The organism is Flaviflagellibacter deserti (genome assembly GCF_042652085.1).
In the GTDB taxonomy this organism is placed as follows: domain Bacteria; phylum Pseudomonadota; class Alphaproteobacteria; order Rhizobiales; family Methylopilaceae; genus Flaviflagellibacter; species Flaviflagellibacter deserti.
Window position 1 is genome coordinate 89,390 of the sequence record NZ_JBHSJF010000008.1, and the last position, 57,671, is coordinate 147,060.

Sequence of the window (57,671 nt, forward strand, 5' to 3'; positions counted from 1 at the left end):
CGGCGCCGATCCCAAGGGCCGCTCCGGCCAATCGACCCCGAACGCCACCCACCTCATCAAGGTCGCGGTCCAGGCCGCGCTCGGCCAGCGCGAGGCGCTCGACGTCTTCGGGACAGATTACGAAACCCGCGACGGCACCTGCGTCCGTGACTACATCCACGTCTCGGATCTGATCGCGGCTCACGCGCTCGCGCTCAATCACCTCGAAAACGGCGGGCCCAATCTCACGCTCAACTGTGGCTACGGGCAGGGCTATTCGGTGCTGGAGGTGATCGACGCGGTGAAGCGCGTCTCCGGCGTCGATTTCAAGGTCAACCTGTCGCCCCGTCGCCCGGGCGATCCGGCGAAGATCGTCGCCGCGGCCGACCGCATCCGCCGCAACCTTCACTGGGAGCCGTCTTATGACGATCTCGACACGATCGTCGCCCAGGCACTCGCCTGGGAGAAGCATCTCGGCGAACTCGGCTCGACGGGGAACGCCCGCCGAGGCTGAGATCTAGAACCGGCGCCGGACGCGGGAGTAGAAATAGGCCCCCACCGACGCCGCCAGGGCCGCGACGATTACCCAGAACAAGATGATGATCCCGATCGCGCCGAAGATCGCCTGAAGCGTGTCCCAGAAACCGATCTGGGCAATGGCGATAGCGAGCAGGACAATGATCAGAATGGGCATATAGGCGCGGCTCCCGTGTTGAGTCTCACTTCAACGCGCGAAGGCTGGTTTGGATCGACCTCGCAATCGTAATCGGGTGGCCGCAGGTCCCCCGAACGCCTACCTTGACGGCATGCTACAGGAAACCATCGCCCTCGCGGCCGAGCAGGCCGCACCCGTCGCCGCCGGTACGGACTACGACTATGTCCGTCGCGCGGTGGAATTCATGACCGCCAATTGGCGGCGCCATCCGGAGGTGGAGGAAGTCGCCGCCCATGTCGGCCTCTCGCCCTCCCATTTCCACCACCTGTTCCGCCGCTGGGCGGGGCTTTCGCCGAACATGTTCCTGCAGGCGCTGACGATCGACCGCGCCCGCGATCTCGTCCGTAATTCAAGCAATGTCCTCGACGCCAGCCTGGAACTCGGCCTATCCGGGCCCGGCCGTCTCCACGATCTTTTCGTCCAGCACGAGGCGATGTCGCCCGGCGAATGGAAGATCGGCGGAGCGGGCCTCCAGATCCGCTGGGGCTTCCATGAATCGCCTTTCGGCCGAGCTCTGGTGATGACCACCCCGCGCGGCCTTTGCGGCGTCGGTTTCTCGGACGGCGACGATCGTGCCGCTTTCGCGGACATGGCCGGGCGCTGGCCGAACGCCGCGTTCATCGAGGATGTCGCCTCCACCGAACCTTACGCGCGGCGCGCCTTTGAGCGTGAAAAATGGTCCCCGGATCAACCGCTCCGCGTGGTTCTGATCGGCACGGATTTCCAGATCCGTGTGTGGGAGAGCCTGCTGGAGATTCCGATAGGCCGTGCGGATACCTATGCGAATATCGCCCGCAAACTCGGTCAGCCCACCGCCGCGCGCGCGGTTGGGGCGGCGGTCGGACGAAATCCGATCTCCTTCTGCGTTCCCTGCCACCGAGTTCTCGGCAAATCGGGCGCGCTGACAGGCTATCATTGGGGCCTGACACGCAAGCAAGCCATGCTTGGCTGGGAAAGCGGAGCAGTTTCCGCCTGATCCAACCTATCCAAGGACAAGGCGCGGCCCGAATCTGGTCCGAGCCGCGTGCCGCTTGACCCACAGTCATTGCTTTTTCGCACGCCATGCCTATGGTGCGCGCCAAATCATGCACGGCCGCTCCCAGACGTCCGCACCAAGCGGCGGGGCGGCCTTTTTTGGATTCCGACTTATGAAACTGCGTAATATCGCGATCATCGCCCACGTCGACCATGGCAAGACCACTCTCGTCGACGAACTCCTGAAGCAGTCCGGCACCTATCGCGAAAACCAGCGCGTCGCCGAACGCGTGATGGACTCGAACGATCTCGAAAAGGAACGCGGCATCACCATCCTAGCCAAGGCGACCTCGATCGTCTGGAAGGATACCCGCATCAACATCGTCGACACCCCTGGCCACGCCGATTTCGGCGGAGAGGTCGAGCGCATCCTGAACATGGTCGACGGCGCGATCGTCCTCGTCGACGCCGCCGAAGGCCCGATGCCGCAGACCAAGTTCGTGGTCGGCAAGGCGCTGAAGGTCGGCCTCCGCCCGATCGTCGCGATCAACAAGGTCGACCGCTCGGACGCCCGTCCGTCCGAAGTCGTCAACGAGGTGTTCGACCTCTTTGCCGCGCTCGACGCGACCGACGAACAGCTGGACTTCCACATCCTCTACGGTTCCGGACGTTCGGGCTGGATGGCCAAGGCGCCGGAGGGCCCGCAGGACCAAGGCATGGCGCCGCTGCTCGATCTCGTGCTTGATCACGTGCCGGAGCCGAAGGTCGCAGCCGACAGCCAGTTCCGCATGATCGGCACCTTGCTCGAAGCCAATCCGTTCCTCGGCCGCATGATCACCGGCCGCATCACGTCCGGTTCGATCAAGCCGAACCAGAGCATCAAGGTGCTCGCGCAGGACGGCACCGTGGTCGAGCAGGGCCGCATTTCCAAGATCATGGCTTTCCGCGGCATCGAGCGGCAGGCGATCGAGGAAGGCGTCGCAGGCGACATCATCGCCATCGCCGGCCTGTCCAAGGGCACTGTTGCCGACACGTTCTGCGATCTCGGCGTCACCGAGCCGCTCAAGGCCCAGCCGATCGACCCGCCGACCGTCACCATGTCCTTCATCGTCAACGACAGCCCGCTTGCTGGCACCGAGGGCGACAAGGTCACCAGCCGCGTCATCCGCGACCGTCTGCTGAAGGAAGCGGAAGGCAATGTCGCACTGAAGATCGAAGAGGCGTCCGATAAGGATTCGTTCTTTGTGTCCGGCCGCGGCGAACTCCAGCTGTCCGTGCTGATCGAGACCATGCGCCGCGAAGGCTTCGAACTCTCGATCTCGCGCCCGCGCGTCGTTCTCCAGAAGGACGAAGCCGGCAATACGCTTGAGCCCGTCGAGGAAGTGGTGATCGACGTCGACGAGGAGCATTCCGGCGTCGTCGTGCAGAAAATGTCCGAACGGCGTGGCGAAATGCTGGAAATGCGCCCCTCCGGCGGCAACCGTCTTCGCCTCGTCTTCCGCGCTCCGACGCGCGGCCTGATCGGCTACCAGGCTGACCTGATGACCGACACACGCGGCACGGCGATCATGAACCGCCTGTTCCACGCCTATGAACCCTACAAGGGCGACATCGCCGGTCGCCGCAACGGCGTCTTGATCGCGAACTCGCCGGGCGAGGCCGTCGCGTACGCCCTCTGGAACCTCGAAGACCGCGGCCCGATGATGATCGAGCCCGGCTGGAAGGTCTATCAGGGCATGATCGTCGGCGAGCATACCCGCGACAACGATCTCGAAGTGAACGTGCTCAAGGGCAAGCAGCTGACGAACATCCGCACGACGTCGAAGGACGAGGCGGTGCGCCTGACGCCGCCGATCCGCATGACGCTCGAGCGCGCGCTGACCTACATCCAGGACGACGAGCGCGTCGAGGTGACGCCGAAGTCGATCCGCCTGCGCAAGGTTCATCTCGATCCGAACGAACGCAAGCGTTCGGAGAAGATGAAGGAAACGGCCTGACCTTCTAAGAGGCGCCGCGGCGCGCTAGGTTAGCCGCGGCCCTCCCTTTCCGATTGCAGTGGCTCTGTCGCGCATGACGGCATCTTCTGGACCGGAGCTTAGAGACGACGCCCCTAACGAAGAGGCGCCATCTTTCCTGTCTTTCGAGAGGATGGGGCGCTGGCGTTACCTCCTCTTCGGCATCGCCTCCGCCGCGCTGCTCGCCATCGTCGGCGTCGCGCTTTACCACCTAGCCTCCGAGATCACTTATGACGACGTCGTCGCCCAATTGGTGGCGACGCCATGGTCGGCGGTCTTTGCGGCGATCCTGATGACGGTCGGAAGCTTCCTGACCCTGTCGTTCTACGACATGGCGGCGCTCTCGTTCATCGGCAAACAGCGCCCGTGGCCCGCCGTCGCGCTGACCTCGTTCTTCGCCTTCGCGGTCGGCAACATCGCCGGTTTCGGACCGCTGACCGGCGGCGCGATCCGCTACCGCTTCTACTCCACGCTGGGCCTCGACGCCGTCGACGTCGGCAAGATCGTCGCCTTCGTGACGGCGACGTTCGGCATGGGCGTGATGGCAGTCACGAGCTTCGGGCTCGCGATCGTCGCCGAGGATGTCGCCGCGCCGCTGGGCATTCCACCGAACCTGCTTCGCATCGTCGGCTTGGCGGGCCTCGCCATCATCACCCTCATGCTGGTCGCATCGGCACGCCGGAAACCGTTCAAGCTGGGCCGGTTCGAGCTCGAACTTCCGACGCCGGCGATCCTGATCGGTCAGATCGTCATATCCGGCGTCGATCTGGCCTTCGCCGCCGCGGCGCTCTGGTTTCTGCTTCCCGAGAGCGGGATTTCGCTGCCGGCTTTCGTCGCGATCTTCTCGGTCGCGGTCGGGCTTGGCGTGCTGAGCCATGTCCCCGCCGGCATCGGCGTGTTCGAGGCGGTCATCGTCGGCGTGGTTTCGCAGACGGCCGATGTCGACCATGTGCTCGGAGGCCTCGTCCTCTTCCGCGCGGTCTACTACGTCCTGCCGCTCGTCACAGCCGCTCTGGTCGCCAGTGCGCTCGAGACCCGCCGCCTTGCCGAGGGTCCGCTCGCGCTAATCGTTCGCGCCGGCACCCGCGTCGCGCCGCCGGTTCTCTCCGCGCTGACCTTCGTCATCGGCACGATCCTCGTTCTGTCCGGCGTGACCCCGGCAACGTCGGACGCGCTCGATATCCTCTCGAACTACGTGCCGCTGCCAATTCTCGAAAGCGCGCACTTCCTCGCCAGCATCCTCGGCATCGGCCTCCTGATCGTCGCCCGCGGCCTGGCCTTCCGCCTCGACGGCGCCTGGTGGGCGGCGATGATCTCGATCGCCGTCGCTGTCGTGCTGTCGCTGATCAAGGCGATCGCCCTGGTTGAGGCCGTCCTTCTGGTCGCGCTCGGCATTCTCCTCTGGGCGACGCGGGACATGTTCACGCGTCCCTCGCGGCTGACCCATCAGGTGCTATCGCCGGTCTGGATGGTCGCCATCCTGACCATCATCATCACCGCTTTCGCCGTCCTGATGTTCGCCTACAGTGAGGTCGAATACACCCACGGTCTCTGGTGGGAATTCGAGTTCGAGAGCGAAGCTCCGCGCAGTCTTCGCGCTCTGCTGGGCGTCGCACTTGTCGCTGGCTTCGTCGCGGCGTGGAGCCTTCTCCGCCACGTCCAGACGCCGGTGTCGGTCGCAACTCCCGGAGAGATCGAAAAGGCACGGGCGATCGCGCAGGCGAGCGATCACGCCGATGCCAATCTTGTCGTGATGGGCGACAAGAGCCTGATGTTCTCCGACGACGGTCGGGCCTTCATCATGTACGGCGTCCGCGCCCGGTCATGGATCGCGCTGTTCGATCCGATCGGGCCGCAGGAATCCTGGCCCGGCCTGATCTGGGACTTCGTCGAGACCTCCCGCGCCGCCGGCGCCCGCGCGGTGTTCTATCAGGTGGCGGCCGAGAACCTAGCGCTCTACGCCGATGCCGGCCTGCAGGCTTTCAAATTGGGCGAAGAGGCGCGGCTCGACCTGACGACCTTCGATCTCACCGGCTCGAAACGCTCCGGTCTGCGCCAGAGCTATAATCGCGGCCAGCGCGACGGACTGAGCTTCGAGTTCATCCCGGTCGAGGCCGTGCCCGCGATCTACGACGACCTCGCCCGCATTTCGGCCGCATGGCTCGATCATCACAATGCGCGGGAGAAGCGATTCTCGCTCGGGGCCTTCATCAAGGACTATGTCCTGTCCCAGCCGGTGGCGGTCCTGCGCCACGAGGGAAAGATCATCGCCTTCGCCAACATAATGACCACCGAGACGCACGAGGAGGCGACCGTCGACCTGATGCGGTTCGCCCCCGGCGCGCCGAATGTGGCGATGGAATTCCTGTTCACGTCGCTCTGCCTGCAGCTGCGGCAGCAGGGCTATCGATGGTTCATCCTCGGCATGGCACCGCTCTCGGGCTTATCAGAAAGTCCGGCAGCCCCGCTCTGGCATCGGATCGGTCGGACGGTATTTTCCCACGGCGAGCGCTTCTACAATTTTCGCGGATTGCGGGCGTTCAAGAACAAATTCCATCCCGAGTGGAGGCCGCGTTATCTTGCGGTCCCTGGCGGCATCGAGCCGGCGCTCGCTCTGGCAGACGCCACCGCGCTCATCGGCGGTGGCTTGAAAGGTGTCCTCGGCAAATGAAGCGTATCGTCGTCGGTCTCTTTTTCTCGCTCCTCATTTCACCTGTGCTCGCGCAGACGACGTCGCCGGTCGCGACCCAATCTCCCACTCCCCCGAAGCTCGACACCGGACTGTTTGGCGATTCCAAAATCCTCCGACCGCAAGGTGACGCGCGCGGCGTGATTTTCCTGTTCTCGGGAGATCAAGGCTGGGGGCAGACAGAGGAGACGACCGCGCAGGTCCTCGCCACGGCCGGCGCCTTCGTCGTCGAGGTCGACCTGAAGGTCTATTCGGACGAGCTGAACAAGACGGACGGCGATTGCCTCTATCTGATCAGCGACGTCGAGGGCATCAGTTACCAGCTTCAGCGCGAGGCGGGTTCGCAGAACTATCGCTCGCCGATCATCGCAGGCTTCGGCACCGGCGGCGCGCTCGTCCTCGCCATGTCGCAGCAGACACCGGCGGCAACCGTCAGCCGGGCGCTCGCAATCGACCCGACGACACCGCCGACTTTCGCAAAGCCGATGTGCGGCCTCGACCGCGATCTTCCTGAAGTCGGGGTGGAGACCGTCGAGGCCCGCTTCACCGAGGCGGCCACTAAGGCCGGCCGCGATTACGTCGCTTCGCTGATCAAGCGCGACATGGACATCGACCTCGAGGACTCGACCGACGATCCGGGCAAGATCGTCGTTTCCATGCTGTCCGAGGAACTGGAGGTCGAGCCACCGTCGAAGGACCGTCTCGACAATCTGCCTCTGGAGGAACTCCCGACTGACAAGCCGTCGGACACGATCGCGATCGTCTATTCCGGCGATGGCGGCTGGCGCGACCTGGACAAGACAATCGCCGAGAACTTCCAGAAACACGGGATGCCGACGGTCGGCATCGACTCGCTCCGCTATTTCTGGTCGGAGAAGGCGCCGGCGACAGTCGCCAAGGATCTTCAGCTCATCATCGACACCTATACGAGCCGATGGAAAGCCCAGAAGGTGATGCTGGTCGGCTATTCGTTCGGCGCCGACATCCTGCCTGAGACATATAATCTCCTGCCGGCCGCAACGCGCGCGAAGATCCGCCAGATTTCGCTGCTCGGCTTCGCGGCCCAAGGCTCGTTCGAAATCTCGGTCGCCGGCTGGCTCGGCGGCGATTCCGGCGATTCACGGCCGGCGCTGAAACAGATCGAGCGCATCGACCCCAAGCTCATCCAGTGCTTCTACGGCAAGGAAGAGGACGACAGCGCCTGCCCGAAACTCGACAAGACGAAGGTCGAGCTGATCGCGATCGATGGCGGCCATCATTTCGACGGCGATTACGATGCCCTGGCCGACAAGATCCTAGCCGGCCTGAAAACACGCTGAGATTCTTCGGCGCGATTGAACCATTTCGGGAACGGCTGCGACCAAAGGATATGCGCCGCTGTCCCCTCCCGGCGCAGACATCTGGGCCGAGCCGTTTCCCCGCCCCCAAACAAACGGCTCGGCCCTTTTTGATCAGAGCCCTTCGAACAGAGCCGTCGACAGATAGCGCTCGGCAAAGCTCGGGATGATGATCACGATGTTCTTGCCGACCATTTCGGGCCGCGAACCGACCTCGATTGCTGCGGCGACCGCAGCACCCGACGAAATGCCGACTGGAATGCCTTCGAGCCGCGCGACCTTGCGGGCCATGTCGAATGAGGTCTGGTTGCCGACCGTCACGACCTCGTCGATCACCGAGCGGTTCAACACATCCGGAATGAAGCCGGCGCCGATGCCCTGAATCTTGTGCGGGCCGGGCTGACCGCCCGAGAGAACCGGAGAATCCTCCGGCTCGACAGCAACCATGCGGACGGCCGGGTTCTTCTGCTTCAGCACTTCGCCGACACCCGTGATAGTGCCGCCGGTGCCGACGCCGGAGATCACCACGTCGACCGTGCCCTCGGTGTCGTTCCAGATCTCTTCGGCGGTCGTCTTCTTGTGGATCGCCGGATTCGCCAGGTTCTTGAATTGCTGCGGCATGGCGGAGCCGGGAATCTCCTTCAGAAGCTCCTCGGCCTTGGCGACAGCGCCGCGCATGCCCTTGGCGCCCTCGGTCAGGACGAGTTCCGCGCCGAGCAGAGCGAGCATCTTGCGGCGCTCGATCGACATCGTTTCCGGCATCACGAGGATGAGGCGATAGCCACGTGCGGCCGCGACGAAGGCCAGAGCGATGCCGGTATTGCCGGAGGTCGGCTCGACCAGGGTACCGCCCGGCTTCAGCGCGCCGACGGCTTCCATCGCGTCGACCATCGCCACGCCGATACGGTCCTTCACGCTCGCGATCGGGTTGAAGAATTCGAGCTTGGCCAGCAGGTTGGCCTTCACGCCATGCTCACTGGCGATGCGGTTCAGGCGAACCAGCGGCGTGTTGCCGATCGTGTCGGTGATTGAGTCATAGATCCGGCCGCGCCCGGCGAACTGCGAAATCTGGGGCGTGCGTGCGGCAAACTGGGGCATCTGGTCCTCCCGTATCGGCCTTGCGGCCCGTGTCGTTAGAGAAAGGAGCGCGTTTCAGCCAAATCAAGGGCGGCGTATGCGCTCCTCAGATCGTAAAATCGTAGTTAGGAGTCGCCTCGCCGAAGACGCGGCGCGCCTGGGCATCGCGGCAAAGATCGTCGACCGTGATCTCGGCTAGCTTTTCGAGGAAGGTTTCCGAGGCCTGATCGATCGCCGGCATCACCACATCGCGGACAAGCCTGGACGGCTCGCCTTCATCCTCGCCGTTCTCCAGCGTTGCGCCGGAGGCAGCGCGGACGATATCGGCGACGGTGATACGCCGGCGCTCGCGGGCAAGCTCGTAGCCGCCGCGTGGGCCGCGCACCCCCTTCAGGATGCCAGAGCGCACGAGAACCTGAAGCAGGGTCTCCAGATGGCGAGGTGGCAGGCTGTGGCGCGCGGCCAGCGCCTTGGCCGCGATCGGCGCGGGGCGGGCGTGATAGGCGATATCGGCAACCGCAGCGATAGCGAGCAAGCTGCGGCGAGGTAGGAGATTCATCCGTGAGAAGCCTTTGAGTCGACACCGGTTGAGCCAAAGCCACCGGCTCCCCGTGTTGTGTCGCTTATCACATCTGTCTCATGCAAAACTACTGTTTCCACGCGTGCGATTACCAATTGCGCAATTCGCGACCCACGCATGACGGTGAAGGGTTCGGCGCCTAAATTCGCAAGTATGACCTGCACTTCGCCGCGATAGTCCGCATCGACCGTACCCGGCGAGTTCAGCACCGTGATGCCGTTCCGGAGCGCCAAACCGGACCTTGGACGAACCTGGCCCTCGAAGCCGTGAGGCAACTGGAGCACAAGTCCGGTCGGAACAAGCGCCCTCCCTCCAGGACTTAACTCTATAGGGGAATGTTCCGCAACCGCTGCAACCAGATCCATCCCGGCGGCACCTGCGGTCTCGTAGCGTGGCAGAGGCAGGCCCTCTGCATGCGGCAGCCGCTTGACGGAGATAGTCGTCGTCATTGGTTCTTTCCCAGGAGAGAAGCGATCCGGTCGATAAGCCGTCCGGCGACTTCGTCCTTGGCCATCGACGGCCATGTCTCGACGCCTGACACGCTGACGAGATGAACGCTGTTCGATGCGCCGCCCATGATTCCTGTCGCGGGAGAAACATCGTTGGCGACGATGAGATCGCAGCCTTTGCGCGCGAGCTTCGCCTGCGCGTTTGCGATGACGTCGTTCGTCTCGGCCGCGAAGCCGACGACGAGCGTGGGACGCCCGATCCTGCGCTGCGCGATGGTCGCCAGGATGTCCGGATTCTCGACGAGGGTGAGCGCCGGAGGCCCGGCCGGCCCCTTCTTGACCTTCGACGCGCTTTCCTCGGCGACCCGCCAGTCGGCGACGGCCGCGGCGAAGACGGCAACGTCCGAGGGAGGAGCGCTTTCTACGGCCGCCAGCATCTCGCGCGCGGTCTCGACATGGACGACCCTTACGCCGCACGGATCGGGAATGCTCACGGGACCGGAGACCAACACGACCTCGGCCCCGGCATCCGCGGCCGCCTGCGCGATCGCATGGCCCTGACGCCCGGACGAACGGTTGGCCAATACCCGAACGGGGTCGATCGGTTCGTGAGTCGGCCCCGACGTCACCAAGACCCGGCGTCCCGCCAGGCTCTGCTCCTTCGGTGCCAGGAGGTGCTCGACAGCGGCGACTATTTCCAGCGGCTCCGCCATCCGACCGACACCCGCTTCGCCACGCTCCGCCATCGTCCCGCTGTTCGGTCCGACGAAGCGGATTCCATCCTGCCGAAGCTGATCGGCGTTCCGGCGCGTCGCCGCGTTCTGCCACATCCGCGGGTTCATCGCGGGAGCAACAAGGATCGGTTTGTCGGTGGCCAGCAGAGCCGTCGACGCCAGATCATTGGCGAGCCCGCTCGCCATCTTGGCCAGGAGATCGGCCGTTGCCGGAGCGACGACGACGGCGTCGGTGTCGCGCGCCAGCCGGATATGGCCGATATCGCTCTCCTCGGCGAGGTCGAATAGGTCGGTGAAGACCCGGTCTCCGGTGATCGCGCCCACGGCAAGCGGCGTCACGAATTTTGCGCCGGCATCGGTCAGGATCGCGCGCACAACGGCACCGCGCTCCTTCAGGCGGCGGATCAGGTCGAGGCTCTTATACGCGGCGATGCCCCCGCCGATGATCAGCAGGACGCGGCGGCCGGAAAGTTGGTGTTCCGTCATGGGGAAACCTTAGACCGCGATTGCCTAACGCAAATAGATCAGGACCGCGAGAAGCGCGGCGATCACCCACAGCGCGAGCGTCATCCAGAGCGAGCCGCGCGAGCGTGCCGTCTCGACCGAACGCAGGCTTTCCTTCGAGATCGGGAAGCCGTCGACCGTCATCAGTTCGACCTGCGCCGCGATCCGCTCCGCCCTCACGAGTAGGTCCGGTAGCGCAGCTATGCCTTGCACCAGCCGGCCGAAGCCGTTGACGGCATCGTCCAGCTTGCCCTGCGGACCGAGATTTCGGGTGATCCATTCGCGGACGACGGGATCGGCCGTCTTCCACAGATCGAGCTTCGGATCGAGCGAACGCGCCACGCCTTCGACCACAACCATGGTCTTCTGCAGCATGATGAGTTCGACCCGCGTCTTCATGTCGAAGAGTTCGGTGACCTCGAACAGCTGCGTGAGGAGCCGCGCCATCGAGATTTCTTCTGCCGTGCGGTCATGGATCGGCTCGCCGATCGAGCGCAGCGCGCGCGCGAAATCCTCGACCGACTGGTCGAGCGGCACATAGCCGGCCTGGAAATGGACCTGGGCGACGCGCAAGTAGTCGCGCTCGATGAAGCCGTAGAGGATTTCCGCGAGGAAGCGTCTCTCCTTGGGCCCGAGCCGGCCAGTGATGCCGAGATCAATCGCGACGATGTTCCCGGCGGCATCCACGAACAGGTTTCCGGGATGCATGTCGGCATGGAAGAAGCCGTCGCGCATCGCATGGCGCAGGAAGGACTGGATCAGCGTCCGGCCAAGCGCCGGAAGATCGTGCCCGGCCGCGGCCAGGCCGGCGTGGTCGGCGAGCGGGATACCGTCTACCCATTCGAGCGTCAGCACGTCCTTGGCGGTGCGCTCCCAGTCCACGGCCGGCACCCGGAATCCCGGATCGTCCCGCGTGTTCTCCGCGAGCTCGGACAGGGCCGCCGCCTCAAGGCGGAGGTCCATCTCGAACGCGACCGAGCGGGCCAGCGTATCGACCACCGCGACCGGACGAAGCCGCCGGGCCAGCGGACTCCAGCGCTCCATCTGATAGGCAAAGGTATAGAAGGTCTGCAGATCGCGATTGAACCGGCGGGCGACGCCTGGCCGAAGAACTTTCACCGCCACGGGACGGAGTTTGCCGCCGCTGCGGATCTCCGCTTTGTGGACCTGGGCGATCGACGCCGCAGCGACGGGCGGGCCAAATTCGGTGAAGGCGTTTTCGATGGTGCGGCCGAGAGCGCGCTCGACGCTTTCCTCGGCCCCCTTGAAGGGCGGCATACGATCCTGCAGCGATTCGAGATCGCGAGCGACCTCGGCTCCGACCACGTCGGGCCGCGTCGCCAGGAACTGTCCGAGTTTCACATAGGACGGCCCCAGCCGGTCGAGGGCAGCCGAAATCCGGACAGCACGGGCATCCGGCGTCCGGCGCTCGATCAGCCGGAAGATACGCACGCCGAAAGCCGCCGCCGGCGGCATGATGCTGGTGTCGAGCGAACTCAGCACGCCCTCGCGAGCGAAGACATATGCCGCCCGGGTCATCCGGCCGAGATGCGCGAGGGCGGACAGCATCGGACGGCTAGAGACGCCAGCCGGAGTGCAGCGCGGCGACGCCCGCCGTGAACGGCGTATACGAGACGCGACTGAAACCCGCCTTCCGCATCATGTCGGCGAGGTCGTCCGGTGGCGGAAAACGGCGGATCGATTCAACTAGATAACGATAGGGCTCACCATCGCCGGCGATCAGCTGGCCGAGCCGCGGAATCGCCTTGAACGAATACGCATCATAGATCCTGTCGAGCCCCGGCACGTCGACGGTCGAGAATTCGAGGCAGAAGAACCGGCCGCCCGGAACCAGAACCCGGCACATCTCGGCAAGAGCGAGATCCATACGGGGAACGTTGCGCAGGCCGAACGAAATCGTCACCGCCTCGAAGCTGCCGCTGGCGAAGGGCAGGCTCTCGGCCGTTCCCTCGACGACCTCGACGCGATCGGCATAGCCTTCTTTCTCGGAACGTCCGCGTCCGACCTCGAGCATCGCCGGATTGATGTCGAACAGAGTGACATGGGTTCCTGGTCCGCCGCGCTTCAGCGCACGCAGGCCGATATCGCCGGTGCCGCCCGCGACATCGAGCAGCCGGAAGCGCCGCGCGCCTCTCGGAAGGCCGAGTTCGTTGATCAGCGCATTCTTCCAGAGTCGGTGCAGCCCGCCTGACATGACGTCGTTCATGACGTCGTAGCGGCTCGCGACGCGTTCGAAGACGCTATTGACCAGGCCCTGCTTCTCGCCGAGCGAGACGGACTCGAAGCCAAAATGCGTGGTATCCGAGGCGTTCGCGCTGTTGGACATACCGACCCTTTCCATGGGCGCGGACCCTATCCTAACCGTTTGCGGCACGCTAGTTTGCGCCGCCTCAGATGCCAGAACTTCCTGAAGTCGAAACAGTTCGCCGCGGATTGGAGCCCGCACTTGTCGGAGCGCGGCTCGTCTCCGTCGAGACGCGCCGCCCCGATTTGCGCTTTCCCCTACCGGAGAATTTCGTCGCGCGGCTTACCGGCCGGCGGATCGAGTCACTTTCGCGGCGCGCGAAATACCTCCTCGCCGATTTCGATGACGGCACGGTGCTGATTTCGCATCTCGGGATGTCCGGCTCGTTCCGGATCGTATCGGCGGCCGAAGCCGGGAAGACGCCCGGCGTCTTCCTTCATCCGCGCTCGAAGGCTGAACTCCACGACCATATCGTGTTCCGCACCGATCGCGGCGACTCCATTATATATAACGACCCGCGCCGTTTCGGTTTCATGCTGCTGACGACGCGCGCCGGACTGCCGGACCATCCCTCTATCCGCAATCTCGGCATCGAACCTTTGGGCAACGAGCTCGATGGACCCATGCTGGCCAAGGCTTTCGCTGGACGCTCGACGAGCATGAAGGCGGCGTTGCTCGATCAGAGCGCGATCGCGGGGCTCGGCAATATATATGTGTGCGAGGCGCTCCATCGCGCCGGTATCTCGCCAAAGCGCGAAGCCAGGGCCCTTGCCGCGCGAGGAGGCGCGCCGAAGGCTTCCCTCCTCGCATCATCGATCCGCGATGTGCTGGAAGAAGCCGTCGTGGCCGGCGGGTCCAGCATCAGCGATCATGTCCAGACCTCCGGCGAGCTCGGCTATTTCCAGCATAGCTTCCGCGTCTACGAGCGGGAGGGCGAACCCTGCCTGCGCTCGGGATGTTCCGGAACGGTCAAGCGCATCGTTCAATCGGGCCGCTCGACATTTTATTGCCCGGTCTGCCAGCGATAGAGGCTTCGGCCGTTGACCTTCGGCCATGCTCGGACTATGAGAACCGCCAATGCGGCGGGGTCCTCTCCGCCGCCAATCTTTTTTGTGCGCCTCCATAGGCGCCCGATCGTGGGAATCAGAACATGGCCAATACTGCCTCGGCCAAGAAGGCGGCTCGCAAGATCGAGCGCCGCACCGAGATCAACGGCGCTCGCAAGAGCCGGATGCGCACCTTCCTCAAGAAGGTCGAGGAAGCCCTGGCCTCCGGCGACCAGAAGGCCGCCTCCGCTGCGCTCCAGGCCGCCCAACCCGAAATCATGCGCGCCGCGCAGAAGGGCGTTCTTCACAAGAACACCGCGTCCCGCAAGGTCTCGCGCCTCTCGGCTCGCGTGAAAGCTCTCAACGCCTGATCTTTCGTACGTACTGCTACGCAAAAGCCCGGCCTTGTGCCGGGCTTTTTGTTTTGCGTCATATGTCAGTTGTGGAAGCGTCACACATAGTCACGAAGCGGCGCAAACCGCTTGACTCGCGATTCCGCTGAATCCTGAGCGAGACGCTGAATCGCGCGGCTGACCGAGTAAAAATTACTCATATATTTCATTGACTTAGCGGCAAGACGTCAGATGGACCGCGAGTCTCCTAAGAAGAACTTCCCGACAAGGGTCATCGTTTAGAAATTTTTGCGAGAGCGATGCTTACGCGACGTTTTTGTGAATCTCTCGAAAACTCAGGCATTTGCAGTTTGCCGAAACGCCGCGAGTCAGATTGCGGCAAGACCGTGGCTCGATTCGGGCGCTGAATCGTGTTGCGCCGTCCGACCCGGCATGCCTATCTTGAGCCCTGTCGACGGGGCCGGGACCTCGAAGACTTCACGTCATGTGCAAGCGTATAACGCCCTTACAGATTCTGGGGATGGAGAAGATGTGTCTGGATTCCGCTAGCAGGGGTGCTTCCGGATTCTTGCGTGGGGATAGTTGTATCTGCGTGCTGTTGCTCCCCTTACCCTAGTGCTGCGTACAAAAAACAATTCATAAATCTTGGGTGAGGCGCGTTCTATTACGCGCTTAGGAGCTAGAATGGATCAAGATCACAATCCGGGTCATGCCGGAAATGTTGATGCGCCGTCCGCCTATCAAGACTTGGCCCGCACACGCGAGGCGCAATTGGTTGATGTGCGGACGAGGGCCGAATGGAGTTTCGTCGGAATTCCGGACCTGGGTGGGATGGGCAAGGAACCCATCCTCCTTGAATGGCAGGTCTGGCCGACGATGCAGGTCGTGGGAGATTTCCTCGACCGACTCGCGGCGGAACTCGCTAGCCGCGGCCTGGATGAGAAAACGCCGCTCTACTTTCTATGCCGGTCGGGCGTCCGCAGCAGTGCTGCGGCAGTAGCCGCCGTTGGGGCTGGATTTCCGAACAGCTTCAACATCAGCGGCGGCTTCGAAGGCCCGCTGAATGATGACCGGCATCGGGGTGCAGTCGTTGGCTGGAAGGCCAGCGAACTCCCCTGGATACAGAGTTGAGGATCGCCGCCATGTCAGAAGACCTTTCGTTCGACCCTGCGGGCCGGGCTCATCTTGACGCCGCCCGCTTCGACTCTAGTGAACATTTTCAGGAGGCTTCCATGTCCGCGCCAGCTCACCTCCCCGCCGGCGGTGACTTCGAGTCCGCTTGGCAGCGGACTCAGAAACGCCTGCGCGCGGAACTGGGCGAGGACATCTATCTGTCTTGGTTCGCCCGCATCGAACTGGAGCGCGTGTCGGACTCCGGCATGGCGCACCTCTCCGTGCCGACTCGTTTCCTGAAGAGCTGGATTCAGTCGCATTACGCCGAGCGCATCGTGCGCGCTTTTTCGGCCGAGCACGGCGATATCCGCCAGATCGAGCTCGAACTGCGTACCGTCGGCGTGCGTCCGCAGCCTGCTCGCGGCGCGGCTGCTCAGCCTGCCGCAGCAAAGCCGGAGCACATCGACGTCCAGCGTCCGACCGCCGATCCGACCACCGCGGCGCTCGTCGGCTCGCCGATCGACCATCGTCTGGCTTTCGACAGCTTCCTTGTCGGCCGCTCGAACGCGCTGGCCCATGCCGCCGCCCGGGAAGTCGCCTCGGCACGCCCGTCGGAGGCGATCCGCTACAATCCGCTCTACATCCATTCGGCCGTCGGCCTCGGCAAGACGCATCTTCTGCATGCGATAGCCGGCGCTGCTGAAGCGGGCGGACGCCGGGTCGTCTATCTGACGGCAGAGCGCTTCATGTTCGGCTTCGTCTCGGCTCTTCGTGCCCAGACCTCGCTCGCCTTCAAGGAGACGCTTCGCGGGATCGACATGCTCGTCATCGACGACGTGCAGTTCCTGCAGGGCAAGACCGTCCAGGCGGAGTTCGGCCACACGCTGAACGCCCTGATCGATGCCGGCCGCCAGGTCGTCGTCGCGGCCGACCGCCCTCCGGCGGAGCTTGAAAGCCTCGACGAGCGCCTTCGCTCACGCCTGGCCGGCGGCCTCGCCGTCGAGATGGGTTCGCTCGATGAGGAGCTTCGCCTCCAGATCCTGAAGAACCGCCTCGCCGCGGCTCAGGAGGCGCATCCGAACTTCGACGTTCCTCCCTCCGTCCTCAGCTATGTCGCCCGCACGGTGACCGCGAACGGCCGCGACCTCGAAGGTGCCATCACTCGCCTGATGGCGCACAACACGCTGACCGGCACCCAGATCACGCTGGAAATGGCCGAGGAGGCGCTGCGCGATCTCGTCCGCAATCGCGAACCGAAGCGGGTCAAGATCGAGGACATCCAGCGCATCGTCGCCCGTCATTACAATGTATCGCGCGCCGACATCCTGTCGGCCCGCCGCACCGCGACCGTCGTCCGTCCGCGCCAGATCGCGATGTATCTCGCCAAGGTGCTGACATTGCGCTCGCTTCCGGAGATCGGGCGGCGTTTCGGCGGCCGCGACCACACCACGGTGCTGCACGCCGTGCGCAAAATCGACGGGCTCCTGAAGTCGGACAATTCGCTGGCCGAGGACGTCGATCTCCTGAAACGCATGCTTTCTGAGTGATTAACGGCCATTTGGCCGCCCCCGGCTTGCAGATTTCGATACGAGCGGCCAATGTCGCTGCCCCCGGCGTGTGGGGTCGCGGACGTCCCACGTCCGCGCCGCCGGTGAGAGCACGGAGCTGAGTTAGATGAAGGTCACCCTTGAGCGGGCGGCGCTCCTGAGATCGCTCGGGCACGTCCACCGTGTCGTTGAACGCCGGACGACGATTCCGGTCCTGTCCAACGTTCTGCTCCGCGCAGGTTCCGACGGACTTCGCCTCCAGGCGACCGATCTCGATCTACAGGTCGTCGAGACCGCCACGGCCGACGTCGCCGATGCCGGCGCGACCACCGTTCCGGCGCATACCTTCTATGACATCGTCCGCAAACTGCCGGACGGCTCGCAGGTCGTGCTCGAGCAGACCGGCGATACCGGTACGCTGACCATCCGCGCCGGCCGCTCGCGCTTCACGCTGCAGACGCTCGCGGAATCAGATTTTCCGGATCTCGCGGCGGGCGATCTGCCGATCCGTTTCGAGCTGTCCGCCTCGGATCTGAAGCGACTGATCGACAAGACCCAGTTCGCGATCTCGACCGAGGAGACGCGCTATTATCTGAACGGCATCTTCCTCCACGCGATGGAAGTGGAAGGAAACTCCGTCCTTCGTGCGGTCGCGACCGACGGCCATCGCCTCGCCCGGGTAGAGATGCCGGCGCCGAAGGGCACGGCTGGCATGCCGGGCGTCATCATACCGCGCAAGACGGTCTCCGAGGTGCAGCGCCTCGTCGAGGATCCGAACGGCTCGGTGCTGATCGAGCTTTCGGCGACTAAGGTCCGCTTCACGCTCGGCGATGTCGTTCTGACCTCGAAGCTGATCGACGGCACATTCCCGGATTACGCCCGTGTCATCCCCGCCGGCAACGACAAGCAACTGATCGTCGACAAGGCGGAATTCGTCAGTGCGGTCGACCGCGTCTCGACCATCTCGTCCGAGCGCGGCCGAGCCGTGAAACTGGCCTTGAATGACGGTAAGCTGACACTCTCCGTGACAAACCCGGATTCCGGCAGCGCCACCGAGGAGATCGAGGTCGATTACGGCGCGAGCGCGCTCGATATCGGCTTCAATTCGCGCTACCTGCTCGACATCGCCGCCCAGATCGACAACGACACGGCGCTGCTGAAGCTGGCCGATCCAGGCTCGCCGACCCTGATCCAGGACAAGGAGGGCTCGTCGGCCCTTTATGTCCTGATGCCGATGCGGGTGTGACGGCGACGGATTCCGCTCCACTGCGGGTCGCCATTCACCGGCTCCGCCTTACCCAATTCCGCAATCATCCCACGCTCGACATCGTGACGGGCGGCCGGGATGTTGCGCTTATTGGGCCGAATGGTGCCGGCAAGACCAATATCCTCGAAGCCGTCTCCATGCTGGCGCCCGGCCGAGGCCTTCGCCGCGCGACCTTGCCCGAACTTTCGCGTGCGGAAGGGCCCGGCGGCTGGACGGTCTCAGCCGATCTTGAAGGCGCATTCGGCGAAGCGAAGATCGGCACCGGGACGGAGCAAGGCGAAGGCGAAGGCGGCCGCAAGGTCCGCATCAATGGGGCCAACGCGCCGAGTGCGGGTGCGCTGTCCGACCACCTCCGCATCGTCTGGCTGACGCCCAGCATGGACGGTCTGTTCAGCGGTTCGGCCGGCGACCGCCGCCGCTTCCTCGACCGCCTGGTGCTCGCGGTAGACCCCGACCATGGCACGCGGGTCAGCGCCTTCGAACGTGCGCTTCGCTCACGCAACAGGCTTCTGGAAGAACCCGGCTCGGACCCTCGCTGGCTCGACGCCGTCGAGCGCGAGGTCGCGGAACTGGCCGTCGCCACCGCCGCGGCCCGAATCGACACGGTCGGCCGTCTCTCCGCGTTGATCGCCGAGACCCGCGACGATGACGACGCCTTCCCACACGCCGAGATTTCCCTCGGCGGCTGGATGGAAGGAGAGATCGAGGGCGGCAACGCCGCCGATGTCGAGGACGCCTACCGCGGTCGCCTCCGTGACCTTCGCAACCGCGACCGCGCGGCGGGACGGACCATCGAGGGTCCGCACGCCTCGGATCTGTCGGTGGGCCACGGTCGGAAACAGGCGCCCGCGGCGCGCTGCTCGACCGGCGAGCAGAAGGCGCTGCTGCTCGGCCTCGTCCTGGCGCATGCCCGCCTCGTCGCAAGGCTGTCCGGTTCGGCGCCCGTTGCTCTGCTCGATGAAGTATCCGCCCATCTCGATCCGCAGCGCCGTCGCGCGCTCTATGAGCGCCTGCAGCAGCTCGGCTCGCAGGTCTGGATGACCGGCGCCGACCCAGCCCTGTTCGATTCCCTGCCCGGCGAGACCGCCCGCTTCGCCATCTCGTCGGGTCACGCGGAGCCGATGCAGAAATGACCGCTGCGCTCGAAGAGGCCCGCGCGGCGCTGAAGACCATCTTCGGCTACGACGATTTCCGGTCGGGCCAGGAAGAGGTCCTGTCCGCAGTTCTCGCCGGCGAAAACGTGCTGGCGGTCATGCCGACCGGCAGCGGCAAATCGATGTGCTATCAGCTCCCGGCGGTACTGCAGGGTGGGCTCACGCTCGTCGTCTCGCCGCTGATCGCGCTGATGCGGGATCAGGTCCAGCAGCTCAAGGCGGTCGGCATCGCCGCCGAGACGCTTAACTCGACCAACGACGAAACCGAGGCCCGCGCGGTATTCGACCAGATCCGCGCCGACGAACTTCGCCTGCTCTTCGTCTCGCCGGAACGTCTCGTCGGCAGCGGCGGCTTGGCCGCGATGCTCGCCCGTTCCGGCGTGACGAGGCTGGCCATCGACGAAGCGCATTGCGTCTCGCAATGGGGTCACGACTTCCGGCCCGAATATCGCCAGCTCGCCCGCATCCGCGAAATGCTCGACGACGTCCCGGTGATCGCGCTGACCGCCACCGCCGACGCGACGACCCGCGCCGATATCGCCTCGGCGCTGTTCCCGGAGCAGCCGAAGATCGTCGTCCAGAGCTTCGACCGGCCGAACCTCGATCTTCGGTTCGAGCCGAAGGATCAGCCGCGCCGCCAGATCGAAGACGTCGTCATTCGTCATAACGGCCGCGCCGGGATCGTCTACACGGCATCACGCAATCGCGCGGAGACCCTCGCCGAATGGCTCTCGGGTAAGGGCCACCGCGCGCTCGCCTATCACGCCGGCATGGATCAGGGCGCGCGCTCGCGCAATCAGGACGCCTTCCTGCTGGAGGACAACATCGTCATGTGCGCGACGGTCGCCTTCGGCATGGGCATCAACAAACCGGATGTGCGCTTCGTCGTCCATGCCGACATGCCGGGCGGCATCGAGGCCTATTACCAGGAGATCGGCCGCGCCGGCCGCGACGGCCTGCCCGCCGAGACCCTGACTCTATACGGCCTGGAGGACATGGCGCTCCGCCGCCGCCAGATCGACGAGAAGAATGGCGGAGAGGAAAGGCAGCGTGTCGAGCACAAGCGCCTGTCGGCGATGATCGACCTCTGCGAAGCCTCGACCTGCCGGAGACAGGCGCTGCTCGCCTATTTCGGCGAGACGAGCGGGCCGTGCGGCCGCTGCGATCTCTGCTCTGGTCACGCCCGACTCGAGGACGCAACCGTTATCGCCCAGAAAATCCTCTCGGCGGTCGTCCGGACGGGTGAGCGCTTCGGCGCGGGCTATCTCGCGGACATCCTGCTCGGCGAGGCGACCGACGCGGTCGTCCGCAACCGTCACGACGGACTGAAGACGTTCGGCGCGGGCAAGGATCGCAGCCGCCGCGCCTGGATGACCACTGTTCGTCAGCTTTTCGCCGCGGGGGCGCTCGAAGAGGCAAGTGACGAGCATGGCGGCTTCCGGCTGACGGACCGCGGAGCGACCATCCTGCGCGGACAGGAGCCGATCGCGCTACGCGTCCAGCCGGAGCGGGAAAGGCGGCGTCTGCGATCCGAAAAGAATCGCACCGACGGCATGGACGAAGCCTCGGCCGCCATGTTCGAGCACCTTCGTGCGCTTCGCCTCACCCTCGCCCGCGAGGAGGGTGTCGCGGCCTATGTCGTCTTCCCCGACCGCACCCTGATCGACATGGCGCAGCTTCGGCCGACCACCAAAAACGACATGCTCCTGATCCAGGGCGTCGGCACCGCGAAGCTGGAACGCTATGGGGATGTTTTCCTTGCGGCGATCCGCGACTTCCAGCGGGGATAGAACAGGTCTTAAAAGATGAAATCCGGGCCGTTTCGGCCTATATAGGGAGGCTGAGCGAATCGTCTCCCGTTCGCTGCCAAACAAGCTTGAATCTCCAAGGAATTTTGTTCATGTCCCAACCCGCCGGATCGCCCCCGTCCGACGCTGAATATGGCGCGGAATCGATCAAGGTCCTGAAGGGCCTCGATGCCGTCCGCAAGCGGCCGGGAATGTATATCGGCGATACCGATGACGGGTCGGGCCTGCACCACATGGTCTACGAGGTCGTCGACAACGCGATCGATGAGGCTTTGGCCGGTCACGCCGACCATGTGACGGTGACGTTGAACGCCGACGGCTCGGTCACGGTGTCCGACAATGGTCGCGGCATTCCGACCGACATCCATTCCGGCGAAGGCATTTCGGCGGCCGAGGTCATCATGACCCAGCTCCACGCCGGCGGTAAGTTCGACCAGAACTCCTACAAGGTCTCGGGCGGCCTGCACGGCGTTGGCGTCTCGGTCGTCAACGCGCTGTCGAGCAAGCTCACGCTTCGCATCTGGCGTAACGACCAGGAGCACATGATGACCTTCACGCACGGCGATTCAGATGCGCCGCTTAAGGTCGTGGGCCCGGCGAACGGCAAACGCGGCACCGAGGTGACCTTCCTTCCCTCGACGCAGACCTTCACTTCGGTCGAGTTCGACTACGCAACGCTTGAGCATCGTCTCCGCGAGCTCGCCTTCCTGAACTCCGGCGTTCGCATCATCCTGACCGATTCCCGTGGCGTCGAGACCAAACGCGAAGAGCTGATGTACGAAGGCGGCATCGAAGCCTTCGTCCGCTATCTCGATCGCACCAAGAAGCCGCTCGTGGACGCCCCGATCGTCGTGCGCGGCGAGCGCGAGGGCATTACCGTCGAGGCGGCCCTGTGGTGGAACGACTCGTATTACGAGAACGTCCTCTGCTTCACGAACAACATCCCGCAGCGCGACGGCGGCACTCATCTCGCCGGCTTCCGCGCCGCGCTGACCCGTCAGGTCACAGGCTATGCCGACAGCTCGGGCATCACCAAGAAGGAGAAGGTGTCGCTGACCGGCGACGATTGCCGCGAAGGCATGACCTGCGTCCTGTCGGTGAAGGTCCCTGATCCGAAATTCTCGTCGCAGACCAAGGACAAGCTGGTTTCATCCGAGGTGCGCCCTGCCGTCGAGAACGCGCTGAACCAGGCGCTTTCCGAGTGGTTCGAGGAACACCCCGCCGACGCCCGCACCATCGTCGGCAAGGTCGTCGAGGCGGCAGCCGCCCGCGAGGCCGCGCGAAAGGCGCGCGAGCTGACCCGCCGCAAGGGTGCTCTCGACATGGCATCGCTTCCCGGCAAGCTTGCCGATTGCCAGGAACGCGATCCGGCGAAGTCGGAACTCTTCCTGGTCGAGGGCGACTCGGCGGGCGGTTCGGCCAAGCAGGGCCGCGATCGCGGCTTCCAGGCCGTGCTTCCTCTCCGCGGCAAGATCCTCAACGTCGAACGCGCCCGTTTCGACCGCATGCTCGGCAGCCAGGAGATCGGGACTTTGATCACCGCGCTCGGCACCGGCATCGGCAAGGACGAGTTCAATCCGGACAAGCTGCGCTATCACAAGATCATCATCATGACGGACGCGGACGTCGACGGTTCGCATATCCGCACCCTGCTGTTGACCTTCTTTTACCGGCAGATGGGCGAGCTCCTCGAGCGCGGCCACATCTACATCGCCCAGCCGCCGCTCTACAAAGTCGCGCGCGGCAAGTCCGAGCAGTATCTGAAGGACGAGCGGGCGCTCGAAGATTATCTCGTCGGCACTGGCTCGGACGGCGTCGTGCTGAAACTCGCGACCGGCGAGGAGCGCAGCGGCGCGGACCTAGGCGCGGTCATCACCGAAGCCCGCGCGGTCCGGAGCACGCTTCAGGGCATGCATTCCCGCTATAACCGCTCGGTGGTCGAGCAGGCGGCGATCGCAGGCATTCTCAAGCCGTCGATCCTCGCTGATGAACAGGCGTCGGAACACGCGGCAGCGGAGATCGCCTCGCGACTCGACGCAATCTCGGACGAGACCGAGCGCGGCTGGGTCGGCTCGATCGACGAGAACGGCTTCCTGTTCGAGCGCACCGTGCGAGGCGTCCGCGAGACGGTCCGTCTCGATCCGGCGCTCCTAGCCTCGGCCGATGCCCGCAAGCTCGACGAGCATGCCGTCGGCCTGAAGGAAGTTTACGGCGATGCGGCCGTGCTCCAGCGTCGCGAGGAGCAAACGACGATCCACGGACCGACCGGCCTGGTCGAGGCGGTGCTTGCGACCGGCCGCAAAGGCGTCTCGCTGCAGCGCTATAAAGGTCTCGGTGAGATGAACCCGGAGCAGCTCTGGGAGACGACACTCGACATCAATGCCCGCTCGTTATTGCAGGTGAAGATCAAGGAAGGCGACGACGCCGACGACATCTTCACCCGCCTTATGGGTGAAGTGGTCGAACCGCGCCGCGAATTCATCCAGGAAAACGCGCTCACCGCGAGCGTGGACGTATAAGCGCGATCTCTCTGGACCGTATGCCGGGGCATCGACCGCCCTCCTGACCTGGCGCTCGATGGTCCATTTCCGGACGGACATCAGGCTGTGGATTATCCTGGCCGTCTCTCGCCGCCGGATGTCACTGACAACAGCACGGCGGCAGCTTCCCAGCTCCGCGCCATGCGTTCGTGGTGGGGCCAGGCGAGTGCTCCGGTTTCCTCGCCAAGAAATATCCGCCAGACTTCTTCGGGAACGCGGTCACCCGGCAAATCGGCCTCCATATCGCGGGTGGCGTCAATAAGCCGACGTCGCGTGGCTAGATCGAAGGGCACTGACACATCGACTTCGTCGCACTCGTCACACATCGCTGGCCCTCGTAGTGGTGTCGCAGTCTGGCGTCCGTTGGTCGCCAACTCAATATCCCATCTCGCTAGATCGAGATTCTAGCGATCCCCTATCCTGCCCCTTTGCACGGGCCGGTACCGGTCGCGCCCGTCGAGGATGCCGACATCGCGCTTCCAGGAGTCGGGCATCTCGTCGATGTCGATTCCGCTACTGCGCGCCGTCAGCCAATGACGAAGTTCACCAAATGCAGGCTTCGGGAGGAGCCGCTCCAGCGGCTGAAGAGCTATCGAGAACATCACCGCTCCGAGGGAATACCCGTATTCTTTGATGGATACGGCCGTACGATGCGTTCGGTATCGAACGAATTCCAATCGAATTGCTCACTGCATGGATCAAGAGAGCTTATCTTGAAGCTGTCGAGACAGCTCCCTCTCAACGCACTGCGGGTTTTCGAATGCGCCGCACGTCGGATGAGCTTCACCAAGGCCGGTGAGGAGCTTGGCCTCACGCAGACGGCCGTGAGCTACCAGATCAAGCTGCTGGAAGAGACGATCGGCGAGCCGCTGTTCCTGCGCCGGCCGCGCCAGGTGAGCCTGACCGATGCAGGCGAGCGGCTGGCGCCAAAGCTGACGGAAGCCTTCGCCCTGATGAATGATGCGCTCGCCTCAGTCGGCGCAGCCTTGAGCGAAACCTTGTCCATCCATTCGACCGCAACATTCGCGCAGCAATGGCTGTCGCGCCATATCGGCAATTTTCAGCTTAAGCATCCGACGATCGCCGTCCGGCTGGCGACCTCGGCGACCCTTATCGATTTCACTCGGGAGGCGGCCGATCTCGCGATCCGCTGGGGCACGGGCAATTGGCCGGGCCTCACTGCCCACCGCATCATGCGCATGGATTTCACACCAATGTTGAGCCCGAAGCTGGCGGAAGAAGCGGGTGGCATCCGCGAGCCCGCCGATCTTCTGAATTTGCCGATCATCAGCGCCGGCGACGAATGGTGGGGGCAGTGGTTCACCGCGGCCGGCATTGCCGATCCCGGGCTCGAAAAGTTCCCGCGCAACGAATTCGGCACCCAGACCATGGATGCGAGCATTGCGCTGGCCGGTCAGGGCGTGGCGATCCTTAATCCAGGGCACTTCGGGGAGGACATAGCGGCGGGCCGGCTGTACCAGCCGTTCTCGCTGATGTGCAATGACGGGAGGGACTATTGGCTCGTCTATCCCGACAGCCGCCGCAACGTCCCGAAGATCCGCGCCTTCCGCACGTGGATCACCGACATGCTTCCCGACGCCGAGCCCTAAGACTTCCCGTCAGTCGGTTGGTCGCTGGCCACCTGCGGCATCGCACGATCGATGATGGCACGCGCATCGAGCACGGCACCCGACGCGCCATAGGCGAACGATGGCCGTTCGAGCCGCAGGCGGCAGAACGTCTCGGCGAGTGGGCTATCTGCGGCGAGCAGGATCGCTGCCTGCGTCGCCAATGCCAGCCGTTCGACACTGTTGCGAGCGTGACTCTCGTCGACGTGGCCGAACTCAAGTCTGTCTATCCAGGCATCGTAGGCCGGATGTCGTCCGCCGGCCGAGGCAAGCAGCGTGCGCAGCGCCTCGAGAGCCTCGGCCTCGCGATCTATCGCCCGCAGCACGTCCAATGCGATGACATTGCCCGAGCCTTCCCAGATTGCGTTCAGCGGCGATTGGCGGAACAGCCAGGGCATCGGCCCGGTCTCCACGTATCCGGCGCCGCCCAGGCACTCCATCGCCTCGTAGACAAAGCCGGGCGCACGCTTGCAAACCCAGTATTTGGCGATCGGCGTAAGCAGCCGCGCGAGCGGCTCATCGTCGTCAAAAGCCTGGGCCAGCCGGAAGCCGAGCGCGGTCGCTGCTTCGCTTTCGACGGCCAGATCGGCGAGAACCGCCGCCATGGCCGGGTGATTGACCAGCCGGCGCTGGAAGGCCAGGCGGTGCGACGCATGCCACAATGCCTGGGCCAGAGCCGCGCGCATGGTCGAAGCCGAGCCGATGACGCAGTCGAGCCGCGTGTGCTGGACCATCCGGATGATGGAGGCGACCCCGCGTCCTTCCTCGCCCACCCTCCACGCGAACGCGCGGTGATACTCGATTTCGGACGAAGCGTTGGAGCGGTCTCCGAGCTTGTCCTTCAACCGCATCACCCGAAACCCAGCATTGCGTTCACCGTTGGACAGCCAGCGGGGGACGAGAAAACAACTCAGCCCGCGCTCCGTATATGCGAGCGTCAGGAAGGCGTCGGACATCGGCGCCGAACAGAACCATTTGTGACCGGTGAGCAGGAAGGTATCGCGGCGTTCGTCCACCGCCTCGGCGCGCGTCGCATTGGCCCGCACGTCGGAGCCGCCCTGCTTTTCGGTCATCGCCATGCCGATGGTAACGCCCATCTTCTGCCAAGCCGGCCGTGACACGCCATCGTAACGACCAGCGGTGATGCGCGGCACCCATACCTCGCCAAGCGCCGGCTCGATCCGGAGCGTCGGCACCGCCGCATAGGTCATGGTCATCGGGCAGGTCACGCCCGCATCGACTTGACCGAGGATGAAGCTGATCGCCGCATGCAGCACATGCCCGGCCGGCGTGCCGTCCCAGGCGACCGCCGCCACGCCATTGTCCAGCCCCAGCGCCATCAACTCATGGTAAGCAGGATGGAATTCGACCTCGTCGGCGCGATGCCCGTAGCGATCGAAGCATTCGAGCGTCGGCGGATGCGTGTTGGCCGCGACGCCCCATCCGACCACCTCGGCCGAGCCCGCGCGCTGTCCGAAGGCTGACAACCGAGCGGCATGCTTGGCGCTCCCGGCACGGGCAACGGCATCGATCAGCGCTCGATCCGAGGTGAAAAGGTTCACACCCTCGAAGGGCGGCGGCTGATTGGTGACCTCGTGCGTGTCGAGCGCGGCGATCGGCTTACTGGCGGTCATCATCCTGCCGTGCCAGATGCGTGCTGTTACAGGGGTAACTATAACTTCGCCCGGCTCCGTGGCCAAATGATCGCGGAGGAAAGGCTTATCCGCCATCTACTTCGCGGTATGGTGGCGGGTATAATCACGTCGGGATGAGCGGAAATGGCTGTAGAAGCGCAGGGCGATCAATTGGTTCAGGTCGTCGCGCTGCTCGGCGCGGGCGTCGTCGCGGTCCCGATTTTCCGGCGGCTGGGCCTTGGCTCGGTGCTCGGCTATTTCGCCGCCGGTCTCGCCATCGGTCCGTTCGGGCTGGGCCTGTTTTCCGACCCCGAATCGATCCTGCATGTCGCCGAACTCGGCGTCATCATGCTGCTCTTTATCATCGGCCTGGAGATGCAGCCAGCTCGTCTCTGGGCACTGCGCGGCCAGATCTTCGGGTTGGGCATTGCCCATGTTGCGGTCTGCGCGGCGCTTCTGACCGTCGCGGGAATGGCCGTCTTCGGCTTTTCCGGTCCGGCTGCCTTCGTTGCCGGCGCCGGCTTCGTCCTGTCCTCCACGGCCGCCGTTACGCAGATGCTCGACGAGCGCGGCGAGATGTCGACGCCAGAGGGACAGAAGACGATTTCGATCCTTCTGCTCGAAGACCTCGCAATCGTCCCGCTTCTGGCCCTCGTCGCCTTCATGGCGCCGCGCACCGAGGATGCTGATGTCGCATCGCGGTTGATTCAAATGGGCTATGCGATCGGCGCGGTGGTCGGCATCGTCGTCGCCGGACGCTTCCTCCTCAATCCGATGTTCCGCCTGCTTGCCGCCGCCCGTGCCCGCGAAGTGATGACGGCCGCGGCTCTTCTCGTCGTCCTCGGCGCTGCGCTCCTCATGCAGATCGGCGGCCTGTCCATGGCGATGGGCGCCTTCCTCGCCGGCGTGCTTCTATCGGAGAGCTCGTTCCGCAACCAGCTCGAAGCCGATGTCGAACCCTTTCGCGGCCTTCTGCTCGGCCTGTTCTTCCTGGCTGTGGGCATGTCGCTCGATGTCGACGTCATCGCTCGCGCCTGGCCGATGATCCTCGCCGTCACGGCCGTCTATATCCTTACCTCTGCAATCGGGATCTACGGCGTCGCCGCTGCGTTCGGAGCCTCCCAGCGCGAGGCGATCAACCGCATCGTCATGTTCGCGCAGGGCGGCGAGTTCGCCTTCGTCCTCTACGGGGCGGCGCTGGCCTCCGGCATCTTCGACCGCGAGACAAATGCCATTCTCACGGCAGCCGTCATTCTTTCGATGGCGCTGGCGCCGTTCAGCGCGCTTGCTCTTCGCCGGGTCATGCCTCCGGAGAAGCCTTCGATGGAGGGCGTGGAACTGGCCCACGGACTTTCCGGCACCGCGCTGATCATAGGCTTTGGGCGTTTCGGGCAGGTGGTGAGCCAAGGCCTTCTGGCGCGCGGTTGCACCATTTCGATCATCGAAATCGATGTCGAGATGATCCGCGCCGCCTCGGACTTCGGCTTTCTCGTCCATTATGGCGACGGGACGCGCCTCGATATCCTGCATGCATCCGGCGCGGGGCGGGCCGACATGATCCTCGTCTGCGTCGACAAGCGCGAGACCTCCGACCGCATCGTCGAACTGATCCAGTCGGAGTTCCCGCTCGCGAAGCTTCTCGTCCGCGCCTGGGATCGCGGTCATGCCATCGACCTGATCAACAAGAATGTCGACTTCCAGATCCGCGACACCTTCGAATCCGCTCTGGTCTTCGGTCAGGCCGCGCTGGAAAATCTGGGCGTACCCGAGGACGAGGCGGCCGAGATCATCTCCGATGTGCGTCGCCGGGATCTTGAGCGGCTCGATATCCAGATCGCTGGTGGCATCTATGCCGGTCAGGACCTGATGCTCGGCAACGCGCCGCGTCCCGGTCCGCTCACCCGGCCGCGCCAGCAGGGACGCGTCGTCGGGGCGGAGATGCCGCCGGTCGAGGCGTCCTGACCGGCAATCCCTGCAGGGCAAATTCTGCCGGCAGGGCAATATCTTGCCAGCTTGAGCATTGATTTTTAAGCGAAATTTCGCGGCACAGAACTGGCTTCCTGATCGATAGCGATTTCAGGAGGCTCATCATGTCCATTTCAGGCATCGGATCCGGCGTCTCGTCGTTTCTAGCGCCAACTCCGCGTGTGGCCGACGCCACGTCGGCAGCCCTCCCGGCCGACAAGGCGAAGGAGCTCGGAGGGTCTGCCAAGGAGGATTTCCTCAAGTTCGCGCAGATGTCTCCGGCCGATTTGTTGCGCGCGCAGATCCTGGGCGAGATGGGCCTCAAGGAAGAGGACCTGAACCGCATGGACAGCAAGACCCGCAAAGAGGTCGAGGACAAGATCAAGGATCAGATCAAGCAGGCCGCGGAAAAGTCGGCCCCCGGAAAGACCGGCCTTCTGGTCGACATCTCCGCATAAAGAAAAGGCCGGAGCGAGCTCCGGCCTTTCAAGTCCTGGGAGGAACGCGCCTGCTTACCGGGCTGGCTGCTCCCCGCCGGCCATCACGGGCTCGGACACCGCGGCCACGCCGCCCTCGACGAACTTCCGCCGCATCGGCTTCAGGACGAAGATCGCCAGGAGCGCCGCGATCGCGTTGAGGACGACCGCGATGCCGAACACGGCCGACCAGCCATAGGCACCCGAGACCACGCTCGCCAGCGGGACGAGGAGGGCCGCAGTGCCCTTCGCCGTGTAGAGCAGGCCATTGTTCGTGGTTGCGAACTGCGAGCCGAACGTGTCGCCCGAGGTTGCCGGGAACAGGCTGTAGATCTCGCCGAACACCGAGAAGAACAGGGCGGTGAAGAGGACGAAGATCACCGGCGAGCTGCCGTGGAAGACGAGGAGCGACAGCGCGACGGCGGCGGTGCCGAATGCGATGAACATCGTGTTCTCTCGGCCGATCGTGTCCGACACGAAGCCGAAGAACGGGCGGCCAAAGCCGTCGCCGATACGGTCGAGGGAGATCGCGAACGGCAGCGCGGCCATGGTGACACCGAGCAGCGTGACGGGGACGTTGGCGACGCCGAAGTCCCTGGCGATCGGAGCGATCTGCGCGGCGGCCATCAGACCGCCCGAGGCGACCATGACGAACATGGCGTACATCAGCCAGAACACCGGCTTCTTGACCATCTGGGCCGGGGTGTAGTCGACCTTGGTCTGCAGCAGCGTCGAGACCTTCTTCGGAGCCGGCAGCTTCACCTTCGGAGCGCGGATGAAGAACGACAGGATGAAGACGACCACGCCCTGCCCGATGCCGAAATACAGGAAGGCCTGCTCGTAGCCCGAGGTGGCGATCATGTTGGCGATCGGCTGCACGGTGAGGGCCGCGCCGGCGCCGAAGCCCGCTGCGGTGATGCCGGCGGCAAGGCCGCGGCGGTAGGGGAACCACTTCAGCGCGTTACCGACGCAGGTGCCGTAGACGGCGCCCGAGCCGATGCCCGCGAGGATCGCGCCGGTATAGAGCAGCGGCAGTGAGTTCGCGACCGAGTTCACCGCCCATGCGGCGGCGATGAGAATAGAACCGAAGGTGATGACGGCGCGCGGGCCGTAGCGGTCCACGAACCAGGCCTCGACCGGCACGAGCCAGGTCTCTGTGAGGACGAACAGGGTGAACGCGATCTGGATGGACGCGCGGCCCCAATGATACTTTGCATCGATCGGATCGACGAAAAGCGTCCATCCGTACTGAAGATTGGCAATCATCGCCATGCAGATGAGACCGCAGAACAGCTGCGCCCATGGCTGCCACTTGCCCAGCGGCTTCACTTCCTGAACCATGACTTGTCTTCCCTAAACTTGCGTGCGGGTTCGCGCCGACTGTCGATCGAAGCGGCAGACGTCGTCATCCGTGTTTGTTGATCAGCTATGATCTATCCGCAGGCCAGAGTATTGCAAGACCGCGCGCCTAAAGCGTCGCACCAACTTTGGTCGATCAACTTTCGTCTACATACATACTTTGGTCTTATTCGATGTGTTGTCGCTATCTACTTCTCATCGGCCATGGTTACGGAACGATTACTTTTATTGAGATGGCATCGCCGGGACAGGATTACGCCGACCCGCAGCGCATTTGAGACGAACGGCCCGGCGAACTCGCATCAATTCTCTTTGAATGACTTGGGCAGGACGCTTGAAGCGCCGCGCACGACAGCTGCAAGCGCTTGAATAGGCTGTATTATTCGTAAACTCGATTGCGGCGCTTTCGACGCTCGAACCTTCATGTTAGAGGAAGCGCCGTTTCCTTCGACCGGCCCCTTCAGGCCGCATCCAATTTCCAACGAAAGGCCGCTTCCCGGAATGGACGCCCGCAAGTCGAGTTTCGAGTACGAAGAGCTTCTGTCCTGTGGACGCGGCGAGCTGTTCGGACCTGGAAATGCGCAGCTGCCGCTGCCGCCCATGCTCATGTTCGATCGCATCTCCGAAATCTCGGAGGAAGGGGGGGAGCACGGAAAGGGCTTTGTCCGCGCCGAGCTCGATGTGAAGCCGGATCTCTGGTTCTTCGCCTGCCACTTCAAGGACGACCCGGTCATGCCGGGCTGCCTCGGCCTCGATGCGCTGTGGCAGATGTGCGGCTTCTTCCTTGGCTGGCTCGGCTCCCCTGGGCGTGGTCGCGCACTCGGTACAGGCGAGATCAAGTTCACCGGGCAGGTTCTGCCCTCGGTCAAACGAGTGGAATATGGCGTGGACTTCAAGCGCGTCATGCGCTCGCGGCTCGTCCTCGGCGTCGCCGACGGGTGGCTTAAAGCCGACGGGGAGGTTATTTATCGGGCCGAGGACCTGAAGGTCGGCCTGTTCCAGGATGCAGCGGTGGCCGTCTGAGCCGCCCAATGATCAAAAACCAACACGGCACGCTTAGCGGCGGTGCGTGACGGGAGATTTTATATGAGACGCGTCGTCGTAACCGGCATGGGCATCGTCTCGTCGATCGGAAATTCGACCCAGGAGGTCACGGCCAGCCTGCGTGAGGCCCGGTCCGGCATTATCCGCGCCGACGATTATGTGACGCATGGCTTCCGCTGCCATGTGCACGGGGCTCCGGACATCAATGTCGAGGATTTGGTCGACCGTCGCGCCATGCGATTCCACGGCGGCGGCACCGCCTGGAACCATGTCGCGATGGATCAGGCGATCCGCGATTCCGGCCTTGAAGTCGGTGAAGTCTCGAACGAGCGCACCGGCATCATCATGGGCTCGGGCGGCTCCTCCACCCGCACCATCGTCGAGGCGGCGCAGATCGCCGTCGAGAAAGGTCCGAAGCGCATCGGCCCATTTGCGGTGCCCAAGGCAATGTCGTCGACCGCTTCCGCCACGCTCGCGACCTGGTTCAAGATCAAGGGCGTCAACTATTCCATCTCATCGGCCTGCGCGACGTCGAGCCACTGCGTCGGCAACGCGGCGGAGCACATCCTCGCCGGTCGTCAGGACGTCATGTTCGCCGGCGGTTGCGAAGATCTCGATTGGACACTCACCGTCCTGTTCGACGCGATGGGCGCCCTGTCGTCGGGCTTCAACGACACGCCGGAGCGTGCCTCTCGCGCATATGACAAGGACCGCGACGGTTTCGTGATCTCCGGCGGCGCCGGCGTCGTGGTGCTCGAGGAACTCGAACACGCCAAGGCACGCGGCGCGCGCATCTACGGCGAACTCGCGGGATACGGCCTGTCCTCGGACGGCGCCGACATGGTCGCGCCATCGGGAGAAGGAGCGGCGCGCTGCATGCGCCAGGCGCTTTCCACCGTCCGTCCGAAGATCGACTACATCAACCCGCACGCCACTTCGACGCCGATTGGCGATCTCAAGGAGATCGAGGCGATTCGGGAGGTGTTCGGCAATGGCGACGCCTGCCCGCCGATTTCGGCGACCAAATCGCTGACCGGCCATTCGCAGGGCGCGACCGGCGTTCATGAAGTCATCTATTCGTTATTGATGTTGAATAACGGCTTCATCTGCGAGAGCGCGAACATCGACGAGCTCGACCCTGCCGTGGCCGACATGCCGATTCTGCGGGAGCGTCGCGACAACGTCGAGCTGGGCGCGATCTTGTCGAATTCATTCGGCTTCGGCGGCACCAACGCGAGCCTCGTCTTCAAACGGCTGGATGCCTGACAATGGTCACAGGACTGCTTGCCGGTAAGCGCGCCCTCGTCATGGGAGTGGCGAACGACCACTCCATCGCCTGGGGCATCGCGAAGAAGCTGGCGGAAGCCGGAGCCGAACTCGCCTTTACCTATCAGGGCGACGCGCTCGCCAAGCGCGTCCGCCCGCTGGCCGAGAGCCTCGGTTCGGACTTCCTCCTGCCCTGCGACGTCGAGAACGAGGCGTCCGTCGCCGCTGTCTTCGCCCGGCTGAAGGAGCATTGGGGCAGTCTGGACATCGTTGTCCACGCGATCGCCTATTCCGACAAGTCCGAGCTGAAGGGCAGTTATTCACGCACCAGCCGCGCGAACTTCTCGCGGACGATGCTGATCTCCTGTTACTCGTTCACCGAGATCGCCCGCTACGCCTCCGCGCTGATGAACGAGGGCGGATCCATGGTCACCCTGACCTATGGCGGCTCGGTGCGGGTGATGCCGAACTACAATGTCATGGGCGTCGCCAAGGCGGCGCTTGAGGCGAGCGTCCGGTACCTCGCCAGCGATTACGGCCCGCGCGGCATTCGCGTGAACGCTATTTCTGCCGGACCGGTGCGCACGCTCGCGGGCGCAGGCATCGCCGACGCCCGGCTGATGTTCAACTATCAGAAGCGTCACGCTCCGCTTCGCCGAACCGTCACGATCGACGAGGTCGGCGGCGCCGCGCTGTATCTTCTTTCGGATCTAGGTTCGGGCGTTACCGGCGAGATCCATTATGTCGATTCGGGCTACAACATCATTTCCATGCCCCAGCCGGACGCGCTGAAGCTGGTCGATGCTGTCGAAGAAGCCGCAGAGAACGACATTCCGGTCGCGCGCCCCGCGGCCGAGTAGATTGTGTCATCGCACTGTTAGACAAGATCGGCTGAATACTTCGTTGGGAAGGGTGCGGTCGGTGCCCTGACTGGGGTTCCGATCATGTCTCGCCTGTTTCCGCATCTGCCCATAAGCGGTGCCGCGCTCATTCTCTCCGCAGGTCTCGCCAGCGCCGCCGACATTCCGGCGGCCACGAGCCCTGTCTATTCCGCCTTTCCGGCGTCCAACTGGGAAGGTTTCTACGCCGGCAGCCTCGTCGGCTATGGCTGGGCCGACTTCGACGTCGGGGGCGGCAATGCCGTTGTCGATGGAACGACCGGCGGACCGCTGATCGGCTACAACTGGCAGTCCGGCAGCTTCGTCTACGGCCTCGAAGGCGATCTGACGCTTCACGAGATTCGCGGCAACATCAACGAGAGCGTGATCCCGACGGAGGCGGACACGCTTTATTCCGCGCACGTCCGTGGCCGCGTCGGCTACGATCTCGGCTGGGCGCTGCCTTATATCGCGGGCGGTTTCGCCGCCAACGAGAGCTATGTCCGCGACCAGGCGACCGGCTTCGACGGCGACAATCAGCATCTCTTCGGCTGGACGGTCGGCGCGGGCGTCGATGTCGATATCGGCGAGACCTTTGTCGGCCCGGTCACGCTGCGGGTCGAATATCTCTACGAGGATCTGTCGTCGGAACTGTTCGCGGTAGGCGGCGGCATGGACGTGTCGCAATCCTCCCATTTCATCCGTGGCGCGATCATCTCCAAGATCGGCGGACGCTCGCCGTCGCACTCGACCGAAACCTCGACCGACTGGTCCGGCGCCTATGCCGGTCTGATGGTCGCCTATGGCTCAATGAACGTGTCGACCTCGGGTGGTGGCATCGACGACGGCTTCGATGCGGACGGCCCGGCGGGCGGCATCTATTCGGGTCGCAACTGGCAGTGGGGGAATGTCGTCGCGGGCTTAGACGGTTCACTTCTGCTGACGGACTTCAAGGGTTCCGGCTCCCAGCCGGGCGGCTTCGACACCGATTTCCGCAACAATATCCAGGGCGATGCCCGCCTCCGGCTCGGCTACGCCGTTGGCGATTTCCTGCCCTTCATCGCGGGCGGCGTTTCCTGGACCCGCAGCGAGCAGGAAGCGACCAACGTCTCCGATACGCACCGCGGTCGTGTTCCGGCCAAGCTCTGGAATGTCGGTGCGGGTGTCGACTACCGCCTGACCGAGACGATCTCACTACGCGGCGAATATATGTATGTACAATCCTTCGATGCGAAGTCGCCGGAATTCGGCGGCATTGCCACCGATCAAGAACTCGACGCGCACGAAGTCCGCTTCGGCGCTGCCTATCACTTCAACTGATCGGGTTTACGCCAGACAGCAAAAAGGGCGGCCTCACGGCCGCCCTTTTCATTTCCAGCCTGGAGCCCAGGCCGCCGATTACTCGGCGGCGCCGGCCGGCTCCTCGGCCTTTTCCTTCTTCTCGAGGTCTTCGCCAGTCTCCTGGTCGACGACCTTCATCGACAGGCGGGTCTTGCCGCGGTCGTCGAAGCCAAGCAGCTTCACCTTGACCTTGTCGCCCTCCTTGAGGACGTCCGAGACCTTCTCGATACGCTTCTGGGCGATCTGCGACACGTGGACGAGACCGTCACGCGCGCCGAAGAAGTTCACGAACGCGCCGAAATCGACGACCTTCACGACAGTGCCCTCATAGATCGTGCCGACTTCCGGCTCGTCCACGATGGAGTGGATCCAGTTCAGCGCGGCCTTGATGGCCTTGCCGTCGGCGGAAGCTACCTTCACCGTGCCGTCGTCCTCGACGTTGATCTTGGCGCCGGTCTTCTCGACGATCTCGCGGATCACCTTGCCGCCCGAGCCGATCACGTCACGGATCTTGTCGACCGGGATCTTGATAACTTCGATGCGCGGAGCGAACTCGCCGAGCTCCGGACGCGACGCCGACAGCGCCTTGCCCATCTCGCCGAGGATGTGATTGCGGCCATCCCGTGCCTGACCGAGAGCGACCTTCATGATCTCCTCGGTGATGCCGGCGATCTTGATGTCCATCTGAAGGGCGGTGATGCCCTCGGTGGTGCCGGCCACCTTGAAGTCCATGTCGCCGAGATGATCCTCATCACCGAGGATGTCGGAGAGGACAGCGAAGCGCTCGCCTTCGAGGATGAGGCCCATCGCAATGCCCGCGACCGGACGCTTCAGCGGAACGCCCGCGTCCATCGCCGAGAGCGAGGTGCCGCAGACAGTTGCCATCGAGGACGAGCCGTTCGACTCGGTGATCTCGGAGACGACGCGCAGCGTGTACGGGAACTCGTGGTTAGGCGGCAGCATCGGGTGGATGGCACGCCATGCGAGCTTGCCGTGGCCGATTTCGCGGCGGCCGGGAGAGCCCATGCGACCCGTTTCACCGACCGAGTAGGGCGGGAAATTGTAGTGCAGCATGAAGCTTTCTTTGTACGTACCCTCGATCGCATCGATAAACTGCTCGTCCTCGCCGGTGCCGAGCGTCGCGACCACGAGGGCTTGGGTCTCGCCACGGGTGAACAGCGCCGAACCGTGCGTGCGCGGCAGAACGCCAACCTCGGAGAGGATCGGACGAACCGTCTTCACGTCGCGGCCGTCGATGCGGATGCCATCGTCGAGGATGTTCCAGCGGACGATCTTCGCTTCGAGGTCATGGAACACCGAGCTGACCTTGTTGGCCGGCGGGGCATTCTCGTCGCCTTCGGGGCAGAGCTTGGCGATCACCGCGTCGCGGATCTTGCCAACCGCCGTATAGCGGTCCGTCTTCTTTTGGATCTTGTAAGCGTCGCGGAGATCCTTCTCGGCGATCTCGCGGATCGCGGTCTCGAGCGCCGAATTGTCGACGGCTTCGATATCGCGCGGCTCCTTGGCGGCCTTCTCGGCCAGGCTGATGATCGCGTCGATCACCGGCTGAAAGCCCTTGTGGCCGAACATCACGGCGCCGAGCATGACGTCCTCGGAAAGCTCCTTGGCTTCCGATTCCACCATCAGCACCGCATCCTGCGTGCCGGCGACGACGAGGTCGAGATCGCTCTCCTTGACCTGATCGACCGTCGGGTTGAGCACGTACTGGCCGTTGATGTAGCCGACGCGGGCGCCACCGACCGGGCCCATGAACGGCACGCCGGAGAGCGTCAGGGCGGCGGACGCCGCGACCAGCCCGACGATGTCCGGATCGTTTTCGAGGTCATGGCTGAGAACCGTGACGACGACCTGGGTGTCGCAACGCCAGCCATCGATGAACAGCGGACGGATCGGACGGTCGATCAGGCGAGACGTCAGCGTCTCCTTCTCGGTCGGACGGCCTTCGCGCTTGAAGAAGCCACCCGGGATACGGCCGGCGGCGTAGAAGCGCTCCTGGTAGTTGACGGTCAGCGGCATGAAGTCGACGCCCGGCTTCGGAGCCTTGGCGGCGACGACGGTCGCAAGAACGGTAGTGTCGCCATAGGTGGCGAGGACGGCGCCGTGCGCCTGGCGGGCCACACGGCCGGTTTCGAGGACGAGCGTATGACCGCCCCACTCAAGTTCTTCGCGTTGAATATCGAACATTCTTTGTCTCGTGAGTTTGCGGCGGCAGGGACCGGAGCCACGAGCAGAACGGCGAGATGCTCCTCTCTGGAAGCATCTGGCAATCCTGCCCCGGCTAGCTGGTCCGTGCCGCCTGGGTGGAGCGTGGCGTCCCCATGACGCCGCGCCCATGCAAAACGGCGCGCCGCAGGGGCGCGCCGGCATTAAATCAGCGGCGGATGCCGAGCCGCTGGATGAGGGTCTGATAGCGCTCGACGTCCTTGGACTTAACATAGTCCAGGAGGCTGCGGCGCTGGCTCACCAGCTTCAGCAGGCCACGGCGGGAATGGTTGTCCTTCGCATGGCTCTTGAAGTGTTCGGTGAGATTGCTGATGCGCTCGGTGAGGATGGCAACCTGGACTTCCGGAGAACCGGTGTCGCCCGACTTGGTGGCGTATTCCTTGACGAGTTCGTTCTTGCGGTCAGCGGTAATCGACATCGGGCACTCCTTTCGGGGCTTTACGCACCCTGCAAATGAAACACGCGCTTGGGATGAATCTCGCCGCGCTCGGCTTCCGCTAGGGCCACCAAAGTTCCTTCGGCGGTGACGTAACAGGTGCCTGAGAGCAGCGGAGCATCGCGTCCGCGCAACAAAACGGCCTGACCTCGTCTGAGGCGGGCCGCATCCGTCCCGCTCACGGCCAACGCCGGGATGTCGTCCAGCGCGGTCTCAACGGGAAGGAGACGATTGGCGAGGCTTTCCTCGCCGGGCGCACATAACCGCAAGCGGTCCACTTCGTCCAGCGAAATCAGGTCCTCCTCGCGGAACGGACCGACGCTGACGCGGCGGAGCGCGGTGATGTGGCCATAGCAACCAAGCACGCGGCCCATGTCGCGGGCAAGCGCCCGGACATAGGCGCCCTTGCCGGTACGGGCTTCGAAGACGGCTTCGCCTTCGGCGAAGCTCGTCAGTTCGAGGCTCATGATTTCGATCTGGCGGGGCTGGAGATCGACCTCCTCGCCCTCGCGGGCGAGATCGTAGGCACGCTCGCCCTGCACCTTCACGGCCGAGAACTTCGGCGGCGTCTGGGTCAGACTGCCGGTGAAGTCCGGAAGGATCGCGCGGATGTCCTGTTCGCTCGGACGCTTCTCGGAGGTCACGGTCTCCGTACCCTCGCTGTCGTCGGTCGTAGTCTCGCTGCCCCAGGCGACGGTGAAGCGGTAGACCTTCTCGCCGTCCATCGCGAACGGCACCGTCTTGGTGGCCTCGCCGAACGCGATCGGCAGGCAGCCTGTTGCCAGCGGATCGAGCGTGCCGGCATGGCCGGCCTTCTTCGCTCCAAACGCGCGCTTCACGCGCGACAATGCATGGGTCGAGGTCATGCCCTGCGGCTTGTCGAGAATGAGCCAGCCGTGGACGTCGACCTTTTTCGGCCGGTTCTGGTTCGGCGGGCCGTTCATTCCTGGCCACCCTTCACGTCGCGCTGGACTTCCGGCCGGTCGAGCAGCGCATCCATGCGCTGACCCTCGTCGAAGCTCGTATCGACGCGGAACCGGAGCTCCGGCACCGAGCGAAGCTCGACGCGATGGGCGACTTCCGTGCGCAGGAAGCGTGCGTTCTTTGCCAGCACCCTCACGACGCCTTCGGCATTCTTGCCGCCGAGCGGCATCACATAGGCCGTGGCGACCTTGAGGTCGGGCGACATGCGAACCTCCGGCACCGTGATGACACTTTTTTCCAGTGCGGGATCGGGAACATCGCCACGCTGCAGAATCTCAGCGAGCGCATGGCGTACGAGTTCGCCTACGCGCAATTGGCGCTGGGACGGGCCTGAGCCGCCCCCCGCTTTCGCCTTAGCCATTTCCTTGAACCTCGAACGTTATGGTCGTCACGGGTTTGGACCGTGACGACCGCTGAACGTTGATGCGCCTTTTACAGCGAGCGGCTGACCTCGGTGACGAGATAGCACTCGATGACATCGCCGGCGCGCATGTCCTGATAGTTCTCGAAGGCCATGCCGCATTCCTGACCGGTCTGGACTTCCTTGACCTCGTCCTTGAAGCGCTTGAGCGTCGAAAGCTTGCCTTCGTGCACGACGACGTTGTCGCGGATGAGGCGGACGCCCGCGCCGCGCTCGACATGGCCCTCGGTGACGCGGCAACCCGCGACCTTGCCGACCTTGGAGATGTTGAACACCTCCAGGATCTCGGCATTGCCGAGGAATTCCTCGCGCCGCTCGGGAGCGAGTAGGCCCGACATGGCTTTGCGCATGTCATCCACGAGATCGTAGATGATGTTGTAGTAGCGAACCTCGACGCCCTGCCGCTCCGCCGCCTCGCGCGCTTCCTTCAGCGCACGGACGTTGAAGCCGAGGACCGCCGCGCCGGAAGCGCCGGCAAGCGTGATGTCGGATTCGGTGATGCCGCCGACGCCCGCATGGAGGACCCGCGCGGACACCTCGTCGTTGCCGACCTTGGCCAGCGCCTGGACGATCGCCTCGACCGAACCCTGCACGTCGCCCTTGATGACAAGCGGGAACTCCTGCCTGCCGGCCGACGCCTTTAGGTTCGACATCATCTGCTCGATCGAGCCGCCACCGCCACGGCCAGAACGGGCCGCCGCCATGTCGCGACGCTGGCGCTGACGATATTCGGTGACTTCGCGAGCGCGTGCTTCGTTCTCGACGACCGCGAGACGGTCGCCAGCCTCCGGAGCGCCCTGGAAACCGAGGATCTCGACCGGAAGCGACGGACCGGCTTCGGAAACCGCCTTGCCCTGATCGTTGAGCAGGGCGCGTACGCGGCCCCATTCGGAACCGGCAACGACGATATCGCCACCCTTCAGCGTACCGCGCTGGACGAGCACGGTCGCAACCGGGCCGCGCCCCTTGTCGAGCTTCGCCTCGATGACGATGCCTTCGGCGGGACGATCCGGATTGGCCTTGAGATCGAGCAGTTCGGACTGGAGCTGGATCAGCTCGAGCAGCTTGTCGAGATTGGTCCGCTTGGTTGCCGAAACCTCGACTTCGAGGATATCGCCGCCCAGGCTCTCGACCTGCACTTCGTACTGCAGAAGCTCGGTGCGGACGCGCTCGGGCTTGGCCGCCGGCTTGTCGATCTTGTTGATCGCGACGATCATCGGGACGCCCGCCGCCTTGGCATGGCTGATCGCTTCCGCGGTCTGCGGCATGACGCCGTCGTCGGCTGCCACGACCAGAACGACGATGTCCGTCGCCTTCGCGCCGCGCTGGCGCATGGCGGTGAACGCTTCGTGGCCAGGCGTATCGATAAAGGTGATCAAGCCGCCGAGCGGCGAGGTCACCTGATAGGCGCCGATATGCTGCGTGATGCCGCCCGCTTCGCCGGAGACGACATTCGTCTGGCGGATGGCGTCGAGCAGCGAGGTCTTGCCGTGGTCGACATGGCCCATGATGGTCACCACCGGCGGACGCGTGATCTGCGTACCGGCATCGTCGGCCGAGTCGAACAGACCTTCCTCGACGTCGGATTCCGCGACGCGGCGGACGGTATGGCCCATCTCCTCGGCGATCAGCTGGGCGGTATCGGCGTCGATGACGTCGTTGATCTTCTTCATCTCGCCCTGCTTCATCAGCAGGCGGATGACGTCGACCGCGCGCTCGGCCATGCGGTTGGCGAGCTCCTGGATCGTGATCGTTTCCGGAATCACGACCTCGCGCTGGATCTTCTCCTTCGGCTCGGCCGAAATCTTGCCGGTCATGCGCTGAACGCGGCGGCGGAACGAGGCGACCGAACGGGCGCGCTCTTCTTCCGACTCGAACGCGGTCGTCAGCGTCAGGCGGCCGCGCTGCTTCTCCTGGCCGGCCTTGGTGCGCTCGGGCTTAGGCGGAACGACGGGACGGACCGGCATGCCGACCGGGCGGCGAATGGCGCCCGCCGGCTGGGCAGCGGCCGGCGCACCCGCCGGACGTGCGGAAGGAGCGGACGTCGTCTGCGGACGATCCTGCTGCTGGACCGGGGCCTCGTCGCCGAGACGCTTCTTCGCTTCGGTCTCGGCCTTGCGGCGAGCCTCTTCCTCGACCACGCGGCGAGCGTCTTCCTCGCGCTTGCGGGCTTCGGCGGCCTCGCGCTCGGCGGCGCGACGAGCATCCTCGGCGGCGCGGCGGCGCGCCTCTTCCTCGGCACGCTGGCGGTCTTCGGCCTCGCGCGAGCGGGCTTCAGCCAGCGCGCGACCACGAGCGCCGAGCTCTTCGTTCGTCAACGTGCGGAGCACGACACCGGGATTGCGCGGCGCGGGCGCCGGACGCTGCGGTGCAGCCGGCGCGGCCGCGACCGGAGCAGCCGGAGTCTGGGGCGCAGCCGGACGCGGCGCCGGAGCGGGAGCAGCCGTAGCAGGGGCCTCGGGCTTGTCGCCGCCCGGACCGATCACACGCCGCTTCACCTTCTCGACGACGACCGCCTTCGAGCGGCCGTGGCTGAAGCTCTGCCGAACCATGCCCTGTTCGACCGGCCGCTTCAGTGTCAGAGTCTTCCCGGAAGAGACACCCAATGTCTTATCGCCCGGGTTTTTCGTATCCGTCATTCCACATCCGTTTCTGCGGGTCGCCCCGGTTCGTCGTTCCGATAGCGCGCGAGCTCGTTCGTCCGCGCGAGAAAGGCGTCACTCACGGGGGCCGCGAGCAGCGCTGCATGTATCACATTCTCGCGTCCGAGGGCCAAATCCATTTGGCCCGACACGAAGGGCTCGATTACAGCAACCGAACCCCCGTCTTTCCCGGCCCGCCTCGCCACCTGGGCGATCTTGCGCCGGCCGTCCTCCGCCCCGTCGCGGGCATGAAGCACGATGAGCGCTTCACCCCGATTAAGCGCGGTTTCCACCTTACCGTAGCCCGACACGACTTTCCCGGCCTTATTGGCCATGGAGAGCATGTCGAGCGCCGCCCGTTCGAGCAGCAAATCCACTTCCTCGGCGAGGTCGGGCCGCACCGTGACCTGATCCTTGAAGCCGCGGGAAAAAACCCGCTTCTTCACCGCTTCGGCCACTCGCTCGGCCCGAGCTCCGACCCAGACGCCGCGTCCCGGAAGCCGCCGCTTGATGTCAGGCACCACATTGCCGTCCGGCGCTCGGACGAACCGGATCAGATCCTCCACCGGCAGGACCTCGCGTGTCACGGCACAAGTCCGCGACACCGCGCGCAAATCGTCTTTCTCGTCCGCGATCAGGCCTGAACCTCTTCGGCATCCTGTTCTTCGGAAACGATCTCTGGCAGTTCGTCGATCCAGCCGGCCTTGAGGCGCGCCTGCATGATCAGAGCCTCGGCCTCCTCGCGGGAGATCTCGAAGCCTTCAAGGGCGCCCGGGAAGCGCTTGGTCTCGCCGCCCTCCCGCTCGGTCCAGCCGGTCAGGTCGTCGGTCGCGCTGCCGGCGAGGTCTTCGACGGACTTAATGTCGTTTTCGCCGAATGCCACCAGCATCGCGGTCGTGACACCAGGAATTTCGCGCAATTCGTCGGCAACGCCGAGCTCCTTGCGGCGCTCGTCCTGCTCGCTCTCGATGCGGGCAAGATAGTCGCGGGCACGGCTCTGGATCTCGACCGCCGTGTCCTCATCGAATCCCTGGATCGAGGCGATCTCGTTCTGGTCGACGAAGGCAAGTTCCTCGACCGTGCCAAAACCCTCGGCCGCGAGAAGCTGGCCGACGACCTCGTCGACGTCGAGCGCATCCATGAAGCTCTGCGTGCGCTCGTTGAATTCCTTCTGACGGCGCTCCGATTCCTCGGCCTCCGTCATGATGTCGATGTCCCAGCCGGTCAGCTGCGAGGCAAGACGCACGTTCTGGCCGCGACGGCCGATCGCGAGCGACAGCTGGTCGTCCGGAACCACGACCTCGATCTTGCCGGAGTCCTCGTCGAGCACGACCTTGACGACTTCCGCCGGCTGCAGCGCATTGACGATGAACGTCGCCTCGTCCGGCGACCACGGGATGATGTCGATCTTCTCGCCCTGCAGCTCGTTAACAACCGCCTGGACGCGCGAACCGCGCATGCCGACGCAGGCGCCGACGGGATCGATGGACGAGTCGCGGGAGATCACGCCGATCTTGGCGCGCGAGCCCGGATCACGGGCAACCGCCTTCACCTCGATGATGCCGTCGTAGATTTCCGGCACTTCCTGCGCGAACAGCTTCGCCATGAATTGCGGATGCGTGCGCGAGAGGAAGATCTGCGGGCCGCGCGGCTCCGAGCGGACGTCGTAGACATAGGCGCGGATGCGATCGCCGGGGCGGAACATCTCGCGCGGAAGGAGTTCGTCGCGGCGGACAATGGCTTCGCCACGACCGAGGTCGACGATGACATTGCCGTATTCGACACGCTTCACCACGCCGTTCACGACCTCGCCGATGCGATCCTTGTATTCGAGATACTGGCGCTCGCGCTCGGCCTCGCGGACCTTCTGCACGATGACCTGCTTGGCCGATTGGGCGGCGATGCGGCCGAAATCGAATGGTGGCAGCGGCTCGGAGATGTAGTCGCCGACCTGAGCCGCCGGATTCTTACGGCGGGCCTCTTCGAGCGCGATGTCGGTCGAGGTGTTCTGGACGTCGTCGGTGACGTGGAGCAGCCGCGACAGGCGGATCTCGCCGGTCTTCGGGTGGATCTCCGCGCGGACCTCGGTTTCGGCGCCGTAGCGGGCGCGACCGGCTTTCGCGATCGCGTCTTCCATCGCGGCCAGCACGATCTGCCGGTCGATCACCTTCTCGCGGGCGACCGCATCGGCGATCTGCAAGAGCTCCAGACGATTGGCGCTAACGGCCATGGGTCATCTCCGTCCTTTTTTGCGCGCCGGTTTCTGTTCGGCCGGCTCGCTTTCGATAGTCAGTTCTTCCTGCTCTCGCTGCAGCGCATCGGCCTTCTCGGCCGCCTTGCCGCGCCGGAGCGCTTCGTCGATCAGTGCGTCGGTCAGCACAAGACGGGCTTCCGCCATGTCCGCGACCGGCAGATGCACCGTCGCATCCTCGCCCGCCTTAACGTCGTCGCGGATCAATCTGGCGTTCTCGCCGTCGAGGCCAAGGAGCACGCCGCGGAAACGCTTGCGTCCGTCGACCGCCTCTTCCATCTCGATCTTGGCGACATGGCCGGACCACCGTTCGAAATCCTCAAGCCGGACCAGCGGCCGGTCGATGCCGGGCGACGACATTTCGAGGTGGTAGGCGCGCTGGATCGGATCGTCGACGTCCAGAAGCGGCGAGATTGCCTTCGAGCACTCCTCGCAATCCTCGACGGTCATCGTACCGTCCGGACGCTCGGCCATGATCTGAACCGTGCAGCCGTTCTGCGCCGTCACCTTCACCCGCACCAGGCGGTAGCCAAGATCGACCATGGCGGGTTCGATGATCGCGGCGACGCGCGCGGCCACGCCCGTCTCACGGATGAGGCGTGGTTGGTCGTTCGAGGCGGGCGTCGTATCGGACATCGGTCCCAAAGCAAAAAGAGCGGGTCCCGGTGGGGCCCACTTCCATGATAGTGCTCATGAAAAGGAATTGAGGGGTGTCATATAGGAAAACCACCCTCCTGCGCAAGATATCTCTCTGGAACCCGACGATGGCCGACCGGAATCGGCCACAACCACTGAAGGAGACGATCATGCTGTCACGCAGAGCTATCGTTGCCGGTCTCGGCGCCGCCGCAGCCGCCACTTACGCTGGCGGCCTCGCCGCGCCAAGCATCGCCCGCGCCGCGGCACCCTTTACGCAGCCAAAGCTACCCTATGCGTCCGACGCTCTCGCGCCGACGATTTCGGCCCAGACCGTCGACCTGCACTACGGCAAGCACCACGCCGCATATTTCAAGGCACTGAACGATCTAGTCCCGAATACATCCTACGCGGATATGAGCCTTGAAGAGATCGTGAAAGCGAGCGTGAAGAGCGAAGCGGACCGCAAGATCTTCAACAATGCCGGACAGGCCTGGAACCACATCTTTTACTGGGACCAGTTCAAATCCGGCGGCGCGACCGAGCCGGCGGGCGAACTCAAGGCCGCGATCGACAAGGATTTCGGCGGCCTCGACGCCCTCAAGACCGCGATGGTGAAGACCGGAGGCGACGTCTTCGGCTCAGGCTGGGCCTGGCTTGTCCACGACGGCAGCAAGCTCTCTCTGGTCGGCACGCCCGGCGGCGACAGCCCGTTCGCTCGCGGCGGCAAGCCGCTTCTCGGCATCGATGTCTGGGAGCACGCCTATTACCTCGACTATCAGAACCGCCGTCCCGACCACGTCAAGGCGGTGCTCGACAAGATTGTGAACTGGACGGTCGTCGCCGAGCGTATGCAGGCCTAGGCGCGGGCGAAGATCAGGTAGGCCGGAATCCGTCCCTCGCGGATCGCCTTCTTTTCGTAGCGGGTGCTCTGCCAGTTCGGCCAGGGCAGCCGCCAGTCATCGGCGCGCTCGGCGGTCCAGTTGAGATCCGGGGAGCGCCGGGTATGCTGAAGCGTCCAGTCGACATAGGTGTCGATGTCGCTCGCGAACCGGAACTCGCCGCCCGGTCGGATCACCCGTACGAGCCGCGCCAGATTGGCGTCCGAGACGAAGCGGCGCTTCCATTGTCGCTTCTTCGGCCAGGGGTCGGGGTAAAGCAGGTCGGCCCGGACCAGGCTTGCCGGCGGCAGCCAATCGAGCACGTGCGCGGCATCGTTGTCATAGAGACGGATGTTGTTCAGACCGAGCTCGTCGATCGCGACAAGCGCCTTCGCCATCCCGTTCAGGAAGGGTTCGACGCCGATGAAGCCGAGGTTCGGGTAACGCCGTGCTTCGGCGACGAGGTGCTCGCCGCCGCCGAATCCGATCTCGATGCGGACCGCATCGACTGAAACCGGAAACAGCCCGGTGGCATCAGCCGGAGCGGGCTGAGCGAGGTCAAGCTTCAGTTTCGGAAACAGGGTCTCAAGGCGCGCGCTTTGTCCCGCGCGCAAGGGCTTACCCTTGCGCCGCCCGTAGAGCGCCCCGCGATCAGGACGCCCTGACTCGATCATGACGTCTTACTGAACCGCCGACTTCAGCGCATCGACGAGATCGGTCTTCTCCCAAGAGAAGCCGCCGTCCGCCTCCGGCGCGCGGCCGAAATGGCCGTAGGCCGCGGTGCGCGTATAGATCGGCTTGTTGAGATCGAGATGCTTGCGGATGCCACGCGGCGTGAGATCCATGACCTCGCCGAGCGCCTTTTCCAGCTTCTCCTCGTCGACCTTCCCAGTGCCGTAGGTGTCGATGTAGATCGACAGCGGCTTCGACACGCCGATCGCATAAGCGAGCTGAATGCAGGCGCGGTCGGCAAGACCTGCCGCGACGACATTCTTGGCGAGATAACGCGCCGCATAGGCCGCCGAACGGTCCACCTTGGTCGGATCCTTGCCGGAGAACGCGCCGCCGCCATGCGGAGCCGCGCCGCCATAAGTGTCGACGATGATCTTGCGGCCGGTGAGGCCAGCGTCGCCATCCGGGCCGCCGATCACGAACTTGCCCGTCGGATTGACGTGCCATTCGGTGTTGCCGTTGATCCAGCCGTCCGGCAGCGCCTTCAGGATGTAAGGCTCAACGATGGCGCGCACATCGTCGGAAGTCAGGCTCTCGTCGAGATGTTGCGCCGACAGGACGATTGAGGTGACCTCGACCGGCTTGCCGTTTTCATAGCGCACCGTGACCTGGCTCTTCTGGTCCGGACCAAGCTTCGCTGCATCGCCATCCTTGGCGTGGCGCGCTTCGGAAAGCTTGCGCAGGATAAGGTGCGAATAGTGGATCGGCGCGGGCATCAGCTCCGGCGTCTCGCGCACGGCATAGCCGAACATGATGCCCTGGTCGCCTGCGCCCTCATCCTTGTTGCCGGCCGAATCCACGCCCTGGGCGATGTCAACCGACTGGGCATGCAGCAGAACGTCGATCTGGGCCTTCTGCCAGTGGAAGCCTTCCTGCTCGTAGCCGATGTCCTTGATCGCCGCGCGAGCGAGGTCTTCCAGATGCTCCTTGGTAACGCTGTCCGGACCGCGCACCTCACCACCGATCACGACACGGTTCGTCGTGGCGAAGGTTTCGCAGCCGACTCGCGATTCAGGATAGGCCGCCAGATATGCGTCGAGAACCGTATCGGAGATGCGATCGCAGATCTTGTCCGGATGGCCCTCAGAAACGGATTCGCTGGTGAAGAGATAGCTTTTGCGGGCCACGAGAGGCGCTCCGACAGATCAGCAAAATTGCGGGTGCGGGGTTGTCGCAGCCCCGTAATTGCCCGTCAAGCTCGCGTACAAAGGAAGATTAATCCGTATCGTCCTGCGCCAATGACGACACAAGATCTACAATCCTTCGGCGTACTTTCGGATCCTTCACTTTCATGAAGGACTTCGTCAGCTGCAGGCCTTCCGAGGTAGCCAGGAAGTCCGCCACATAGTCGTGGCCGCCCTTTTCGCCGAAACCCTGTTCGAGCTTTTCGCCCTGCGCATCCTCGAAGAAATAGGAAACCGGTACGCCAAGCACGCCGGACATCTGCTGCAGACGGCTGGCGCCGATGCGGTTGGTGCCTTTTTCGTACTTCTGAATCTGCTGAAAGGTAATGCCGAGCGAGGTGCCAAGCTTTTCCTGGCTCATTCCGATCAGCAAACGCCTCATGCGAACCCGGCTGCCAACATGCTTGTCGATCGGGTTCGGGGCCTTATTGGCCATAGTCCGCACTCCTCCTTGCGATGAGATCGCGGAGGCTCGTGGCTGAACGCCCGCTAAATCACATCGCAGTCACAACGCTCGAATGTAACGACGTCCCGCCTGCAAGCGGCGCACAATGGTTTCCTCGACCGGTAAAGTCAAACCCGGCGACGACCCCTCAAGGCCCCTACAATAGTCGCACCATACAGACCGGCGCAAAACACTAGCCCGAAACGTGAAAAGAGCGTCGGAGGCAAGGGTTGAGGCAGGGTCAGATCGAGAACTCCATCTTCCCCGAGCGGTAGGGCTGCGACAATCCGCCCCCATGGATCAACAAGAGAAGAGATGCCGGTATTGGCCGCTCGCAGGATCGGAAGACCCTGTTCGACCGCCCTGACGCGCGCCTGTGCCAGATGCTGATACGGCCCCGGCGTGTCGCCGAACCAGGCGTCATTGGTCAGGTTCAGAAGAACCGCCGGGCGGTCGTCGCCGTCGATCGTCCCCGTTGGAAAGATCGCCTCGTAGCAGATCAGGCCACCCAATTTCAGGCCGTTCGGCAGGGTGATGTTTCCCGGAGCTTCGCCCGAGCTGAAACCGCCCGGAAGCCGGGTCAGCTGACGGATGCCGAGACTTTCCAGGAGCGCCTGGAACGGCAGGAATTCCCCGAATGGAACGAGGTGGACCTTGTCATAGGTCGCGATGATCGAGCCGTCGCTTGCCACCGCCTGGATTGAATTGAACACCTTCCGGCGGCCAGTCGCATCGAGCGCGTCCTCGATTCGCGCCGCGCCGGTCAGCAGGATCGCCTTGTCCGGTAAAAGCCCGCCAATCTGCGCGAGCGCATCGGGAGTGCGCCCGAGGAAGAACGGGAAGGCCGATTCCGGCCAGATCAGGATATCGCCTTCCTCGATGCCGTTCGGCGCCGCTGCGCTCGGCCGGCTCGAAAGCGCCAGATAGCGCGCCATGATCTCGGGCTTGGCCTCGGGTCGGAATTTGCGGTCCTGAGGCACATTCGGCTGGACGATGCGGACGTGGATGCCCGGCACTTCCTCCGGCTCTGCGATCGCCAACCGGGCCGCGCCGAACCCCGCCAGAACCACCAGAGCCGCCACGGCGCCAAGGAGAGGCCGGAGCGGGCGACCTGGATCGGCAAGCAGAGCGGGCGTCGCGAAGATGGCGATGGCAATGGGCGTCAGACCCTCGACTCCCACGATCGACGCGGCCTGCCCAAACCATTCATTGTCGGCCAGCGCATAGCCGTACTGATTCCAAGGAAAGCCGGTGAACACGCGCGTCCGCAGGATTTCCGAGAGCCCCAACCCGGCGGCCAGCGCGAAGATCCGCCAGCCCGAATCGGACCAAAGCAACCGCGCGATCACGAGACCCAGAGCCGGGAAGCATGCGAGAAACAGCGGCAGCCCGACGACCGCGATCGGCAGCGCCCAGGCATATTCCTCGGCATCGACGAGGAACGCCGCGCCGATCCACCAAAGTCCGGCAAGGAAATATCCGAAGCCGAAAGCAAAGCCGATCCATGCGGCTGCCTTCAGCCCCGCACGGCCACGTTCGGTCCCGTCGATAAGCCAGACCAATATCGGGAAGGTCAGCGCCAGAACAGGAAATGCACTGACCGGCTCCATGGCGAGCGCCGATGCGCCGCCTGCGATGAAGCTCACGGCCAGACGGCGCCAGCCGTCCAGCAAAACAACACGATGGGCGGGCAGCGCGAGGCTCAAGCGGCGTCAGTGCCGGCGTCGGGAGTCGGAAGCACCGGCCTGCCGGAGGCGTCTTCCTCAAGGGTGGCGGCTTGCGAGCGCCCCTCCAAAACCGATGACGGCGTGGGGCGGATCCGAACGCGCTTAACGCGGCGTGGATCGGCATCGAGCACTTCGAAATCGAAGCCGGACGGTCCAGCAATGATCTCGCTGCGCTCGGGCACCCGGTCTGCGAGGGTGACAATCAGGCCGCCCACGGTATCCACGTCGTCCCCAAGATCGCCGAGATCGAAGTCCGGGCCGATCTGCGCGACAAGGTCGTCGATCGTCGCGCGGCCATCGGCGATCAAGGAGCCGTCGCGCGCGCGCTGGATCATTGCCGCTTCGGTCTCGTCATGCTCGTCCTCGATATCACCGACCACGATCTCGATCAGGTCCTCGATGGTCGCCAGCCCATCGGTCCCGCCATATTCGTCGATGACGAGAGCCATATGGATATGAGTTGCCTGCATTTTCGCGAGCAGCGCGTTGGCGGGCATGCTCGGCGGCACATAGAGCACCTCGCGCACGAGATCGGCGGCCTCGATGGTCTGGGAGAGGTCCGCCGCCCCAAGATCGAGCCCGCTATCCGTCTTGCCACGGGTCGTCAGGTAACGCAGCACGTCCTTGATGTGGATCATGCCGCGCAGGTCGTCGATCGTATCGCCGTAGACCGGCAGCCGGGAATGCTCCGCCTCCTCGAAGCGCAGAAGCGTGTCGGACAGAGTCATGTCGCAGGGTACCGCGATGATGTCCGAGCGATGAACCATCACATCGCCGACGCCGAGATCGCGCAGGCCGAGAATGTTCTTCAGCATCGCCCGCTCTTCGGGCGAGAAGTCGAAGGCTTCGGACCCGTCGTCCGACGACAGGGCGTCTTCGATCTCATCGCGCAGCGACGCCGGCCGGCCCCTGAGCAGGCCCTTGAGCCAATCGACGAGCCCCGGCCCATCCGCGCCATGCGGCGCTACGTGACTGGTTCGCTGCGACGGGTCTTCATTGGAAGTCGACATAGTGTTTCTGCCCCCGCCAGTCAGACGGGCGACGTCTCCTTGTAGGGGTCGGCAACGCCGAGGCTCGCGAGAACTGCCCGCTCGGTATCTTCCATCTCCTCGGCGTCATCCGAGGCCTCATGTTCGAAGCCGAATAGGTGAAGCGTGCCATGCACGACAAGATGGGTGAAATGATCGGCGATCGTCTTGCCTTCCGCTTCGGCCTCGCGGGCGACAGTCTCGAAGGCAATGATGACATCGCCAAGAAGGGGCGCCGTCTTGATCTCCTCGCCTTCGGCTGCGGGAAAGGACAGCACATTGGTCGGCCTGTCCTTGCCGCGCCAGTCGCGGTTCAGCTCCTGGACGCGGGCATCGTCGGCAAGAATGATCGCGAGCTCAGCCTCGGGAATGCAGACGAGTTCGGCGGTTCGCACCGTCGCGGCTACGGCCTTCGCCGCGAGTTCCTCAGCGCCGGAAAAATCGGCCCAGCGGTCGCTTTCGACTACGACGTCGACCTGTGGGCCGCTACTTCGGTCCGAGCCTTTCATGATCGGCCACCCTGCTTCAGCCGGTCGGACGCCTCGTAGGCACGGACGATACGGCCGACAAGTTCATGGCGCACGACGTCGGCCTCGCCGAAGCGGCAAACCGCGACGCCTTCGACATCGTTCAGCAACCGTGTGGCTTCGATAAGGCCTGAGATCTGGCCGGTCGGAAGGTCAATCTGGGTAATGTCTCCACAGACCACCATGCGGGAATTATCGCCGAGGCGGGTCAGGAACATCTTCATCTGCATCGAGGTCGCGTTCTGCGCCTCGTCGAGGATGACGACGGAGTTCGCCAACGTGCGGCCTCGCATGAAGGCGAGGGGGGCGACCTCGATGATGCCGGACTGCAGGCCGCGCTCGACCCGCTCCGGCGGCATCATGTCGTAGAGCGCATCGTAGAGCGGACGCAGATAGGGATCGACCTTCTCGCGCATGTCGCCCGGTAGGAAGCCCAGACGCTCGCCGGCCTCGACTGCCGGACGCGACAGCACGATGCGATCGACCTCGCCGCGCTCGAGCAGGACCACGGCATGAGCGACGGCGAGATAGGTCTTGCCGGTACCGGCCGGGCCGATGCCGAAAACCAGTTCGTTACGGACCAGGGCGCGCATATAGGCGTCTTGCGCCTGCGTGCGGGCGGTGACGGTCTTCTTGCGCGAAGAGATGTGGGCCAGAGCCGCCTTCGGGCCGGCCTCTCCCGGCGTGAACAGGCTGCCCTGGGCGGACGTCATGCGCACCGCGCCGTCGACGTCGCCGAGACCGATGGTATCTCCCCGCCGGGCGCGGGCATAAAGCGCCTCGAGCACATGGCGCGCCTGCTCGATCGCCTCGACGCTGCCGCGAATGGCGACATGGTTGCCGCGCGGCGTTGCCTCGATGTTGAGCCGACGCTCGAGGAAAGCCAGATTCTGGTCGTGGCTGCCGAAGATGTCACTCGCGAGACGATTGTCATCGAAGGTGAGGACGACTTCGCCGACGGCTTCGACCGGCGCAACAGGCTCTGGCATCGGACCTCTCAAGCAACCGCCTCCATCACTTCATCGACCGGCTCACCGAACAGGCTGTTCGTACCATTACCGGTGATTCTCATCGCGACGACGTCGCCGATCTGGATGCCCCGCGCCTCGGTCTGGACCGGCTGCAGGAACGGCGAACGACCTGCGACCTGGCCGGGATGCCGGCCAGCGCGATCGAACAGCACATTCATGACACGCCCCACACAGGAGCGGTTGAACGTCTGCCTCTGATCTTCGAGGAGGGCCTGCAAAGCATGAAGGCGCCCGGACTTCACATTTTCGGGCACCTGTTCGTCCATCTCCGCGGCCGGCGTGCCGGGGCGGGCGGAATATTTGAACGAGAAGGTCGAGGCGTAGCCGATGTCGCGGACAAGCCGCATCGTGTCCTCGAAGTCGGCATCCGTCTCGCCGGGGAAGCCGGTAATGAAATCGCTCGAAAGCGCAAGCTCCGGCTGCGCAACGCGGATGCGTTCGACGAGGCGGCGATAATCGTCGGCCGTGTGCTGGCGGTTCATCGCCGCGAGAATGCGATTGGAGCCCGACTGAACCGGGAGGTGCAGATAGGGCATCAACTCCGCCAGATCGCGATGGGCGGCGATCAGCTCATCGTCCATATCGCGCGGATGGCTCGTCGTATAGCGAAGACGGGCGATGCCGGGGATCATCGCGAGGCGATGCAGCAGGCGACCCAGCCCCCAGATCCGACCGTCTGGGCCTTCGCCGTGGAATGCATTGACGTTCTGGCCGAGCAAAGTGAGTTCGCGCACGCCAGCGTCCGCCAGCCGCTCCGCCTCGGCGACGATCTTCGCCACGGCCCGCGACGTCTCCGCCCCGCGCGTATAGGGAACCACACAGAAGGTGCAAAACTTGTCGCAGCCTTCCTGAACAGTGAGGAACGCCGCCGGGCCGCGGGCGAGCGTTTTCGCCCGGCTCGCGGCGGGCAGATGATCGAACTTGTCGTCGGCCGGGAAGTCGGTGTCGACGACCTTCTCGCGCGATGCGCGGGAGAGGAGTTCCGGCAGCCGATGATAGCTCTGAGGCCCGACGACTAGATCGACGCCGTGGGCACGCTTCATGATCTCGGCGCCCTCCGCCTGCGCCACGCATCCGGCCACCGCGATCATGGTGTTCTGGCCGAGCGCCGCGCGTTCGGCTCGCATCACACGCATCCGGCCAAGCTCGGAATAGACCTTTTCGGCCGCCTTTTCGCGGATGTGGCAGGTGTTGAGGACGACCAGATCGGCGTCTTCGGCGCGCTCGGCCTCGACGAAACCTTCTGGAGCCAGAACGTCCGCCATCCGCTGGGCGTCATACACGTTCATCTGGCAGCCATAGGACCGGATAAAGACCTTGCGAGGCTGTCGATCGTTCTCGTGCAATGCTGCTCCAGCGCCGCGGCGCTCGTTCCCTGTGATCTGTCCGAAAGTCGCCCGAACCCACGATTCAAACCGGACGACGCATCATCTCTAACACAAAAGCGACCGGCATCCGAGATGCCGAGCACAGCTATTTGCCTCTAACGCTCGTCGTCCTTTAGCGGCACCGCATAGAGCTCCATGCGGTGATCGACCAGCTTGAAGCCGAGCCTACGGGCAATCTCGGCCTGCAGCCGCTCGATCTCCTCGTCACGGAACTCGACGACGCGGCCGGTCCGCAGGTCGATCAGATGGTCGTGATGCTCGTCCGGCACCGGTTCATAACGGGAACGGCCATCTCGGAAATCGTGGCGAGCGACGATGCCGGCATCCTCGAACAGCTTCACCGTCCGGTAGACGGTCGCAATCGACACGCCGGGATCGATCTTCACCGCCCGGCGGTGCAGCTCCTCGACGTCGGGGTGGTCGGTCGCACTTTCGATCACCTGCGCGATGACGCGGCGCTGCTCAGTCATGCGCATGCCCTTCGCGGAGCATTGCCCCTCGATAGAGTCGCTGTGCTTTGTCTCGATTGCGGTCATTGACGACAGTCTATTGCCCCTGGAGGTCTCAGCCAAGATCACGTGCCATGATAAGAGCATTGGCCTTCCGGCCGTCCTTCAGGGTGTAGTAGGCGGGCCGCTTGCCGACCTCCTCGAAGCCGAAGCTACGATAGAGTCGGATAGCGGGTATATTCGCCTCATCCACTTCCAGAACCACCCGCCGGGCGCCCGCGCCCCGCAGCCGCGCGAGCTGACGGGCCAGCAGCGGCGCGCTGCCCTTCTTTCCCCGCCATTTAGGGTCCACCGCGATCGAGAGGAGTTCCGCTTCGTCCACCGCGACCCTCGACAGAGAGAAGCCGTCGATCACCTGGCTTCCCGCCTCGCTGCGAAGAATGTCGACGATCACGTTCCGATTCTGCATCAGAACCTCGATCTCCTGCGTGCTCCAGCCGCGTGCGAAACTGGCCGAATGCAATGTGGAAATCTGACCGGCATGCCTGCTCGACGCCGTGTCGACACGCCAGACCGGCTTTCGCAGGTACTCGCTAAGAATATCGAGCACGCCCATCAGATGCGCTCCACCCGCCCTGCCGTCTGCGGCTTGGCGTCTGCCGGGCGGAGATAGACCGGGCGCGGCAGGCGATCCGGCAATGGAGCGGCTGCGCCGAGTCGGGCGAGCCAGACCGGGTCCGGCACCTGCTCTCCGGAGACGATTTCATGTTTAGCGTGGGAAGCGGCGGCGACCAGTTGCGCGCCGGAACCGACAAGACGAATCGCGCCTTCACCGGCCATCCGCGAGGCATCCTTTGCCAAGAGCACCCGGGCCGGAACCAGCCCTTGCCCGTTCGGCGCGAAGATCTGGAAGAACACCCGGCCGTGCCGTGCATCGATCGCCGCACCCACCGCCCGGCCGTCGCCATGGGCAAGCACCGGAGCCGCCAGGGCGACGAGCGTCGTGATTCCGATGACGGGAATTTTCGTTACAAGCGTCAGACCGCGTACAGCGGCAAGGCCCACTCGAATGCCCGTGAAGCTGCCCGGCCCCGTCGAGACGACGATGCGGTCGATCGAGGCAAGCCCGGAATGTCCACCGAGCACCGCCTCGACCAGCGGCATTAGAGCCTCCGCGTGACCGCGCTCCATCAGCACAGTCTCGGCGCCCAGAATCTCGTCAATCTTGGTGTCGAGCACCGCGACCGAGCAGGCCGCGAGCGCGGTATCGATGGCCAGCACGCGCACGCGTTGTTCTTCTTCCCAGCCCCGGAAACTCAAAAGCACTCTGACTGAGATCGTGCTCGCGTGGAAGTGGAGCGATCCGCCTGTCCCCTTACGAGACCGGACGGACCTCCTGGACCTCGGGCACGAAGTGGCGCAGCAGGTTCTCGATGCCCTGCTTCAGCGTCGCGGTCGAACTCGGGCATCCCTGACAGGAGCCCTTCATGTTCAAGTAGACGACGCCGGTCTTGAAACCCTTGAAGGTGATGTCGCCGCCGTCCTGCGCCACGGCCGGGCGGACGCGCGTCTCGAGGAGTTCCTTGATCGTGTCGACCACGCTCTGGTCTGCCTCGTCGTAGAATTCGCCGTTGTCGTGCGTGTCGTCGCCGACGCCATCCGCCAGAAGCGGCTCGCCACGGAGGTAATGCTCCATGATCGCGCCGAGGATCGCCGGCTTCAGGTGCTGCCAGTCCTCGGAACCCGTCTTCGTCACGGTGATGAAATCGGTACCGTAGAAGACGCCGCCGACGCCTGGAACGTCGAACAGGCGGGCGGCCAGCGGAGAACGCTTGGCGGATTCGGCGGTCGGCATGTCGAGCGTGCCCGATGGCAGGACGTCACGGCCGGGAAGGAATTTCAGGGTCGCCGGATTCGGCGTGGCTTCGGTCTGGATGAACATGGCTCTCTCGGCTGGCCTCCGGGTTCAAGGCGCGGGGCTGGCGCACGAAAAGGATATGGTGGATCGCCTCAGGAATGCAAAGTCAGCGTCTAACGAAGCCGACGATATCCTTGACCGCCGCGAGATTGGGCCGCGCGATCGCGTCGGCCCGCTCGGCGCCGTCGCCCAGGATCTTGTCGATCGAGCCCGGATCGGCGACGAGCCGTTTCATCTCCGCGCCGATCGGACCGAGCTTCGTCACCGCAAGTTCAACCAAGGCGTTCTTGAACGCCGAGAACTGGCCGCCGCCGAAATCGTTCAGCACATCCTGCTTCGAGATTCCGCCGAGCGCCGCATAGATACCGACCAGGTTCTCCGCCTCCGGGCGCGCCTCGAGCCCTGCGGTCTCCGACGGCAGCGGCTCTGGATCGGTCTTGGCCTTGCGGACCTTTGCAGCGATGGCATCGGCATCGTCGGTCAGATTGATGCGCGACGCGTCCGACGGGTCTGACTTCGACATTTTCTTCGAGCCGTCACGCAAGCTCATCACACGCGTCGCCGCGCCCTGGATCAGAGGCTCGGGCTGCGGAAAGAAGGCCTCGCCGTATCCATGGCGGGCGATCGAGGCACTGAAATCATTGTTGAATTTCTGCGCGATGTCACGGGCGAGTTCGAGATGCTGCTTCTGGTCCTCGCCGACCGGCACATGTGTCGCCTTATAGGCGAGGATGTCGGCCGCCATCAGCACTGGATAGACGTAGAGGCCGACCGACGCGTTCTCGCGGTCCTTGCCGGCCTTCTCCTTGAACTGCGTCATTCGGTTCAGCCAGCCGATGCGGGCGGTGCAGTTCAGGATCCAGGCGAGTTCGGCATGCGCCGAAACCTGGCTTTGGTTGAAGATGATGTTCTTCTTCGGGTCGACGCCCGAGGCGATGAACGCCGCCGCCACCTCGCGGATCGTTCGCGTCAGCTCCTGCGGATCCTGCGGCACGGTGATCGCGTGCA

At 64.3% G+C, this 57,671-nt stretch carries 50 protein-coding genes and 1 pseudogene (1 of these 51 cut by a window edge); 21 read left to right on the forward strand and 30 right to left on the reverse strand.

Annotated elements, in window-relative coordinates; translation table 11 throughout:
• Positions 1-493: GDP-mannose 4,6-dehydratase (locus ACFPFW_RS16090; RefSeq protein ID WP_379771586.1), on the forward strand; the 493-nt coding region annotated here is incomplete at its 5' end.
• 3 nt (positions 494-496) lie between these two features.
• Here ACFPFW_RS16090 and ACFPFW_RS16095 read toward each other — a convergent pair.
• Positions 497-673 (reverse strand): hypothetical protein, encoded by a 177-nt coding sequence (locus ACFPFW_RS16095; RefSeq protein WP_379771588.1) that lies wholly within the window; start codon positions 671-673, stop codon positions 497-499.
• Positions 674-785: 112 nt separating this feature from the next.
• Between ACFPFW_RS16095 and ACFPFW_RS16100 the strand changes: the two genes are divergently transcribed.
• From ACFPFW_RS16100 to ACFPFW_RS16115, 4 genes are all read left to right on the forward strand, one after another.
• Positions 786-1,670, forward strand: a complete 885-nt coding sequence (locus ACFPFW_RS16100; protein WP_114956428.1) for a methylated-DNA--[protein]-cysteine S-methyltransferase — start codon at positions 786-788, stop codon at positions 1,668-1,670.
• A gap of 172 nt (positions 1,671-1,842) precedes the next feature.
• Entirely contained in the window at positions 1,843-3,666 is a 1,824-nt protein-coding gene (gene typA / locus ACFPFW_RS16105) for a translational GTPase TypA (RefSeq protein ID WP_114956427.1), read from the forward strand.
• Positions 3,667-3,817: 151 nt separating this feature from the next.
• Entirely contained in the window at positions 3,818-6,355 is a 2,538-nt protein-coding gene (mprF, locus tag ACFPFW_RS16110) for a bifunctional lysylphosphatidylglycerol flippase/synthetase MprF (RefSeq protein ID WP_379771590.1), read from the forward strand.
• Positions 6,352-7,692, forward strand: a complete 1,341-nt coding sequence (locus ACFPFW_RS16115; RefSeq protein ID WP_114956425.1) for an AcvB/VirJ family lysyl-phosphatidylglycerol hydrolase — start codon at positions 6,352-6,354, stop codon at positions 7,690-7,692. The genes mprF and ACFPFW_RS16115 overlap by 4 nt, the downstream gene beginning before the upstream one ends.
• 132 nt (positions 7,693-7,824) lie before the next feature.
• Here ACFPFW_RS16115 and cysK read toward each other — a convergent pair whose 3' ends face one another.
• The 6 genes from cysK to ubiE all read right to left on the reverse strand — a co-directional run bounded on the left by cysK (position 7,825) and on the right by ubiE (position 13,401).
• Positions 7,825-8,808: a cysteine synthase A gene (gene cysK, locus ACFPFW_RS16120; protein WP_114956424.1), complete on the reverse strand. Its 984-nt coding sequence runs from the start codon at positions 8,806-8,808 to the stop codon at positions 7,825-7,827.
• Between the two features lie 85 nt (positions 8,809-8,893).
• Positions 8,894-9,346 carry an RrF2 family transcriptional regulator gene (locus ACFPFW_RS16125; RefSeq protein ID WP_114956423.1) on the reverse strand — a complete coding sequence of 151 codons (453 nt, stop codon included), beginning with the start codon at positions 9,344-9,346 and terminating at the stop codon, positions 8,894-8,896.
• Complete coding sequence (gene dut, locus ACFPFW_RS16130; protein WP_114956422.1) at positions 9,343-9,816, reverse strand: dUTP diphosphatase; 474 nt, start codon at positions 9,814-9,816, stop codon at positions 9,343-9,345. The genes ACFPFW_RS16125 and dut overlap by 4 nt, the downstream gene beginning before the upstream one ends.
• Positions 9,813-11,036 (reverse strand): bifunctional phosphopantothenoylcysteine decarboxylase/phosphopantothenate--cysteine ligase CoaBC, encoded by a 1,224-nt coding sequence (gene coaBC, locus ACFPFW_RS16135; RefSeq protein WP_114956421.1) that lies wholly within the window; start codon positions 11,034-11,036, stop codon positions 9,813-9,815. Before coaBC ends, dut begins: the two co-directional genes overlap by 4 nt.
• 24 nt (positions 11,037-11,060) lie before the next feature.
• Complete coding sequence (ubiB, locus tag ACFPFW_RS16140) at positions 11,061-12,623, reverse strand: 2-polyprenylphenol 6-hydroxylase (RefSeq protein WP_114956420.1); 1,563 nt, start codon at positions 12,621-12,623, stop codon at positions 11,061-11,063.
• Positions 12,624-12,630: 7 nt separating this feature from the next.
• The gene (ubiE, locus tag ACFPFW_RS16145) at positions 12,631-13,401 is read right to left on the reverse strand and encodes a bifunctional demethylmenaquinone methyltransferase/2-methoxy-6-polyprenyl-1,4-benzoquinol methylase UbiE (RefSeq protein WP_114956419.1); all 771 of its coding nucleotides are present in this window, start codon (positions 13,399-13,401) and stop codon (positions 12,631-12,633) included.
• 68 nt (positions 13,402-13,469) lie between these two features.
• Between ubiE and mutM the strand changes: the two genes are divergently transcribed.
• From mutM to ACFPFW_RS16190, 9 genes are all read left to right on the forward strand, one after another.
• Complete coding sequence (gene mutM / locus ACFPFW_RS16150; protein ID WP_114956418.1) at positions 13,470-14,348, forward strand: bifunctional DNA-formamidopyrimidine glycosylase/DNA-(apurinic or apyrimidinic site) lyase; 879 nt, start codon at positions 13,470-13,472, stop codon at positions 14,346-14,348.
• Between the two features lie 122 nt (positions 14,349-14,470).
• The gene (gene rpsT / locus ACFPFW_RS16155) at positions 14,471-14,737 is read left to right on the forward strand and encodes a 30S ribosomal protein S20 (protein WP_114956417.1); all 267 of its coding nucleotides are present in this window, start codon (positions 14,471-14,473) and stop codon (positions 14,735-14,737) included.
• A gap of 666 nt (positions 14,738-15,403) precedes the next feature.
• Positions 15,404-15,850 (forward strand): rhodanese-like domain-containing protein, encoded by a 447-nt coding sequence (locus ACFPFW_RS16160; protein WP_114956416.1) that lies wholly within the window; start codon positions 15,404-15,406, stop codon positions 15,848-15,850.
• Between the two features lie 101 nt (positions 15,851-15,951).
• Positions 15,952-17,379, forward strand: coding sequence for a chromosomal replication initiator protein DnaA (gene dnaA / locus ACFPFW_RS16165; protein WP_114956415.1), 1,428 nt, complete (start codon positions 15,952-15,954; stop codon positions 17,377-17,379).
• 127 nt (positions 17,380-17,506) lie between these two features.
• Positions 17,507-18,625 carry a DNA polymerase III subunit beta gene (gene dnaN, locus ACFPFW_RS16170; protein ID WP_114956414.1) on the forward strand — a complete coding sequence of 373 codons (1,119 nt, stop codon included), beginning with the start codon at positions 17,507-17,509 and terminating at the stop codon, positions 18,623-18,625.
• A complete protein-coding gene (gene recF / locus ACFPFW_RS16175) occupies positions 18,622-19,779 on the forward strand; it encodes a DNA replication/repair protein RecF (RefSeq protein ID WP_114956413.1) in 1,158 nt (385 codons plus the stop codon). Before dnaN ends, recF begins: the two co-directional genes overlap by 4 nt.
• Entirely contained in the window at positions 19,776-21,590 is a 1,815-nt protein-coding gene (gene recQ, locus ACFPFW_RS16180) for a DNA helicase RecQ (RefSeq protein ID WP_114956412.1), read from the forward strand. The genes recF and recQ overlap by 4 nt, the downstream gene beginning before the upstream one ends.
• A gap of 110 nt (positions 21,591-21,700) precedes the next feature.
• Positions 21,701-24,127 carry a DNA topoisomerase (ATP-hydrolyzing) subunit B gene (gene gyrB, locus ACFPFW_RS16185; RefSeq protein WP_114956411.1) on the forward strand — a complete coding sequence of 809 codons (2,427 nt, stop codon included), beginning with the start codon at positions 21,701-21,703 and terminating at the stop codon, positions 24,125-24,127.
• Positions 24,128-24,861: 734 nt separating this feature from the next.
• The gene (locus tag ACFPFW_RS16190) at positions 24,862-25,758 is read left to right on the forward strand and encodes a LysR substrate-binding domain-containing protein (RefSeq protein ID WP_114956455.1); all 897 of its coding nucleotides are present in this window, start codon (positions 24,862-24,864) and stop codon (positions 25,756-25,758) included.
• Here ACFPFW_RS16190 and ACFPFW_RS16195 read toward each other — a convergent pair.
• Complete coding sequence (locus ACFPFW_RS16195; RefSeq protein WP_379771597.1) at positions 25,755-27,413, reverse strand: acyl-CoA dehydrogenase family protein; 1,659 nt, start codon at positions 27,411-27,413, stop codon at positions 25,755-25,757. The two genes, ACFPFW_RS16190 and ACFPFW_RS16195, sit on opposite strands and share 4 nt — an antisense overlap.
• 141 nt (positions 27,414-27,554) lie before the next feature.
• On the opposite strand from ACFPFW_RS16195, the gene ACFPFW_RS16200 reads away from it, so the two are divergent.
• Together ACFPFW_RS16200 and ACFPFW_RS16205 are read left to right on the forward strand one after the other, a co-directional pair.
• Positions 27,555-29,372 carry a monovalent cation:proton antiporter-2 (CPA2) family protein gene (locus ACFPFW_RS16200; protein ID WP_114956408.1) on the forward strand — a complete coding sequence of 606 codons (1,818 nt, stop codon included), beginning with the start codon at positions 27,555-27,557 and terminating at the stop codon, positions 29,370-29,372.
• 128 nt (positions 29,373-29,500) lie between these two features.
• Positions 29,501-29,833: a hypothetical protein gene (locus ACFPFW_RS16205; protein WP_114956407.1), complete on the forward strand. Its 333-nt coding sequence runs from the start codon at positions 29,501-29,503 to the stop codon at positions 29,831-29,833.
• A gap of 54 nt (positions 29,834-29,887) precedes the next feature.
• On the opposite strand, the gene oxlT is transcribed toward ACFPFW_RS16205, so the two are convergent.
• Positions 29,888-31,192, reverse strand: a complete 1,305-nt coding sequence (gene oxlT / locus ACFPFW_RS16210; RefSeq protein WP_114956406.1) for an oxalate/formate MFS antiporter — start codon at positions 31,190-31,192, stop codon at positions 29,888-29,890.
• A gap of 519 nt (positions 31,193-31,711) precedes the next feature.
• Here oxlT and fabA point away from each other — a divergent pair.
• The 4 genes from fabA to ACFPFW_RS16230 all read left to right on the forward strand — a co-directional run bounded on the left by fabA (position 31,712) and on the right by ACFPFW_RS16230 (position 35,718).
• Positions 31,712-32,233, forward strand: a complete 522-nt coding sequence (gene fabA, locus ACFPFW_RS16215) for a 3-hydroxyacyl-[acyl-carrier-protein] dehydratase FabA (RefSeq protein ID WP_114956405.1) — start codon at positions 31,712-31,714, stop codon at positions 32,231-32,233.
• 63 nt (positions 32,234-32,296) lie between these two features.
• Positions 32,297-33,520 (forward strand): beta-ketoacyl-ACP synthase I, encoded by a 1,224-nt coding sequence (fabB, locus tag ACFPFW_RS16220; RefSeq protein WP_114956404.1) that lies wholly within the window; start codon positions 32,297-32,299, stop codon positions 33,518-33,520.
• A gap of 2 nt (positions 33,521-33,522) precedes the next feature.
• Positions 33,523-34,380: an enoyl-ACP reductase FabI gene (gene fabI / locus ACFPFW_RS16225; RefSeq protein ID WP_114956403.1), complete on the forward strand. Its 858-nt coding sequence runs from the start codon at positions 33,523-33,525 to the stop codon at positions 34,378-34,380.
• Between the two features lie 84 nt (positions 34,381-34,464).
• Positions 34,465-35,718, forward strand: a complete 1,254-nt coding sequence (locus ACFPFW_RS16230; protein ID WP_114956402.1) for an outer membrane protein — start codon at positions 34,465-34,467, stop codon at positions 35,716-35,718.
• A 78-nt stretch (positions 35,719-35,796) separates the two neighbouring features.
• On the opposite strand, the gene pnp is transcribed toward ACFPFW_RS16230, so the two are convergent.
• The 8 genes and pseudogenes from pnp to rimP all read right to left on the reverse strand — a co-directional run bounded on the left by pnp (position 35,797) and on the right by rimP (position 45,353).
• A complete protein-coding gene (gene pnp / locus ACFPFW_RS16235; RefSeq protein WP_114956401.1) occupies positions 35,797-37,944 on the reverse strand; it encodes a polyribonucleotide nucleotidyltransferase in 2,148 nt (715 codons plus the stop codon).
• A gap of 187 nt (positions 37,945-38,131) precedes the next feature.
• Positions 38,132-38,401, reverse strand: coding sequence for a 30S ribosomal protein S15 (gene rpsO, locus ACFPFW_RS16240; RefSeq protein ID WP_114956400.1), 270 nt, complete (start codon positions 38,399-38,401; stop codon positions 38,132-38,134).
• A 20-nt stretch (positions 38,402-38,421) separates the two neighbouring features.
• Positions 38,422-39,378: pseudogene (gene truB / locus ACFPFW_RS16245) on the reverse strand (tRNA pseudouridine(55) synthase TruB); the annotation flags it as partial.
• On the reverse strand, positions 39,360-39,764 hold the full coding sequence (gene rbfA, locus ACFPFW_RS16250) for a 30S ribosome-binding factor RbfA (RefSeq protein WP_114956398.1): 405 nt from the start codon (positions 39,762-39,764) through the stop codon (positions 39,360-39,362). The gene rbfA and the pseudogene truB, both read right to left, overlap by 19 nt.
• Before the next feature lie 71 nt (positions 39,765-39,835).
• Positions 39,836-42,463, reverse strand: a complete 2,628-nt coding sequence (gene infB, locus ACFPFW_RS16255; RefSeq protein WP_114956397.1) for a translation initiation factor IF-2 — start codon at positions 42,461-42,463, stop codon at positions 39,836-39,838.
• The gene (locus ACFPFW_RS16260; RefSeq protein ID WP_379771781.1) at positions 42,460-43,164 is read right to left on the reverse strand and encodes an RNA-binding protein; all 705 of its coding nucleotides are present in this window, start codon (positions 43,162-43,164) and stop codon (positions 42,460-42,462) included. The genes infB and ACFPFW_RS16260 overlap by 4 nt, the downstream gene beginning before the upstream one ends.
• Positions 43,101-44,696 (reverse strand): transcription termination factor NusA, encoded by a 1,596-nt coding sequence (gene nusA / locus ACFPFW_RS16265; protein ID WP_114956395.1) that lies wholly within the window; start codon positions 44,694-44,696, stop codon positions 43,101-43,103. Before nusA ends, ACFPFW_RS16260 begins: the two co-directional genes overlap by 64 nt.
• 3 nt (positions 44,697-44,699) lie before the next feature.
• Complete coding sequence (rimP, locus tag ACFPFW_RS16270) at positions 44,700-45,353, reverse strand: ribosome maturation factor RimP (protein ID WP_114956453.1); 654 nt, start codon at positions 45,351-45,353, stop codon at positions 44,700-44,702.
• 170 nt (positions 45,354-45,523) lie between these two features.
• Between rimP and ACFPFW_RS16275 the strand changes: the two genes are divergently transcribed.
• Entirely contained in the window at positions 45,524-46,216 is a 693-nt protein-coding gene (locus ACFPFW_RS16275; protein ID WP_379771601.1) for a superoxide dismutase, read from the forward strand.
• Here the strand turns inward: ACFPFW_RS16275 and trmB are convergent.
• From trmB to trpS, 13 genes are all read right to left on the reverse strand, one after another.
• A complete protein-coding gene (gene trmB, locus ACFPFW_RS16280; RefSeq protein WP_114956394.1) occupies positions 46,213-46,908 on the reverse strand; it encodes a tRNA (guanine(46)-N(7))-methyltransferase TrmB in 696 nt (231 codons plus the stop codon). The genes ACFPFW_RS16275 and trmB overlap by 4 nt on opposite strands.
• A 6-nt stretch (positions 46,909-46,914) precedes the next feature.
• A complete protein-coding gene (gene metK / locus ACFPFW_RS16285; RefSeq protein ID WP_114956393.1) occupies positions 46,915-48,093 on the reverse strand; it encodes a methionine adenosyltransferase in 1,179 nt (392 codons plus the stop codon).
• 88 nt (positions 48,094-48,181) lie between these two features.
• Positions 48,182-48,586 (reverse strand): helix-turn-helix domain-containing protein, encoded by a 405-nt coding sequence (locus ACFPFW_RS16290; protein ID WP_114956392.1) that lies wholly within the window; start codon positions 48,584-48,586, stop codon positions 48,182-48,184.
• Positions 48,587-48,723: 137 nt separating this feature from the next.
• Entirely contained in the window at positions 48,724-50,247 is a 1,524-nt protein-coding gene (gene lnt, locus ACFPFW_RS16295; protein ID WP_379771783.1) for an apolipoprotein N-acyltransferase, read from the reverse strand.
• Positions 50,248-50,297: 50 nt separating this feature from the next.
• Positions 50,298-51,332, reverse strand: coding sequence for a hemolysin family protein (locus tag ACFPFW_RS16300; RefSeq protein ID WP_114956390.1), 1,035 nt, complete (start codon positions 51,330-51,332; stop codon positions 50,298-50,300).
• Positions 51,333-51,352: 20 nt separating this feature from the next.
• Positions 51,353-51,859 carry an rRNA maturation RNase YbeY gene (gene ybeY / locus ACFPFW_RS16305; RefSeq protein ID WP_114956389.1) on the reverse strand — a complete coding sequence of 169 codons (507 nt, stop codon included), beginning with the start codon at positions 51,857-51,859 and terminating at the stop codon, positions 51,353-51,355.
• On the reverse strand, positions 51,856-52,866 hold the full coding sequence (locus tag ACFPFW_RS16310; protein WP_114956388.1) for a PhoH family protein: 1,011 nt from the start codon (positions 52,864-52,866) through the stop codon (positions 51,856-51,858). The genes ybeY and ACFPFW_RS16310 overlap by 4 nt, the downstream gene beginning before the upstream one ends.
• Positions 52,867-52,874: 8 nt before the next feature.
• Positions 52,875-54,254, reverse strand: a complete 1,380-nt coding sequence (gene miaB, locus ACFPFW_RS16315; protein WP_379771605.1) for a tRNA (N6-isopentenyl adenosine(37)-C2)-methylthiotransferase MiaB — start codon at positions 54,252-54,254, stop codon at positions 52,875-52,877.
• A gap of 137 nt (positions 54,255-54,391) precedes the next feature.
• Positions 54,392-54,772, reverse strand: coding sequence for a Fur family transcriptional regulator (locus ACFPFW_RS16320; RefSeq protein WP_379771606.1), 381 nt, complete (start codon positions 54,770-54,772; stop codon positions 54,392-54,394).
• Between the two features lie 88 nt (positions 54,773-54,860).
• The gene (locus ACFPFW_RS16325) at positions 54,861-55,361 is read right to left on the reverse strand and encodes a GNAT family N-acetyltransferase (protein WP_114956386.1); all 501 of its coding nucleotides are present in this window, start codon (positions 55,359-55,361) and stop codon (positions 54,861-54,863) included.
• Positions 55,361-56,032 carry a tRNA (adenosine(37)-N6)-threonylcarbamoyltransferase complex dimerization subunit type 1 TsaB gene (tsaB, locus tag ACFPFW_RS16330; protein WP_114956385.1) on the reverse strand — a complete coding sequence of 224 codons (672 nt, stop codon included), beginning with the start codon at positions 56,030-56,032 and terminating at the stop codon, positions 55,361-55,363. Before tsaB ends, ACFPFW_RS16325 begins: the two co-directional genes overlap by 1 nt.
• 88 nt (positions 56,033-56,120) lie before the next feature.
• Positions 56,121-56,687: a NifU family protein gene (locus ACFPFW_RS16335; protein WP_114956384.1), complete on the reverse strand. Its 567-nt coding sequence runs from the start codon at positions 56,685-56,687 to the stop codon at positions 56,121-56,123.
• 82 nt (positions 56,688-56,769) lie between these two features.
• On the reverse strand, positions 56,770-57,671 hold the 3' portion of the coding sequence (gene trpS / locus ACFPFW_RS16340; RefSeq protein WP_114956383.1) for a tryptophan--tRNA ligase. Its footprint extends 136 nt past the window's final position; 902 of the gene's 1,038 nt are visible here — the last part of the coding sequence; its start codon lies off the right edge, out of view — the gene reads right to left on this strand; the stop codon is at positions 56,770-56,772.

Excerpts from the sequence above, each read along its gene's own strand:
- ACFPFW_RS16095 (WP_379771588.1), bottom strand. The coding sequence starts at position 673 with ATGCCCATTCTGATCATTGTCCTGCTCGCTATCGCCATTGCCCAGATC.
- ACFPFW_RS16100 (WP_114956428.1), top strand. The coding sequence starts at position 786 with ATGCTACAGGAAACCATCGCCCTCGCGGCCGAGCAGGCCGCACCCGTC.
- typA (WP_114956427.1), top strand. The coding sequence starts at position 1,843 with ATGAAACTGCGTAATATCGCGATCATCGCCCACGTCGACCATGGCAAG.
- mprF (WP_379771590.1), top strand. The coding sequence starts at position 3,818 with ATGGGGCGCTGGCGTTACCTCCTCTTCGGCATCGCCTCCGCCGCGCTG.
- ACFPFW_RS16115 (WP_114956425.1), top strand. The coding sequence starts at position 6,352 with ATGAAGCGTATCGTCGTCGGTCTCTTTTTCTCGCTCCTCATTTCACCT.
- cysK (WP_114956424.1), bottom strand. The coding sequence starts at position 8,808 with ATGCCCCAGTTTGCCGCACGCACGCCCCAGATTTCGCAGTTCGCCGGG.
- ACFPFW_RS16125 (WP_114956423.1), bottom strand. The coding sequence starts at position 9,346 with ATGAATCTCCTACCTCGCCGCAGCTTGCTCGCTATCGCTGCGGTTGCC.
- dut (WP_114956422.1), bottom strand. The coding sequence starts at position 9,816 with ATGACGACGACTATCTCCGTCAAGCGGCTGCCGCATGCAGAGGGCCTG.
- coaBC (WP_114956421.1), bottom strand. The coding sequence starts at position 11,036 with ATGACGGAACACCAACTTTCCGGCCGCCGCGTCCTGCTGATCATCGGC.
- ubiB (WP_114956420.1), bottom strand. The coding sequence starts at position 12,623 with ATGCTGTCCGCCCTCGCGCATCTCGGCCGGATGACCCGGGCGGCATAT.
- ubiE (WP_114956419.1), bottom strand. The coding sequence starts at position 13,401 with ATGTCCAACAGCGCGAACGCCTCGGATACCACGCATTTTGGCTTCGAG.
- mutM (WP_114956418.1), top strand. The coding sequence starts at position 13,470 with ATGCCAGAACTTCCTGAAGTCGAAACAGTTCGCCGCGGATTGGAGCCC.
- rpsT (WP_114956417.1), top strand. The coding sequence starts at position 14,471 with ATGGCCAATACTGCCTCGGCCAAGAAGGCGGCTCGCAAGATCGAGCGC.
- ACFPFW_RS16160 (WP_114956416.1), top strand. The coding sequence starts at position 15,404 with ATGGATCAAGATCACAATCCGGGTCATGCCGGAAATGTTGATGCGCCG.
- dnaA (WP_114956415.1), top strand. The coding sequence starts at position 15,952 with ATGTCCGCGCCAGCTCACCTCCCCGCCGGCGGTGACTTCGAGTCCGCT.
- dnaN (WP_114956414.1), top strand. The coding sequence starts at position 17,507 with ATGAAGGTCACCCTTGAGCGGGCGGCGCTCCTGAGATCGCTCGGGCAC.
- recQ (WP_114956412.1), top strand. The coding sequence starts at position 19,776 with ATGACCGCTGCGCTCGAAGAGGCCCGCGCGGCGCTGAAGACCATCTTC.
- gyrB (WP_114956411.1), top strand. The coding sequence starts at position 21,701 with ATGTCCCAACCCGCCGGATCGCCCCCGTCCGACGCTGAATATGGCGCG.
- ACFPFW_RS16195 (WP_379771597.1), bottom strand. The coding sequence starts at position 27,413 with ATGATGACCGCCAGTAAGCCGATCGCCGCGCTCGACACGCACGAGGTC.
- ACFPFW_RS16200 (WP_114956408.1), top strand. The coding sequence starts at position 27,555 with ATGGCTGTAGAAGCGCAGGGCGATCAATTGGTTCAGGTCGTCGCGCTG.
- ACFPFW_RS16205 (WP_114956407.1), top strand. The coding sequence starts at position 29,501 with ATGTCCATTTCAGGCATCGGATCCGGCGTCTCGTCGTTTCTAGCGCCA.
- oxlT (WP_114956406.1), bottom strand. The coding sequence starts at position 31,192 with ATGGTTCAGGAAGTGAAGCCGCTGGGCAAGTGGCAGCCATGGGCGCAG.
- fabA (WP_114956405.1), top strand. The coding sequence starts at position 31,712 with ATGGACGCCCGCAAGTCGAGTTTCGAGTACGAAGAGCTTCTGTCCTGT.
- fabB (WP_114956404.1), top strand. The coding sequence starts at position 32,297 with ATGAGACGCGTCGTCGTAACCGGCATGGGCATCGTCTCGTCGATCGGA.
- fabI (WP_114956403.1), top strand. The coding sequence starts at position 33,523 with ATGGTCACAGGACTGCTTGCCGGTAAGCGCGCCCTCGTCATGGGAGTG.
- ACFPFW_RS16230 (WP_114956402.1), top strand. The coding sequence starts at position 34,465 with ATGTCTCGCCTGTTTCCGCATCTGCCCATAAGCGGTGCCGCGCTCATT.
- pnp (WP_114956401.1), bottom strand. The coding sequence starts at position 37,944 with ATGTTCGATATTCAACGCGAAGAACTTGAGTGGGGCGGTCATACGCTC.
- rpsO (WP_114956400.1), bottom strand. The coding sequence starts at position 38,401 with ATGTCGATTACCGCTGACCGCAAGAACGAACTCGTCAAGGAATACGCC.
- rbfA (WP_114956398.1), bottom strand. The coding sequence starts at position 39,764 with ATGGCTAAGGCGAAAGCGGGGGGCGGCTCAGGCCCGTCCCAGCGCCAA.
- infB (WP_114956397.1), bottom strand. The coding sequence starts at position 42,463 with ATGACGGATACGAAAAACCCGGGCGATAAGACATTGGGTGTCTCTTCC.
- nusA (WP_114956395.1), bottom strand. The coding sequence starts at position 44,696 with ATGGCCGTTAGCGCCAATCGTCTGGAGCTCTTGCAGATCGCCGATGCG.
- rimP (WP_114956453.1), bottom strand. The coding sequence starts at position 45,353 with ATGTCCGATACGACGCCCGCCTCGAACGACCAACCACGCCTCATCCGT.
- ACFPFW_RS16275 (WP_379771601.1), top strand. The coding sequence starts at position 45,524 with ATGCTGTCACGCAGAGCTATCGTTGCCGGTCTCGGCGCCGCCGCAGCC.
- trmB (WP_114956394.1), bottom strand. The coding sequence starts at position 46,908 with ATGATCGAGTCAGGGCGTCCTGATCGCGGGGCGCTCTACGGGCGGCGC.
- ACFPFW_RS16290 (WP_114956392.1), bottom strand. The coding sequence starts at position 48,586 with ATGGCCAATAAGGCCCCGAACCCGATCGACAAGCATGTTGGCAGCCGG.
- ACFPFW_RS16300 (WP_114956390.1), bottom strand. The coding sequence starts at position 51,332 with ATGTCGACTTCCAATGAAGACCCGTCGCAGCGAACCAGTCACGTAGCG.
- ybeY (WP_114956389.1), bottom strand. The coding sequence starts at position 51,859 with ATGAAAGGCTCGGACCGAAGTAGCGGCCCACAGGTCGACGTCGTAGTC.
- ACFPFW_RS16310 (WP_114956388.1), bottom strand. The coding sequence starts at position 52,866 with ATGCCAGAGCCTGTTGCGCCGGTCGAAGCCGTCGGCGAAGTCGTCCTC.
- ACFPFW_RS16320 (WP_379771606.1), bottom strand. The coding sequence starts at position 54,772 with ATGCGCATGACTGAGCAGCGCCGCGTCATCGCGCAGGTGATCGAAAGT.
- ACFPFW_RS16325 (WP_114956386.1), bottom strand. The coding sequence starts at position 55,361 with ATGGGCGTGCTCGATATTCTTAGCGAGTACCTGCGAAAGCCGGTCTGG.
- ACFPFW_RS16335 (WP_114956384.1), bottom strand. The coding sequence starts at position 56,687 with ATGTTCATCCAGACCGAAGCCACGCCGAATCCGGCGACCCTGAAATTC.